The organism is Pseudomonas sp. 203-8, from assembly GCF_020708595.1.
Taxonomy (GTDB): domain Bacteria; phylum Pseudomonadota; class Gammaproteobacteria; order Pseudomonadales; family Pseudomonadaceae; genus Pseudomonas; species Pseudomonas aeruginosa.
Genome location: NZ_JAJFDF010000006.1, coordinates 393360 through 448519, shown reverse-complemented (window position 1 = coordinate 448519; position 55160 = coordinate 393360). Strand labels below are relative to the sequence as shown.

Genomic DNA, 55160 nt, shown 5'->3' with positions numbered 1-55160 from the left:
ACGACCCCCGCACACCACCCTGCTCCTCTGCCTTTGCCTGATCCTGCCCGGTTGCGAGAGCGGCCGCAGCTACAGCCTTTCCGACAGCGCGCCGGCCACGGGCATCCGCATCCAGCGCGACGACCGCTCGCCGTTGCAGCGCCTGCGGGACTGCGAACGCCAGGGTTGCAGCGAGCGGCAGAAGATCGACCCGTTCACCCCCGATCCTGACTACCTGCGCGCGGAAGGCCACTTCCCGCTGCCCTGGTAAGCTTCCCTCTTCGCCCGTTCCCGACGGGCTTTTTTCCGTTCCCGACAGATACCCTCAACTGCCCTCAGCGCTTTCCTACGCACCAAGAAGGAAAGCCTCTCGCCTCTCTCGGAACGAGCCGATTTCTCGGCAGTCGCCGTTCGCATTCCATTGGTCACCCAACGGCAACGAGGATCGGCCATGACTGGATTGCCCTCGCATGGCAACGGACGCGCCCCCGGCGCCTGCCCATGTCCGGCCCTACCCGCCCCACTCCGAGGACTGAAGATGAACGACTACATCGCCCGGCTGCGCGAGAAATACGACGACCATTTCGGCTGTGCGCCGAGCATCGTCCTGGACTGCCGTGACTTCTGGAGGCACTGCGTGACAGCACCGGAAATGGCGGTGTTCGGCTACCGCCTGGAAAGCAGCCGGCGCCCGCACCACGTGGTGATCACCGCGGGGATGAGCCAGGCACGGATGCACTTCGCGCCCTATATGGGCAGCGCGCGCTGGTCGAGCGAGCTGATCTGCTACCTTGACGTCCTCGGCGGTGAGGACCTGCGCCACCTGCAGTGGCTCGCCGGCCTGCCGTTCCACGAACGCCTGGCCCTCGGCCACGGACACAGCGTGGCATTCGGTTTCCCGCTCTACGAGCACAGCCTGCTGCGTCACTTCCTTCTCCTGCCGACCCCGCTGGGCGAAGATGCCGCCCTGTTCGACGGTTTCGACCTGTCCGCCCATCCGGTCGACCTGCTCTGGGTCGTGCCGCTGACCGAGCAGGAATACCAGGTGAAAGTGAACAAGCACCTGGAAGGCATCGCCGAAGTGCTGAACGACGCCGGACATCCGCTCAGCCTCGACCGGCATCGCCATTGCTACGTCACCGGCCAACGTCCGGAAGGGTTCGAGCGGATACTGCATTAGGTCGCCGGGCAACCGGAGCAAGAGGCCCGTCGCCAGGCCCTACCTTCGTCGGGGAAGCCGGCGATGACGTTTTTCAATCGGTTCGATGCCGTTTTCCCCGCTTGCCGATCCGCTCGCCGTCTACGATTCTTGCTGGACGTGAGAACGGCTCCGGAGGGGCGCGTATGAAAACCGTGGCACAACTGTTGAACGCCAAGCAGAACCAGCAGGTGTACACCATCGGAGCGGACGAGATGGTGCTCGACGCCCTGCGCCTGATGGCGGAAAAGAACATCGGCGCGCTGCTGGTGGTGAACCATGGCGAGGTGGTAGGGGTGGTCAGCGAGCGCGACTATGCGCGCAAGATGGTCCTCAAGGGCCGTTCGTCCATCGGTACGCCGATCAGCGCGATCATGAGCGCGCCGGTGGTCAGCGTGGACTCGAAGCAGAGCGTCGACACCTGCATGAACCTGATGACCGATCGCCACCTGCGCCACCTGCCGGTCGTGGAAGACGGCCAGTTGCTCGGCCTGCTGTCCATCGGCGACCTGGTCAAGGCGGCGATCGCCGAGCAGGCCGAGCTGATCCAGCAACTGGAACAGTACATCCGCGGCGACTGAAGCGTACATGCCGGACCTACCCTTTTCCCGCCGGCTCACGCGATAATCCGCGGCTGTTCCCGTTGCGAGCCGCCGCCATGTCCTCTCCGCTGAAAATCCGCCGCTACATTCCCGCCGACCGCGATGCCACCCTGGCCATCTGGCTGGAGGCCTCGCGCGTCGGCCACGGTTTCCTCGGCGAAGCCGAGTTGCAGAAGCAGAAGGCACTGGTTCGCGATCATTATCTGGATGCCTCGGAAACCTGGCTGGCGCTGGACGGCGATACGCCGCTGGGCTTCATCGGCCTGCTCGATGCCTTCATCGGCGGCCTGTTCGTCGCCCCGACGGCCCACGGGCGCGGGATCGGCCGGCAACTGGTGGAGCACGCGGCAACCCTGAAGGGCGCGCTGGAAGTCGAGGTCTACGCCGCCAACCGCGAGGCGCTGGGGTTCTACGCGCGCTGCGGCTTCGTCGAGAGCGGCCGACGCCCGCGTGATGACGAGGGACGCGCGCTGGAGATCGTCCAGTTGCGCCGCGAACACTAGTCGCCCTTGCGGAAAGCGCTCGGCGAGACGCCGCTCAGGCGCTTGAAGAAACGGGTGAAGTAGGCCGGCTCGCTGAAGCCGAGGCGGTCGGCGATCTCGTTCACCGTCATCGCCGTGTAGACCAGGTCGCGCTTGGCCTCCAGCAGCAGGCGCTGGTGCACGATGCCCAGTGCGGTCTGCCCGCTGAGGCGGCGCGCCACGCTGTTCAGGTGTGCCGGGGAGATGCCCAGGCGACGCGCGTACTCGTCGATTCCCAGGTGCTCGCGGAAATGCCGCTCGACCAGTTGCGAAAAGGCCGATAGGTATTCCTGACCACGACCCGGCCGTGCCTCCGCCCGCCGGACCATCACCTGCCGCCCCAGCCATACCGCCAGCACGCCGATCAGCGACTGCAACAACAGCTCGCGCGCCGGCGCAGCGCCGGCGTACTCGCCGTCTATGGCGTCGAACAGCGTGTCGATATAGCGCCGGTCCGCGCCCACCGGGTACAACCCCGGCGCCTCCAGCGCCTGGCGCTGCGCGCCGAGGTGCGCCTGCAAGCGGGCCAGCAACGGTGCGGCGAGCGTCAGCACGTAGCCGTCGATGCGCTCGGAGAACTGGAAGCCATGGATGCACAACGGCGGTACGAACTGGATGGAAGGCTGCTCGACGCGAGTCGGCTCGCCCTCGACCTGGAGCTGCGCCCAGCCCTTGCGCACGTAGAGCAACTGAGCGAGATCGGCGTGCCGGTGCGGCTTGATCTCCCAGTCGTGCAGGCGACTGCGGGCGGGGATCGACTCGCAGTGCAGCAGGTCCGGGGTCGGCCATTCGAGGGGAGCGCCGTAGAGCTTGAACACCGGGACGTCGCGGATGGAATCCGTCATCGAGCCCTCCGAGCGAAATGGCCGATTGCCGAACAGACTTTATAAAAGTCCAGAAATAGATCGGCAATTTGCCTTCTATAGCACTCCACGGCAAACAAAAATACAGCCACCTCCAGACAAGATCAGCGCCGGCGCATGCGCCGCCGGCCAGCCATAACAGCGAGAGGGCTATCCGCAATGAAGACTCAAGTCGCCATCATCGGCGCCGGTCCGTCCGGCCTCCTGCTCGGCCAGTTGCTGCACAAGGCCGGCATCGACAACGTGATCCTCGAACGCCAGACCCCGGACTACGTGCTCGGCCGCATCCGCGCCGGCGTGCTGGAACAGGGTATGGTCGACCTGCTGCGCGAGGCCGGCGTCGACCGGCGCATGGCGCGCGACGGGCTGGTCCACGAAGGCGTGGAGATCGCCTTCGCCGGGCAGCGCCGGCGCATCGACCTGAAGCGCCTGAGCGGCGGCAAGACGGTGATGGTCTACGGCCAGACCGAGGTCACCCGCGACCTCATGGAGGCCCGCGAAGCCTGCGGCGCCACTACCGTCTACCAGGCCGCCGAGGTGCGCCTGCACGACCTGCAAGGTGAGCGCCCCTACGTGACCTTCGAACGCGACGGCGAACGGCTGCGCCTGGATTGCGACTACATCGCCGGCTGCGATGGCTTCCACGGCATCTCGCGGCAATCGATCCCGGCGGAGCGGCTGAAGGTCTTCGAGCGGGTCTATCCGTTCGGCTGGCTCGGCCTGCTCGCCGACACCCCGCCGGTCAGCCACGAACTGATCTACGCCAACCATCCGCGCGGCTTCGCCCTGTGCAGCCAGCGTTCGGCCACCCGCAGCCGCTACTACGTGCAGGTGCCATTGTCGGAGAAGGTCGAGGACTGGTCCGACGAGCGCTTCTGGACGGAACTGAAGGCGCGACTCCCGTCCGAGGTGGCGGAGAAACTGGTGACCGGACCTTCGCTGGAGAAGAGCATCGCGCCGCTGCGCAGCTTCGTGGTCGAGCCGATGCAGCATGGCCGGCTGTTCCTCGCCGGCGACGCCGCGCACATCGTGCCGCCCACCGGCGCCAAGGGACTGAACCTGGCCGCCAGCGACGTCAGCACGCTCTACCGGCTGCTGCTGAAGGCCTACCGCGAAGGGCGCGGCGAACTGCTGGAACGCTACTCGGCAATCTGCCTGCGGCGGATCTGGAAGGCCGAACGCTTCTCCTGGTGGATGACTTCGGTGCTGCATCGCTTCCCCGACACCGACGCGTTCAGCCAGCGCATCCAGCAGACCGAACTGGAGTACTACCTGGGCTCCGAGGCGGGCCTGGCGACCATCGCCGAGAACTATGTCGGCCTGCCCTACGAGGAAATCGAGTAGGCCGCGCCACCCCGGCGCAACGCCGGGGCACCTTTCCCAAGGCGGGACGCAACGTTGGCGCAGGCGAATATCGACGAAAGACGGCCCACGGATCGATTCTCCCCGGCACCTGTCCTACCCCAGGCGCAGTATGATGCCCGCTGCCTTCGCGTTCCGTCCGCCCCAGGTGCCGTCTTGTCCGATCTCGCCCAGAACCCGCCCGCCGTCCGTACCGTCCTCGCCGGCCTGATGCTGTCGATCTTCCTCAGCGCCCTCGACCAGACCATCGTCGCCGTCTCCCTGCCGGCGATCTCGGCCGACTTCGCCGACCTCGACCTGCTGGCCTGGGTGATCTCGGCCTACATGGTGGCGATGACCGTATCGATGCCGATCTACGGCAAGCTCGGCGACCTCTACCGCCGCCGCCGTCTGATGCTCTTCGCCATCGTCGTGTTCACCGCCGCCTCGCTGCTTTGCGGGCTCGCGCAGAGCATGGGCCAACTGGTGCTGGCGCGAGTGCTGCAGGGGATCGGCGCGGGCGGGCTGATGGCGGTGAGCCAGGCGATCATCGGCGACATCGTCCCGCCGCGCGAGCGCGGCCGCTACCAGGGTTACTTCAGCAGCATGTACGCCATCGCCAGCGTCGCCGGCCCGGTGCTCGGGGGCCTGCTCACCGAGTACCTGTCGTGGCGCTGGGTATTCTGGATCAACCTGCCGATCGGCCTTCTCGCGCTGGCCATCTCGCGGCGAACCCTGGTCGGCCTGCCGGTGCCGCGCCGGCAACCGGTGATCGACTACCTGGGCATCGTGCTGATGGTGGTGGGCCTCACCGCGCTGCTCCTGGCCATCACCCAGATCGGCCAGGGCGCAGCCTGGAGCGACCCTGCGCTGCTCGGCCTGTTCGCCCTGGCGGCGCTCGCCCTGCTGCTGTTCGTCGCCCAGGAGCGGCGCTTCCGCGAACCGCTGGTGCCGATGCAACTGTTCGCCGTCCGCGCCGCCACCCTCAGTTGGCTGGTTGCGTTCTTCGCCAGCTTCCAGGCCATCTCGCTGACCGTGCTGGTACCGCTGCGCTACCAGAGCGTTACCGGCGCCGGCGCCGACAGCGCCGCGCTGCATCTGCTGCCGCTGGTCATGGGCCTGCCGCTGGGCGCGTACTGCTGCGGGCGGCTGACCGCCAGCCTGGGACGCTACAAGCCGCTGACCCTGCTCGGCGCCGTCCTGTTGCCCTGCGGCATCGCCGGCCTGGCCCTGGTCCCGGTCGGCGACCACTGGCTGTCCGGGCTGTGCATGCTGCTCACCGGGATCGCCATCGGTACCCAGTTCCCGACCAGCCTGGTGGCCGCGCAGAACGCCGTGGAGCAACGCCACATCGGCGTCGCCACCAGCAACGCGACGTTGTTCCGCTCCCTCGGCGGGGCAGTCGGGGTGGCGCTGATGTCGGCGATCCTGCTGGCCCTGCTCAAGCACCTGCGGATCGGCGGCGGGCTCGACCAGGGCTTTTCCGAGAGCGCCCTGCTGAGCAGCCTGGACGCCGCCAGCGGGCCGGCCCGGGTGATCCTCCAGCATGTCCTCGCGGATGCCTTCAAGGTGCTCTTCCTGGTCAACGCGGCGGTGGCGCTGCTCGGCCTGGCGGTGGCCTCGGCACTGCCCGACATGACCCTGCGCGGCCGCGGCGCGACGCAACCGACGGCAGGCGAGTGAGCGGACGCCGATAATCGAACGCTTTCGTCCCGTCGGCGACGGCGTCCGGTTTACAAAAGTAACCGTTCGGTACATTTTCCCGGCATCGATGACATCATTGCTGTGGAGGCTGCGCCATGACGCGCACGGTACTGGTCCTGAACGGCCCCAACCTGAATCTGCTCGGCACCCGCGAGCCACAGACCTACGGCCGGCGGACCCTGGGCGAAATCGCCGACGAATGCGCGGCCTTCGCCGAGACGCGCGGCTTCGCCGTGGACTTCCGCCAGACCAACCAGGAAGGCCAACTGCTCGACTGGATCCACCAGGCCCGCGGCCGGGTCGCCGGCATCGTCATCAACCCCGCCGCCTGGACCCACACCTCGGTGGCGCTGCGCGACGCCCTGGCCGCGGTGGAACTGCCGGTGGTCGAAGTGCACCTGTCCAACGTCCACCAGCGCGAAGCGTTCCGCCACCACTCCTACGTCTCGCCGGTGGCGCTGGGAGTGATCTGCGGATTCGGCAGCCTCGGCTACCGCCTGGCCCTGGAACATTTCGCCGAGCGTTTCGAGGCGGCCGCATGAGCGCGCCGCGATCGGTTCTCGCCGGCCTGATCGGTGCCGGCATCCAGGCGTCGCGGACCCCGGCCCTGCACGAGCGCGAGGGCGACGCCCAGGGCATCCGCTATCTGTACCGGCTGATCGATCTCGACCCGCTGGGCAAGTCGGCGGACGACCTGGAGTTCCTGCTCGCCGCCGCCAGCGACCTCGGCTTCACCGGGCTGAACGTCACCTTCCCCTGCAAGCAGGCGATCATCCCCCTGCTCGACGACCTCTCCGCCGAGGCACGCGGCATCGGCGCGGTGAACACCGTGGTGCTGCGCGATGGCCGGCGCATCGGCCACAACACCGACTGCCTGGGCTTCGCCGAGGGCTTTCGGCGCGGCCTGGCCGACGCGCCGCGCCAGCGCGTGGTGCAGATGGGCGCGGGCGGCGCCGGCGCGGCAGTGGCCCATGCGCTGCTCGCCGAGGGCGTCGAGCGGCTGGTCCTGTTCGACGTCGACCCGGCGCGGGCCCAGGCCCTCGCGGACAACCTCAACCAGCACTTCGGCGCGCCACGAGCGCTCGCCGGCAGCGACCTGGCCGGCGCCCTGGGCGACGCCCAGGGATTGGTCAACACCACCCCGGTGGGCATGGCCAAGCTACCCGGCATGCCGGTGCCGGCGGAACTGTTGCGCGCCGACCTGTGGGTCGCCGAGGTGATCTACTTTCCGCTGGAAACCGAGCTGCTGCGCCAGGCCCGCGCCCTCGGCTGCCGCACACTGGACGGCGGCACCATGGCGGTGTTCCAGGCGGTGAAGGCATTCGAACTGTTCAGCGGGGTGGCGGCCGACGCCGCGCGCATGCAGGCGCACTTCGCCAGCCTGGACGACTGAATGGCACCTCTCTCCCGCCAAGGGGAGAGGGGACGGCAGTCAGGCACGGATGTAGCGCAATACCGCCTCGCCGATCATCCGCCGATGCCGCTGGCGAACCTCGGCGTCGTGCAGGTCGGTGCGGAAGATCCGCGACACGGTGTAGCGATTGGACACCCGGTAGAAGCAGAACGAACTGATCAACATGTGCACGTCGAGCGCCTCCAGCCCGGCGCGGAACACCCCTTCCGCTTCGCCGCGGCGGAGAATCTCGGCGATGCTCTGGACGATCGAGCTGTTGACGCTCTGCACCAGCTCGCTGCTGGCGATGTGCTCGCCCTTGTGGATGTTCTCGATGCTGATGATGCGCACGAAATCCACGTGCCGGTCGTGGTAGTCGAAGCTGAACTCCACCAGCTTCTCCATCGCCTTGGCCGGAGGCAGCGCACCCAGCCGCAGGGTGCCCTCGATACCGCGGATGTCGCTGTAGAGCTTCTCCAGCACGGCCTGGTAGAGCTGCTCCTTGCTGCCGAAGTAGTAATAGATCATCCGCTTCGAGGTATGCGTGCGCTCGGCGATGGCGTCGACCCGCGCACCCGAGAGGCCCTGGGCGACGAACTCGTCGATGGCGGCGCGGAGGATGTCCTGGCGGGTCTTCTCGGGATTGTTCTTGCGTCCCTTGCCGCGCGGAGCGGATTCCTCCACGAGGGCGTGATCAGGCTTGGACATCGGTGACTCACTCGTGGCCGGCGGGAATTGCGGCCGATTATGCGGGGCCCGCCCGGCTGTAGGAAGAGCACCTGCCGGAGCCCCGACAATTCTCACAGCTTGGCCCGGCGCACACCCCGCCGCGCTTGCGCCATCGCCGCCAGGCGCACCGGCACGTTGGCCGCGCCGTAGCCGGCGTAGCCGTGGCGGCGCTGGAGGATCTCGAAGAAGAAGCGTTCCTCGAACGGCTCGGTGAACACATGGAACAGCTCGCCGCCCTGGGCGTCGCGGTCGTAGAGAACGTTGTAGTAGGCCAGTTCGCTGAGGAACTCGTCGTCGAAGTCGAAGCGCGCGGCGAGGTCGTCGTAATAGTTCAGCGGGATTTCCAGCAGCGCGACCCCGGCCTCCTTGGCCTGGGCCACGGCGGCGAAGATGTCGGCGCAATCGAAGGCGATGTGGTGCACGCCGGAACCGCGATAGCTGGACAGCGATCGGGCGATGGCGGTGTTGCGGTCCTCGGAAATGTTCAGCGGCAGGCGCACGCTGCCGCAGGGGCTACGCACGGCACGGCTGGTGACCAGGCCATAGGGGTCGGGCAGCACCACCTCGTCATCGGCGCCGAAGTCGAACAGGCTCTTGTAGAACAGCACCCAGCTGTCCAGGCCTTCGGCGGGCAGCGCCAGGGCCACGTGGTCGACGCGTCGCAGGCCGAGGCCGGAGGTGTCGGCGTCGTTCGTCACGAAGTCGCTGTCGTAGATGCTGCGGCCCTCGGTGTGCCGCTCGACCAGATACAGCAGGCTGCCGTCGAGGGCGCGCACCGCCGGGATTTCCCGCTCGTTGGGGCCGAGCAGTCCGCGGTACGGCTGGCCTCCGTACGCACGAGCGCGCTCCAGCGCCTGGCCGGCGTCACGCACGCGCAGCGCGGTGGCGCACAAGGACGGTCCGTGGGCCTCGAAGAAACCGTGGGCGAAGGAATAGGGCTCGGCGTTCAGTACCAGGTTGATGTCGCCCTGGCGCAACAGGCTGACATTCTTCGAACGGTGCTCGCCGGCCCTGGCGAAGCCCAGTCGTTGCAACCACTGGCCAAGGCGCGCGCCGAGCGTCTCGTCGACGGCGAACTCGAGGAACTCGATGCCGTCGCAGAGGCTCGCCGGCGGCGGCGCGAACAGCTCGTCCACCGCCACGTGCGGCGTCTGGCGTTGCAGGTGCTCGCGGGTCTTCTCCTCGAGGTAGAGCAGCGAGCGCAGGCCGTCGACGGCGTTGGCGCGGGTCGGCGCGGCGCGGAAGCCGTCGTTGAAGACCTCCAGCGACAGCGGACCGCGATAGCCGGACGCGACGACCGGCGCGAGGAAGCCTGCCAGGTCGAAGCCGCCCTGACCCGGGAAGCAGCGGAAGTGCCGGCTCCATTCCAGCACGTCCATTGCCAGCAAGGGCGCGTCGGCCATCTGCACGAAGAAGATCTTTTCCCCCGGAAGATCGGCGATGCCGCGGGGATCGCCGTCCAGCGAGAGGGTGTGGAAGCTGTCGAGGATCAGCCCGAGGTTCGCCTGGTCGGCCCGCCGCACCAGGTCCCAGGCCTGCTCCCAGGTGTTCACCTGGCGCCCCCAGGCCAGCGCCTCGTAGCCGATGCGCAGGCCGCGGACGGCGGCGCGCTCGGCCAGCTGCCGGAGGTCATCGGCCAGCAGCGCCGGTTCGCCGAGGGCATCGGCAGCGACGTTGCTGCACACCAGCACCAGGTCGGTGCCGAGTTCCTGCATCAGGTCGAACTTGCGTTCGGCGCGCTCCAGGTTTCGCCCCAGGCGTTCCCGGCGGCAGCCCTCGAAGTCGCGGAACGGCTGGAACAGCAGGATCTCCAGGCCCAGGTCGGCACACAGCCGGCGTACGTCGCGCGGGCTGCCGTCGTAATGAAGCAGGTCGTTCTCGAAGATTTCCACCCCGTCGAAACCGGCGGCGGCGATGGCCTCGAGCTTTTCCGGCAGGGTGCCGCTCAGGGATACGGTGGCGATCGAACGCTGCATGCTTCGACTCCTCAATGCGCCCTACGGCGCCTGGCGCCGCGCGAGGGCCGGCGGCGGAACGGCGGAGGCGCGGATAGCCCGCGCGGGATGCGCCGGGAAGCCACTTCGGGTCGCTGAGACCGCTCGCCCGGCAAGCCGATTATTGGTTTGCGCCAACTGCCGGGCAACGCAAAATGTACGAACTGGTTAGTATTCCGTTCGAATATCGAACGGAAGCACGATTATCGAATTGACGCTTTTTCAACCAATCACGCACCATCGCTGCCACCCGTGCAGGCCGTCCCGATCTGCCGGAAGCGCTCCGCGCTTCTTTCCGGGCACCTGCGCAACCCACGCGACATAACAATTTCAAGAATCGGGTACCCGCTCATGTCCATCGCCGACCTCTCCGTCCGCCCTCCATCCCGTCCGCTGGCCGCTCGTCCGGCCCGACCGCCCCTGGCCCGCTGACACCGGCGCGGCCCCTGGCCCGCCCGCGTGCAACCCAGAACGACAAATCCAGGCCGGGCGCCCAGGCGCCGGCCGCCGAAAGGATGGCCCCGTCAATGATCCACTCTTCCAGCTCTCGACTGCTCGCCGCCGACGCCCCGCGGGAATCCCGCGGCGGCAGGATCCGCAACGCCTTCGCCGTCGGCCGGACGCGCTGGGGCATGCTCGCCCTGGTGTTCTTCGCCACCACCCTGAACTACATCGATCGCGCCGCCCTCGGCGTGATGCAGCCGATCCTGGCCGAGAAGATGAGCTGGACGGCGATGGACTACGCCAACATCAACTTCTGGTTCCAGGTCGGCTACGCCATCGGCTTCATCCTCCAGGGCCGCTTCATCGACAAGGTCGGGGTCAAGCGCGCGTTCTTCCTCGCCGTGTTGCTCTGGAGCCTGGCCACCGGCGCCCACGGCCTGGCGACCTCGGCGGCGGGCTTCATGGTCTGTCGCTTCATCCTTGGCCTGACCGAGGCGGCCAACTACCCGGCCTGCGTGAAGACCACCCGCCTGTGGTTCCCCGCCGGGGAACGGGCGGTGGCCACCGGCATCTTCAACGCCGGCACCAATGTGGGCGCGATGGTCACCCCGGCCCTGTTGCCGCTGATCCTCGGCGTCTGGGGCTGGCAGGCGGCGTTCCTCTGCATGTCGGCGCTGGGCATGGTCTGGCTGGTGTTCTGGTGGCGCAACTACTACAACCCCGAGGAGCATCCGCGGGTGAAGCAGAGCGAGCTGGAATACATCCAGCAGCAGGAGGAGCCGCCCGCCACCCGCGTGCCCTTCTCGCAGATTCTCCGCCGCCGCGGCACCTGGGCCTTCGCCCTGGCCTACTCGATCACCGCGCCGGTGTTCTGGTTCTACCTCTACTGGCTGCCGCCGTTCCTCAACCAGCAGTACGGCCTGGGCATCAGCGTGACGCAGATGGGCATCCCGCTGATCCTGATCTGGTTGACCGCCGACTTCGGCAGCGTCGGCGGCGGCATCCTTTCGTCCTGGCTGATCGGCCGCGGCATGCCGGCGATCCGCGCGCGCCTGCTATCGATGCTGCTGTTCGCCTGCACCATCGTCGGCGTGGTGTTCGCCGCCAACGCCAGCGGCCTGTGGATCGCCGTGCTGGCCATCGCCCTGGCGGTCGGCGCGCACCAGGCGTGGACGGCGAACATCTGGAGCCTGGTGATGGACTACACGCCCAAGCACCTGATGAGCACGGTGTTCGGCTTCGGCGGCATGTGCGCGGCGCTGGGCGGGATGTTCATGACCCAGATCGTCGGCGGCGTACTGACCGCGACGAACAACAACTACGCGGTGCTCTTCACCATGATCCCGGCGATGTACTTCATCGCCCTGACCTGGCTGTACTTCATGGCTCCGCGCCGGATCGAAGCCTGAGTCCAAGCGCCCGGCGCTCGCCGGGCACCTCCCTGCCTAGAGAACAAGAACGAAGGGACACACCCATGTCGCACCCGAGCCACGTCCGCGCGCTCTGCGCTTCCCTCTGCCTGGGCGCCGGCCTGCCAGTCCATGCCGGGCACGTCCACGCCGGGCAAGGTTTCCTCGAAGACGCCAAGGCCAGCCTCACCGCGCGCAATTTCCACCTGCACCGCAACTTCGTCGGCGATGCCAGCCAGGGCAAGGCCGAGGAGTGGACGCAGAGCTTCATCCTCGACGCCCGCTCCGGCTTCACCCAGGGCAGCGTCGGCTTCGGCCTCGATGTCCTCGGTCTCTACAGCCTGAAGCTGGATGGCGGCAAGGGAACGGCCGGCACCCAACTGCTGCCGATCCACGACGACGGCCGCCCGGCCGACGACTTCGGACGCCTGGCGGTGGCCGGCAAGCTGCGCGTCTCGAACAGCGAACTGAAGATCGGCGAATGGATGCCGGTGCTGCCGATCCTCCGCTCCGACGATGGCCGCTCGCTGCCGCAGACCTTCCGCGGCGGCCAGCTCAGCGCCAACGAGATCGCCGGCCTGACCCTCTACGCCGGCCAGTTCCGCGGCAACAGCCCGCGCAACGACGCAAGCATGCAGGACATGTCGCTGTTCGGCCGGCCAGCCGCCACTTCCGACCGCTTCGATTTCGCCGGCGGCGAATATCGCTTCAATGGCGAACGCAGCCTGCTCGGCCTGTGGAACGCCGAGCTGAAGGACATCTACCGCCAACAGTACCTGCAACTGCAACACAGCCAGCCGCTCGGCGACTGGCTGCTGGGCGCCAACCTCGGCGGATTCCGTGGCCGCGACGCTGGCAGCGCGCGCGCCGGCAAGCTCGATAACCGCACCGTTTCCGCGCTGTTCTCCGCGCGCTACGGGCTGCATACCCTCTATCTCGGCCTGCAGAAGGTCAGTGGCGACGACGGCTGGATGCGGGTCAACGGCACCAGCGGCGGAACCCTGGCCAACGACAGCTACAACGCCAGCTACGACAATCCCGGCGAGCGCTCCTGGCAACTGCGCTACGACTTCGACTTCGTTGGCCTCGGCCTACCCGGCCTGACCTTCATGACCCGCTACCTGCATGGCGACCATGTGCGCCTGGCCGGAGTCACCGACGACGGCAGCGAATGGGGACGCGAGAGCGAGCTGGGCTACACGCTGCAGAGCGGCGCCTTCAAGCGTCTCAACGTCCGCTGGCGCAACTCCAGCCAGCGCCGCGACTGGGGCAGCAATACCCGCTTCGACGAGAACCGGCTGATCGTCAGCTATCCGCTGAGCCTGTTGTGAAGCCTACGCGCCGACCCCGTTGCGTTCAGCGGCCACGGCGCCAGGCGACCACCAGGCCGCTGGCGCAGATGACGAGGATGCCGAGCAGCGCCCAGGCATCCGGCACGTGGCCGAACACCAGCAGGCCGAGCAGGCCGGCGAAGATGATCTGGCCATAGCTGAACGGCGCCAGGGTCGCCGGCGGCGCATGGCGGAAGGCCTGGGTCAGCAGCAGGTGGCCGCCCATGCCGCAACCGCCCAGGGCGATCATCATCAGGCCGTGGAGAAGACTTGGAGTCTGCCAGAAGAACGGCACCAGCAGGCTCATGATGAGCGTGTTGAAGATGCCGGCAAGGAAGTTGCTGGTGGTCGGGCTGTCGCTGTTGGCGAGCATCCGCGTGAGCAGTTGGTAGAGCCCGAAGCACAGCGCCGAGCCGAGCGGGAACAACGCCGCCGGGGTGAACAGCGCGCCACCGGGACGCACGATGAAGAGCACGCCGATGAAGCCGGTGAGCACCGCCAGCCATTGGCCGAGGCTGACCTTCTCCTTCAGCAGCGGCACGGATAACGCGGTCACCAGCAGCGGTGCCAGGAAGTTCACCGCGGTCGCCTCGGCCAAGGGCAGGTAGCGCAGGCCGGTGGTGAAGAACAGGCTGGTGCCGATCAGGCACAGCGCCCGCGCCAACTGCATGAGCGGACGGCGGCTGCGGATCACCGCGAGGCCGTTGCGCGGCACGAACACGGCGACCATCAACAGGGTGTGCACCAGGTAGCGGGCCCAGACCACCATGACGATCGGGTAGAAACCGGAAAGGAACTTGGACAACCCGTCGTGGCTGGCGAACAGGAACACCGCGGCACAGATCAGCAGGATGCCGCGCAGGGTCTGGTCGCTGGCGGGCAGCGGGGAGGTGGATGCGTTCATCGGAGGGTCCGGGCACCAGGGCAAATCGATAGCAGGCTATTTATTCTGACGGTACCCGCCATCGAGGAAAGAAACGATCGGCTTCAACGTTTGGAAACTATAGAACCCCGTTCCATTATGCAAACGGGCAACCTGCCTGCGCGGTGGCGCTACAGGCGGGCGAGCAGCGCCCGGGTCCGCTCGATCGCCAGCCGCGCCCGCTCCGCGCCATCCACGCCGCGCGCGAGCAGATCCAGCGCGGGCACCTCCAGGCTCAGCGGCAGGTTCTCCGGCAAGGCGCGCAGCAGCGCCAGCAGATCGAGCCCGCCATCGCCAGGGAAGCGCCGTTCCTCGCGGGCCTGGCGAAGGATTTCGTCCATCGACGTCGGACGCGGCCCGACGACATCGCAGAGTTGCGCGTAGCCCAGGCGCGCAGGCGGGATCGCCCGCAGGTCTTCCAGGCTGCTGGCCGAGCGGTCGAAATGGAAGGCGTCCAGCAACAGGCCGGCGTTATCCCGCGCCGCCGCCTCGACCACCCGCGCGGCCTGCCGCAGGTCGCGGATCCCGGTCCAGGGCATGAACTCCAGGTGCGGGTCGAGGCCGAGCGGCCGCGCCAGGTCGCACAACGCGGCGAAATTGTCCGCGCTGCGCCGTTCGTCGTCATCGTTGCCGGCCACCAGCACATAGCGCGCGCCGAACTCGGCGCCGACCTCCAGCACCGCGGCGAACTCGCCGACGCGGGTGTCCGGACGCAGGCGCAGGATCTCCACGTCCAGCGTGCGCACTCCGCTGTCGCGCAGCCGCGCCAGGGTCCGCCGGCGCAGGCCGGCATCGGCCAGCAGCGGATAGTGGTGCTCTTCCACGGTGGCCGGCACCAGGCGCAGGCCGACATGACTGTAGCCGGCGCGGGCGGCAGCCTCGACCATGTCCGGGGGCGACAGCTCGAGCACGGTGAGCGCCGCCAGGGAAAGAATCCTCGATTCCATGCACTACCTCATCGTCAGCGGTTCAGAAACTGGCCGGCGCGCAGGCCCGGCCACTGCGCGCGGCCTCGCGAACCGCCTCGACCAGCGCCAGGGTGCGAGCGGCGTCGGTGGCATCCATCAATGGCGCTTCCTCGCCCCGCGCGACCCGGACGAAGTGCTCTAGCTGGCGTTGCAGGGGATCGCCTGTCGCCACGGCCTCCTCGCTGGCCGCCAGCGGGTCGTGCCAGCCCTGCCGGGCCTCGGCGTAGCTCCAGCGGCGGAGCTGGGGAAGGCTCAGGGCACCCTCGGTGCCGGCCAGCAGGTAGCAGGGTTGCTCGGCCTGGCGCGGATAGACCGGGTTCTCCCCGGCTGCCAGCTCCCAGCTCCAGGGCGCCGCCGCAGCGTCGCAACCGGTCAGGCTGCCCAGGGCGCCATTGGCGAAGCGCAGGAGCAGCGCGATGTTGTCTTCGTTGGGCAGGCCACGGATAGCGTTGCCGGCCAGCGCCTGCACCTCCCGCACTTCCCCGCACAGGTGGCGGAGCAGGTCGAGGTCATGGATCAGGTTGGTCAGCAACATTCCCGCGCCGGGCTCGCGACGCCAGGCCACCTCGAAATAACTGTCGGGCTTCTTCAACTGCCAGAGCGCGGTGACCGACAGCAACCGACCGAGCGCGCCCTCGGCGATCAATTGGCGCGCCCGCACGACCAGCGGATTGTGCCGACGATGGTGACCGACCAGCAGCGGAACGCCAGATCGCCGGGCGACGGCCACCAGCTCGCTCACTTCGTCGAGCTGCACGCCGACCGGTTTTTCCAGCAGCAGCGGCACCCCGGCGGCGAGGCAGTCGAGGGCGGTGGCGACATGCAGGTTGTTCGGATTGGCGACGATCGCCGCTTGCGGCCGGGCTTCTTCCAGCAACCTCCGATGATCGCCGAACCAGGGCACGCCGGTGTCCGCGGCGAACGCCTGGCCCTGGGGATCGGCCACCGCACACAGGCGCGCGCCGGCGATTCGCTGCAAGCGGTGGTAATGCTGGCGGCCCATATTGCCGGCGCCGATGAGGGCGATGCGAAGCGGTGCGTCCAAGGCGGTCCCCAATCGTTGTTTTCTTGTTCGCTTCAAGATTCCAGAACGTCGTTCCAGATTTAGCGAGGGAGATTATTTGAACGAGTGGCTGGCCCCGCGCAAGAGCGCTTCGAGACGGCACTACCGCCGGGGCATCCATGGAAGTGCGGAAAGGCCCGCCGCATGCGGGCTCGTGACAGGCAAGAAAGCGTTCGCTATTCGAACGCTGATGTCGGGAAAGGACTGGGGCCGGGCCGGATGGCTCAGCGGAACAGCTCGGACGCCTGGCTGGCGTGGGACAGGTCCTGCGCCGCGGCCAGGAGCAGGGGCGCCAGTTCGTGCATGCGCGCCTCGCCGAAGCGTGCGCTCGGCCCGGCCACGCTGAGCACGCCGAGAGCCCGTCCGTCCTCGGGGTGGCGCACCAGTGCGGCCATCGCCGCCATGCCCGGCGCCGAGCATTCGATCTGCCAGGCATAGCCGTGCTCGCGGGCGCGCTTCAGGTAGCGCAGCAGCTCGCTCCTGGAGCGCGGCGCGTTGGGACCGAAGTCCCGCGCCGCCCCTACGCCCTGGCGCTCCACCAGCGCCAGCGCCGCCTTGTCGCTCAGGCTGGCCAGCCAGGCGTGCCCGGATGCGGTGTAGAACAGCGGCGCCTCGCGCCCCATGTCGGGGTCGTAGCGTAGCCCGGAGGTGGCGCCCTGGGACTTGGCGATCCAGGTCTGGCGATCGCCTTCGATCACCCCCAGGCGCACCAGTTCGCCGGTCTCCCGGGCGAGCCCGTCGAGCACCGGCTGGACCAGGTCGACCACCCCGCTGGAAGCGAGGAAGCGGAAGCCCAGCGCGGCCAGGCGGGTGCTGAGGCGGTAGCGGCTGGTGTCGTCGTCCTGGCGCACGTAACCGAGCCGGATCAGCTCGGCGAGCATGCGGTGCGCGGCGCTCTTGGGGATATCCAGGCGGTCCGCCAGTTGTTGCAGGGGCAGGCCACGGGCATCGCTGGCGAGGAGTTCGAGCAAGCCGAGGGCGCGTTCGATGAGGCTACCGGCCATGGAGGGGCGTTCCTGAGTCGAGGAAAGGCAGGATTCTAGAATCTGGTTCCGGATTTTCACAGCCTGGCGAAGGTCGAGATTTCACAGGGTTTCGTTCGATCAGCGAACCGATAAACGATTATCGGATTGCCACTCCCCATGGCCCTCCGTAATGTGTCTGCACCCCGGCAGGCCGAGCGCCTCCGCTACAAAAACAACAGGGGAATCCCGACATGCCGCAGCACGCCTTGCCTTCCGCCGCCTGCACCTGAGCCACGCGTCCGACCCTCGTCCCACGCCCTCACTCTCGCCGCGGAACCCGTCCCATGAACAGCCCCAGCCTGCCCGCCGTCGAACGACTCGACGTGCAAGCCTTCATCAATGCCCAGCCGCTTTCGCCGTACCAATGGCGGATCGTCCTGCTGTGCTTCCTGATCGTCTTCCTCGATGGCCTCGACACCGCCGCGATGGGCTTCATCGCTCCGGCGCTGACCCAGGACTGGGGCATCGACCGCGCCAGCCTCGGGCCGGTGATGAGCGCCGCGCTGATCGGCATGGTCTTCGGCGCCCTCGGCTCCGGACCGCTGGCCGACCGCTACGGACGCAAGCTGGTATTGGTCGCGGCGGTCTTCCTCTTCGGCCTGTTCAGCCTGGCCTCGGCCTACAGCACCAACGTCGAGCAACTGCTGGCGCTGCGCTTCCTCACCGGCCTCGGCCTCGGCGCGGCGATGCCCAACGCCACCACCCTGCTTTCCGAATACACCCCCGAGCGCCTCAAGTCGCTGCTGGTGACCAGCATGTTCTGTGGCTTCAACCTGGGCATGGCCTGCGGCGGATTCGTCTCGGCGAAGCTGATCCCGCTGTTCGGCTGGCACAGCCTGCTGCTGCTCGGCGGCCTGCTACCGCTGGTCCTGGCGGTAGTCCTGCTGTTCCGCCTGCCGGAATCGGCGCGCTACCTGGTGGTGCGCAACCGCGGCAGCGAGCGGGTACGCCAGGTGCTGGCCCCCATCGCCCCGGCGCAGGTGGCGCTGGCACGGAGTTTCCACGTCCCCGAGCAGCAGACGGTGCAGGCCCGCAACGTGTTCGCGGTGATCTTTTCCGGTACCTACAGCGCCGGCACCCTGCTGCTCTGGCTGACCTACTTCATGGGCCTGGTGATCGTCTACCTGCTCACCAGCTGGCTGCCGACCCTGATGCGCGATAGCGGCGCGAGCCTGGAGCAGGCGGCGTTCATCGGCGCGCTGTTCCAGTTCGGCGGGGTGCTCAGCGCCGTAGCGGTGGGCTGGGCGATGGATCGCTTCAACCCGCACAAGGTGATCGGCCTGTTCTACCTGCTGGCGGGGGTGTTCGCCTGGTGCGTCGGCCAGAGCCTCGGCCAGGTCACCCTGCTGGCGACCCTGGTGCTGCTGGCCGGCATGTGCATCAACGGCGCGCAGTCGGCGATGCCGTCGCTGGCGGCGCGCTTCTATCCGACCCAGGGGCGGGCCACGGGGGTCTCCTGGATGCTCGGTATCGGCCGCTTCGGCGCCATCCTCGGCGCCTGGATCGGCGCCACCCTGCTGGGCCTGGGCTGGAACTTCGAACAGGTGCTGACCGCCCTGGTGCTGCCGGCTGCACTGGCCACCGCCGCGGTGCTGCTGAAGGGGTTGGTCAGTCACGCGGATGCGGGGTGAAACTGCCCCATCGCGTAGGACGCATAACCGCTTGCGGTTATCCGCCGTCGGGCTTCGGTGTATCGGCGGATAACGCCGGTGGCGTTATCCGCCCTACCCCAGGGTTGGCGGCATCGCGTAGGGCGACGGCGCTTCGCTTCAGAAGGTGAATTCCATATTCAACGTCGGCGTCGAGGTGCGGCTGCCGGTGCCACCGTCGACGCCGAACTTGTTGTGCCAATACTCGTAGCCGACGCCGAGCCACAGGTTCGGCTGGCGCTTGTCGCCTGGCAGGGCGGCGACCATCAGGGCGGTGCGGACCAGGGTTTCCGCCGCGGTGTCCTTGTCGTTGTAGTCCTCGCCCTTCTCTCCCACGTAGTTGACGAAGCCCTGGAACTTCGCCGCATGGTTGCCGACCTTGAACGGCCGCATCCAGGTCAGGTTGAGCATGTAGGTGGTGTCGAAGGTGTGGTCGGGATGGCGCGCGCCGGGCACGCCGAAGTGGTTCTTCTCGCGGTAGTAGAGCAGGCTCAGGTCGAGCACGCCGGGACCGTTGAACTTGAGGGTCGGGCCGAACACCAGGGCGCGCTTCTTGGCCGAAGCCAGGTTGTTGTTGCGGCTGGCGTCGAAGCCCAGGGTGAAGGCGTAGTCCTTGACCAGGCCGGTGCCCAGCGGCCGGTCGAACACCCGCGAAGCGTAGAGCTGGTGGCGGTAGACCGCATAGACTTCGCTGCCACCATGGTCGGTGCCCTTGCGCGGGTCGCGGTTGTCGGAAAGGAACACATCGAGATTGAAGAAATTGCTGCCGTAGCGATAGCCGTCGGCGTGGGTGAAGCTGTAGATGCGCTTGGCGAACTTGTCCGGGTTGTTCGGGTTGGTGAATTGCTGGCCGTAACGGAAACCGACGCTGTTGCTCATCCATTCCAGCGCCATGCTCTCCCCGGCGCCGACGAGCGCGATCAGGGCGGCGGCGCCCTGCATCATCTTCTTCATGCTGTGTGTCCTGCTGGTTGCTTTGTTGTTCTTGTGGCGACTCAGCCCCCGGTTTCGCGCCGGGGTCGCGGGGCAGTATCGGCACTTCGCCGCGCTGACCAAAGAACAGAATATCGAACATGCCGATGCCGAAACGGCATCAGCGGACGGGCAAGCTCGGGCAAGCCGTCTGGCATCGGCGCGAGCGCCGCTCAGGCCTCGTTCAGGCGCGCTTCCTCGCGCTCGCGCAGGCGCACTTCCTCGGCGATCTGCCGGGCCAGGGCGTCCACCGCCACCGGCAGGTAACGGCCGGTACGCACGTAGAGGCCGAGGTCGCTGTGGATGCCGCCATTGTCTTTCAGCGGCAGGAAACGCAGCTCGCCCTGGGCGATGTCGGCCTCGATCCCCAGGCGGGTCTGGAAGGCGACGCCGAGCCCGCGCCGCGCCAGTTGTCGCGACAGCTCCAGGGAGCTGCTCTCCAGCACCGCCCGGCGCGGTTCGCGCAAACGGCGCTGGAGCGGCGCCAGCAGGTGATGGATGGACAGCTCGCTCTTGGCCATGATCAGGCCATGTTCGACGCAATCGGCGAAGGCGATGGCCTGGTGTCGCGCCAACGGGTGCTGCGGGGAGACGATGGCACCGAGGCGGAAATGGCCGACGCTGACCTGTTGCAGGTCGGCGCTGCGCGGCAGGGCGAAGGCCAGGCCGAGGTCGACCGCGCCACTGCTCACCGCCTCGGGTATCGCCTGGGAACCGAGCAGGGTGACGCCGACGGTGATGTCCGGGTAGCGTTCGCGCATCGCCTTGAGCACGCAGGGCAGCAGGTCGCTGGTCACCGCTTCGATGGTGGCGATCTCCACATGGCCGGTGCGCAGGCCTTGCAGCGCGTCCAGTTCGGAACGCACGCGCTCCATGTCCTGCAGGACCACGGTGACGTGGCGCGCGAAGATCTCCCCGGCTCCGGTCAGGCGCAGGCCGCCGGGCAGGCGGTCGAACAGCGGCGCGCCGATCTCGTCCTCCAGCTTGAGGATCTGCCGGTTCACCGCCGACGAGGCGACGTTCAGGCGCCGCGCGGCTTCGCGGATCGAATGGCAGCGGCGAACCATGTCGAAGTAGTGGATCGCGGGCGCGTGGATATGCAGCTTGCGGCTCATGGCGGACCGAAGGGATGACGGAGCTGTCGACCTTCCGGGAAACGCCGGCGATTGGCAAGGGGAAGCGCCGCCTTGCCGGCCCACGCGCAGGACGGATAACCGCCGTTGGCCCTCGGGGTATCGGCGGATAACGCCTGCGACGCCATTCGCCCTACCGCTAGCGCCGCCGGCGACCTACCGGGACGCCTGCTGCGACTCCACGCCAAGCTCGTCCCACACCGATTCGGCGAGGTGGAAGGTCGCGTTGGCCGCGGGAATACCGCAGTAGATGGCGCTCTGCATGATCACTTCCTTGATCTCGTCGCGGCTCACCCCGTTGTTCTTCGCCGCGCGCAGATGCAGCTTGAGTTCCTCGTTGCGGTTCATGCCGATCAGCATGGCGATGGTGACCAGGCTGCGGGTGTGTCGCGGCAGCCCCGGACGGGTCCAGATGTCGCCCCAGGCGTGGCGGGTGATCATTTCCTGGAACTCTTCGTTGAACGGCGTCAGGTTGGCCAGGCTGCGCTCGACATGGGCGTCGCCGAGCACCGCGCGGCGCACTTGCATGCCGGCTTCGTAGCGTTGTTTCTCGTCCATCGGCGGCTCCTCAGGCGGACAGCAGGAAATCGACCAGGCGGCGGCTGAAGGCGTCGCCCGCTTCGACGTTGGACAGGTGCGCGGCGGCGAACTCGACCAACTGCGCGTCGGCGATGCGCGCCTGCATGAAGCGGGCGTTGTCCGGAGTGGTCACGGCATCGTGGCTGCCGGCGACGATCAGCGTCGGCGCCTGGACCAGCCCGAGCTGCTCGCGGAAATCGGCGTCGCGTACCGCAGCGCAGTTGGCCGCGTAGCCCTGCGGCGAGGTGGCCGCGAGCATCGCGACGATGCGCTCGACCTGCGCCGGCTCGCGCTCGGCGAAGTCCGCGGTGAACCAGCGCGCCACCGAGGCGTCGCGCAGGTCACGCATGGCCTGCTCGCCGCCTTTCAGGACGGTATCGATGCGGGTGTTCCAGACCTCGTCGCTGGCAATCTTCGCCGCGGTGTTGCACAGCACCAGCCGGCCGAGCCGCTCGCCGGCGTGGATGCCCAGCCACTGGCCGATCAGGCCGCCCATGGACAGCCCGCAGAAATGCACGCGCGGCAGCTCGAGGGCATCGAGCAGGGCAAGCACGTCGGCGCCGAGCTGGCCGATGGCGTACGGTCCGGGGGTGACCAGCGAGGCGCCGTGGCCGCGGGTGTCGTAGCGCAGCACGCGGAAATGGGCGGTGAGTGCGGGGATCTGCGTGTCCCACATGCCCAGGTCGGTGCCCAGCGAGTTTGACAACAGCAGGACCGGCGCGCCGGCCGGTCCTTCCAGGGAGTAGTTCAGGTCGCCGTCGGCGAGGCGTACGGTTGGCACGAAGGGATCTCCAGTCAGGCGGGATGGGGTTCGAGGCCCAGGGCATGGTGTTCGGCGAGCGCGCGCTCGACCCAGGCGCGGGCCTGGCCGAGGTAATGGGCGGGATCGAGCAGGCGGTCCAGTTCGTCGCCGGACAACTCGGCGCTCACCCGCGCCTCTTCGCCGAGCACCGCGCGCAACTCGCGGCGCTGCTCGACGGCGCGGCGGCAGCACTGTTCCACCAGATGGTGCGCGGCTTCGCGGCCGATACGGCGGGCCAGGGCGATGCTCACCGCCTCGGCGAGCACCAGGCCGTGGGTCAGGCCAAGGTTGCGGCGCATCCGCTGGGCGTCCACCTCCAGGCCTTCGAGCAGGCCGATCGCCTGTTGCAGCGCGCCGGCAACCAGGCAACAGAGTTCCGGCAGGGTTTCCCACTCGGCGTGCCAGAGACCGAGGCTGCGCTCGTGTTCCTGCGGCATCGCCGCGAACAGGGTCGAGACCAGCCCCGGCGCACGGGTGGCGGCGGCGATCAGCACCGCGCTGCTCACCGGGTTGCGCTTGTGCGGCATGGTCGAGGAACCGCCGCGCCCGGCGCCGGCCGGCTCGAAGACCTCGCCGGCCTCGGTCTGCGTCAGCAGGCTGACATCGCGACCGAACTTGCCGAGGCTACCGGCCACCAGGCCGAGCACGCTGGCGAATTCCACCAGGCGGTCGCGCTGGGTGTGCCAGGGTTGTTCGGGCAAAGCCAGGCCCAGCTCCTCGGCCAGCGCCGCGGCCACCGGCAGGGCCTGTTCGCCGAGCGCGGCGAGCGTCCCCGAGGCGCCACCGAATTGCAGCACCAGCAGGCGCGGGCGCAACTCGCGCAGGCGCTGGCGGTGCCGGGTCAAGGCACCGAGCAGGCCGGCGAGCTTCATGCCCAGGGTCACCGGGGTGGCGTGCTGCAACCAGGTGCGCCCGGCCAGCGGCGTGTCGGCATGCCGTTCGGCCTGGTCCGCCAGGACCTCGGCAAGACGTTGCAGATCCTGCTCGAGCAAGGCCAGCGCACGGCGCAGTTGCAGCACCAGGCCGCTGTCCATGGCGTCCTGGCTGGTGGCGCCGAGATGCACGTAGCGCTCGGCCTCGGCGTCGCCAGCCGCCACCTGGCGGCCCAGCGCCTTGACCAGCGGGATCGCCGAGTTGCCGGCAGTGGCGACCGCCTCGGCCAGCGCCAGCGGGTCGTACAGTTCGGCGCGGCAGGCCGCCTCGATCGGCGCCACCGCCGTCGCGGGAACCACCCCGGTGCGCGCCTCGGCGCGGGCCAGGGCGGCCTCGAAGTCGAGCATGCCTTGCAGGCGGCCGCGGTCGGAGAACACCGCGCGCATCGGCGCCGCCGTGAAATAGGCATCGAACAACTGGTTGGCGGGTACGTCGCTCATCGGTTTTCCTTTTCCCGGCCCGTCAGGGCTCGTCGTTCAGGTAGCTGACCTTGCGCAGGTCCGGCAGGCTCACGCAGACCAGCAGCGCCAGCAGGCACATGGCTGAAACATACCAGTAGAAGACGTTCTCCATCCCTACCGACTTCAGCCCCAGGGCGACGTACTCGGCCGAGCCGCCGAAGATCGCGTTGCCCACCGCGTAGGACACTCCGACGCCGAGGGCGCGCACCTCCGGCGGGAACATCTCGGCCTTGATCAGGCCGCTGATGGAGGTGTACAGGCTGACGATGGCCAGCGCCAGGATGATCAGGAAGAAGGCCATGTAGGGACTGCTCACGGTCTTCAGCGCGAGCAGGATCGGCAGGGTGCAGAGCGTGCCCAGGGTGCCGAACCAGAGCATCGAGGTCTTGCGCCCGATGCGATCGGAAAGCATGCCGAACAGCGGTTGCATCAGCATGTACGCCAGCAGGGCGAAGGTCATCACCGCGCTGGCGGTCTTGGCGCTCATCCCGGCGGTGTTGACCAGGTACTTCTGCATGTAGGTGGTGAAGGTGTAGAAGATCAGCGAGCCGCCGGCGGTGAAGCCGAGCACGGTGAAGAAGGCCCGCTTGTGCTTGAACAGCTCGGCGAAGGTGCCGGATTCCTTGCGCTCCAGGGTCGACTTCGAAGCGGTCTCGTTCAGCGAGCGCCGCAGCCAGAGGGCGATCACCGCGGTGATCGCGCCGATCACGAAGGGAATCCGCCAGCCCCAGGCGCGCAGTTCGTCTTCGCTCAGCAACTGCTGCAGGATCACCACCACCAGCACCGCCAGCAACTGTCCGCCGATCAGGGTGACGTACTGGAACGAGGCGAAGAAGCCGCGCTGGCCCTTGAGCGCCACCTCGCTCATGTAGGTCGCACTGGTGCCGTACTCGCCGCCCACCGACAGGCCCTGGAACATCCGCGCCAGCAACAGCAGGGCCGGCGCCAGGGTGCCGATGCTGGCGTAGGTGGGCATGCAGGCGATCGCCAGGGAGCCGGCGCACATCATCACCACCGAGATCAGCATGGCGGTCTTGCGCCCGTGCTTGTCGGCGATGCGGCCGAACATCCAGCCGCCGATGGGGCGCATGAGGAAGCCGGCGGCGAAGACCCCGGCGGTGTTCAGCAACTGCACCGTGGGGTTGTCGGAGGGGAAGAAGGCCGGTGCGAAGTAGATCGCGCAGAAGGCGTAGACGTAGAAGTCGAACCATTCCACGAGGTTGCCGGAGGAGGCGCCGACGATGGCGAAGATGCGCTTGCGGCGTTCTTCGTTGCTGTACTGGTGAACAGGGGCAGTCATGCTGTTGTTCTCTCGACAGGGTCCGTTTCATCCTGACCGTGCGACGGAGCGTCCTGTTCCGCTGCACACGCGCCGCGCCGCCGCCGAAACATGGGCAGCGCCGCGCGACGCGCGCTCTTGATACCGGGCGGGCGACCCGGTTGTGCCAGTCAGACCCGCTCGATGGCCAGCGCCAGGCCTTGGCCGACGCCTACGCACATGGTCGCCAGGCCGCGCCGGCCGCCGCTCTTCTCAAGTTGATGGAGCGCGGTGAGGACCAGCCGCGCACCGCTCATCCCCAGCGGGTGGCCGAGGGCGATGGCACCGCCGTTCGGGTTGACCTTCTCACTGTCGTCGGCCAAGCCCAGTTCGCGCAGGCAGGCCAGGCCCTGGCTGGCGAAGGCTTCGTTGAGTTCGATCACGTCGAAGGCGTCGATCGCCAGGTCCAGGCGCCGCAGCAGCTTGCGCACCGCCGGCACCGGGCCGATGCCCATGATCCGTGGGGCGACGCCGGCGCTGGCCATGCCCAGCACCCGCGCGCGCGGAGTCAGGCCGTGCTTCTCCACTGCCTCGGCGGAGGCCAGGACCAGCGCGGCGGCGCCGTCGTTGACCCCGGACGCGTTGCCGGCGGTGACGGTCTTCTCCGGCCCGTTGACCGGCTTGAGCCGGGCCAGCGCCTCCAGGGTGGTGTCGGGACGCGGATGCTCGTCGTGCTCGACCAGGGTGTCGCCCTTGCGCCCGCGAATCGTCACCGGGACGATTTCCTCGGCGAAGAAACCGGCCTCCTGCGCCCTGCCGGCGCGCTGCTGGCTGCGCAGGGCGAAGGCATCCTGGTCGGCACGCGACACGCGATAGTCGTCGGCGACGTTGTCGGCGGTCTGCGGCATCGGGTCGATGCCGTACTGCTCCTTCATCAGCGGATTGACGAAGCGCCAGCCGATGGTGGTGTCCTCGATCTTCTGGCCGCGCCCGAAGGCGCTATCGGCCTTGCCCATCACGTACGGCGCGCGCGACATCGACTCGACGCCGCCGGCGATGGCCAGCTCCATCTCGCCGCAGGCGATGGCGCGGAACGCCGTGCCGATGGCGTCCATCCCCGAGGCGCAGAGGCGGTTGAGGGTGACGCCGGGCACGCTCTCCGGCAAACCGGCCAGCAGCAGCGCCATGCGCGCCACGTTACGGTTGTCCTCGCCGGCCTGGTTGGCGCAGCCGAGGAACACCTCGTCCAACGCCGACCAGTCGACCCCCGGGTTGCGCTCGACCAGGGCCTTCAGCGGCACCGCCGCGAGGTCGTCGGCGCGCACCGCGGAAAGACTGCCGCCGAAACGGCCGATCGGCGTGCGCACGGCATCGCAGATGAATACCTCGCGGCTCATTCGTCGCTCCCCTTCTGTCCATGGGCGGCCGCGGTGCGCGCCTCGAGGTCGCGCAGCGCGGCGAGTTCGACCTCGCTCGGCGCGGGCGTCTCGGCGACCCGCTCAGCGAAGCGGATCGCCCAGCCGGTGGCCTCGACCACCTGCTCGCGGGTCACGCCCGGATGCAGCGAAGTGACCACGAACTCGTTGCTGCCGGCTTCCGGCTCCATGATGCACAGGTCGGTGATGATCGCCACCGGCCCCTTGCCCGGCAGGCCCAGGCGCTGGCGCGAGTCGCCGCCCTCGCCATGGCCGACCGAGGTGACGAAGGCCAGCTTGTCGACGAAGGTGCGGTGCGACTGCTTGAGGATGATCAGCACTTCCTTGGCGCTGCCGGCGATTTCCGGCGCGCCGCCGGCTCCCGGCAGGCGCACCTTGGGCTGGCGGTAGTCGCCGATCACGGTGGTGTTGATGTTGCCGAAGCGGTCGACCTGGGCCGCGCCGAGGAAGCCGACGTCGATCCGTCCGCCCTGCAGCCAGTAGCGGAAGATCTCGCCGGTGGGGACCACGGTATCGGCGGTCTCGGCCAACTCGCCGTCGCCGATGGACAGCGGCAGGACGCTGGGCTTGGCGCCGATCGGCCCGGACTCGTAGATCAGCACGACGTCCGGCGAGGAAGTCAGGCGCGCCAGGTTGGCGGCCTTCGACGGCAGGCCGATGCCGACGAAGCACACCGCGCCGTTGTGCAGGCGGCGGGCGGCGGCCACGGTCATCATCTCGTTGGTGCTGTAGCTGCTCATCGCTTGCCCTCCGCGAGCTTGGCCTGGAAGGCGCCGAAATCCTCGGTCCCCCGGATGTATTCGTCGATCCACGCGGTGAAGCTTTCGCGGTCGCGGGCGATCGGGTCCCAGTCCTGGTAGAAGCGGTTGTCGCGCTCGTAGTAGCCGTGGGCATAGGACGGATGCGCGCCGCCGGGCACCAGGCACACGGCGCTGAGCGCCCAGCTCGGCAGGACGCAGGCGTTCATCGGGGCGTCCAGTTCGTCGACGATCTCCTCGACGGTGACGATGCAGCGCTTCGCCGCCAGGGCCGCTTCCTTCTGCACGCCGAGGATGCCCCAGAGCAGCACGTTGCCCTTGCGGTCGGCCTTCTGCGCGTGGATCACGCTGACGTCCGGGCGCACCGAGGGCACCGCCGCCAGCACTTCGCCGGTGAACGGGCAGGTGACGCTGCGGATCAGCGGGTTGACCTTCGGCAGGTCGGAGCCGGCGTAGGCGCGCAGCACTGCGAAGGGCAGCCCGGAGGCGCCGGCGACATAGGCGTTGGCGAGGTCGGCGTGGCTGTGTTCCTCGATCTCCAGCGGTTGCGGCCAGCCCTTCTCCACCGCGTCGCGCAGGCGGTGCAGCGAACCGACGCCGGGGTTGCCGCCCCAGGAGAACACCAGCTTCTTCGCGCAGCCTGCACCGATCAGCAGGTCGTAGACCAGGTCGGGAGTCATGCGGATCAGCGTCAGGTCTTTCCTGCCCTGGCGGATCAGCTCGTGGCCGGCGGCCGTCGGGATCAGGTGAGTGAAGCCTTCGAGGGCGACGCTGTCGCCATCGTGGACGAAGCGTCGCACCGCTTCGCGCAGGGAGAGGATTTCAGCCATCGGTCGGGTCTCGTCTTGTTGTGCGCTGCCTGGACGGCACGTGACGAGAACCTTACGCCGGGGTCCGAGGGCTCACAATCCGATAATCGATTAACAGTTCGATAATCGAACAGAACGTTAGCAAGCATCCGATCGACCGAAGCCGTCGCCTCATTCGTCGCTGTGGATCACCACCAGCAATTCCGCCTGGGTCTCCCCCAGGGAGCGGATGCGGTGCGGCTTCTGTGCGTTGAAATGCAGGGCGTCGCCGCGCTCGAGGATGATCCGCTGGTTCATGAAGTCGACCTCGACCTGGCCCTCATGGACGAAGATGAACTCTTCGCCGAGGTGCTCCTTGAACGTCGAGTGACTGAAATCGCGCGGGGGGTGGACGATGAACGGCAACAGCGCGCGGGCGCCGATCTGCTGCGCGAGGGAGGCGTAGGCCGGGCCGTCGTCGCCGCTGGACAGCGACTTGCGCTGGTCGCGACGAACGATGCTGTAGCCGTCGACACCGTCGCTTTCCTCGGAGAACAGCTCCTCCACCTGCACGTTCAACGCCTTCGCCAGCTTCAGCGCGGCGGCAATGGACGGCGTGTTCAGCCCGCGCTCGACCTTGGACAGGTAGCTCTTGGTCAGGCCGGTCTTCTCAGCCAGGGTCTCCAGCGTGACCCCGAGTTTTTTTCTCAGCAATTTCAAGCGCATGGACATTGAGGACAGCCTTCTCCCGATGGCGATGAAACTTTTCTCTTGCTAATGACACTTTGTGTCATATAACTTGATCCGTGTCATTTACAGCCGGGTCGTTGCGTGGCGCGCAACTGCCTGGCGTTTCCCCCGACTCGCTCCGTCAAAGGAACCTCGCATGGCTACGACACTGGAATTACCCAAGGATCAACTGATCCAGCACGCGCTGAAGCAGATGAAAAGCAGCCTCGGCGATAATACGTGGACTGACCGGCAAAAGCTGGCCCTGACCTGCCGGATTCTCTTCGAGGCCGGCCACGACTCCGGGCTCGCCGGGCAGATCACCTCGCGCGGCCCGGAGGCAGGGACCTACTACACCCAGCAACTGGGCCTGGGCTTCGACGAGATCAGCGCCGGCAACCTGCTGCTGGTCGACGAAGACCTCAACGTCCTCCACGGGCACGGCATGGCGAATCCGGCCAATCGCTTCCACAGCTGGGTCTATCGCGCCCGCCCGGACGTCAACTGCATCATCCACACCCACCCGCTGCACATCGCCGCGCTGTCGACCCTGGAAGTACCGCTGCAGGTCTCGCACATGGACCTTTGCCCGCTATACGACGACTGCGCCTTCCTCAAGGACTGGCCGGGCGTGCCGGTAGGCAACGAGGAAGGCGAGATCATCTCCGCCGCCCTCGGCGACAAGCGCGCCATCCTGCTCTCCCATCACGGCCTGCTGGCCACCGGTGCAAGCATCGAGGAGGCCTGCGTGATCGCGGTGCTGCTCGAGCGCGCGGCGAAGATGCAGTTGCTGGCGATGGCCGCCGGAGAGATCAAGCCGATCCCGCCGGCCCTGGCGCGCGAGGCCCACGACTGGATCTCCACCCCGAAGCGCCACGGCGCCGCATTCAACTACTACGCCCGGCGCTGCCTGCCGCGCAACAGCGACTGCCTGAGCTGAACGACCTTTCCCACCAGGTCCGTCCTGGCATTTCCCACTCAATGTCACGGGTACATCCAATGTCCGCATCCATCCACGGCATCATCGGCTACACCATCACCCCCTTCGCCGCCGACGGAGGTCTCGACCTGCCGGCCCTCGGCCGCTCCATCGAGCGCCTGATCGACGGCGGCGTGCACGCCATCGCCCCGCTCGGCAGCACCGGCGAAGGCGCCTACCTGAGCGACCCGGAATGGGACGAGGTGGTCGACTTCACCCTGAAGACCGTCGCCCATCGCGTGCCGACCATCGTCAGCGTCTCCGACCTGACCACCGCCAAGACCGTGCGCCGCGCGCAGTTCGCCGAATCCCTCGGCGCCGAGGCGGTGATGGTCCTGCCGATCTCCTACTGGAAGCTCAACGAGGCGGAAGTGTTCCAGCACTACCGCGCGGTGGGCGAAGCCATCGGCGTGCCGGTGATGCTCTACAACAACCCGGGCACCAGCGGCATCGACATGTCGGTGGAACTGATCCTGCGCATCGTCCGCGAAGTGGACAACGTGACCATGGTCAAGGAGAGCACCGGCGACATCCAGCGCATGCACAAGCTGCGCCTGCTCGGCGAAGGCCGGGTGCCCTTCTACAACGGCTGCAACCCGCTGGCGCTGGAGGCCTTCGTGGCCGGCGCGAAAGGCTGGTGCAGCGCCGCGCCGAACCTGATCCCGACGCTCAACGGCCAGCTCTACCAGGCGGTGCTCGACGGCGACCTGGAGAAGGCCCGCGCGCTGTTCTACCGGCAGTTGCCGCTGCTCGACTTCATCCTCCGCCGGGGCCTGCCGACCACCATCAAGGCCGGCCTGGGCCTCTCCGGCCTGGAGGTGGGGGCGCCGCGCCTTCCGGTGCAGGCGCTGGATACCGAGGGCTGTCGGTATCTGCAGGGGTTGTTGGAAGAGCTGCGCTGATCACCCCGTCAGCGCTTTGACCCGACGGGCCCGGACGACTTGGGGCCCGTCGTTTTTTTTGCCGACGCGCAGCGCGCTCAGCGCGCCGCCCAGGCATTGAAACGCTGTTCCAGCTCCTCGCCGTGGTCCACCCAGAACTCGGCATCCACCGCCCGCGCGCCTTCGAGGTTGGCCGGCGCGGTCGGCAGCGCCTCCTGCACCGTCTTCGGCAGCAACGCCAGGGTGCCCTTGTGTACCGGCCCGTAGGGGATCTGCTCGGAGAACACCTTCTGCGTCTGCGGCTGGCTGGCGAAGGCGATGAATTTCTCCGCCAGCGTCTTGTTCGGCGTGCCCTTCACCACCGCCCAGTACTCCGGATCGTAGAGACTGCCGGGCCAGACGATGGCCAGTTTCACCCCCTCCTTCTGCGCAGCGGCGATGCGCCCGTTGTAGGCCGCGCTCATCACCACGTCGCCGGCCGCCAGCCATTGCGGCGGCTGGGCGCCGGCCTCCCACCACTGGATGTTCGGCTTGAGCTGGTCGAGCTTGGCGAAGGCGCGGCTGACCCCCTCCGGGGTGGCAAGTACCTTGTAGAGGTCCTCCGCCTTCACCCCGTCGGCCAGCAACGCCACTTCCAGGGTGTACTTGGCGCCCTTGCGCAGGCCACGCTTGCCGGGGAACTCGCGGACGTTCCAGAAATCCGCCCAGGACTGCGGCGCCCTGGCCAGCTTCGTCGAGTCGTAGGCCATCACCATCGACCAGACGTAGGTGGCCACCCCGCACTCGCTGAAAGTGCCGGGGACGAACTGCGCGGGGTCGCCGAAACGCGCCGGGTCGAGGCGTTCGAACAGCCCCTCGTCGCAGCCGCGGAGCAGTTCGGGGCTCTCCACCTCGACCACGTCCCAGCTGACCTTGCCGACGTCGACCATGGCCTTCACCTTGGCCATTTCGCCGTTGTATTCGCCGGCGACCACCTGCCCGCCGCCGCTTCGCTCGAAGGGTTTGAAATAGGCCTGTTCCTGGGCGGCCTTGGTCGCGCCGCCGAAGGAGATCACCGTCAGGCTCTGGCTCTGCGCCTGGGCCGCCGCGGCGAACGCCAGGCCGAACAGGGACAACCGGGAAAACACGTGTGCGTACTGGTGCAAGGACTTGAACATGGAACACTCCCACAGCCGATTGGCATTGTTGTGATGTTGCTGAGGCAGTTGCCGGCCAGAGGCCGAAACGGTTCCGCGCGCGGTCGCCAGGCGCCGCATCGTCGTTATGGGGGGACGCTCCGTGTCGCAGGCGACCCGGCCGAGGCCGGGCCGCCGGGGCGCGTCAGAGCACGCCGATCTCGCGCGCGGTACGATCCACCGCGATACGGGTCTTGTCGATCAGTTCGTCGATCTCGGCACGCCCGGCCACCAGCGCCGGGGCCATGATCATGCGGCCGAGGGTGGAGCGGATGATCACGCCCTCCTCGAAGCCGATGGTGCGGCAGCGCCAGGCCAGATCGTTCTCGTTGGCGAAGCGCTTGCGGGTCGCCTTGTCCTCGGCGAACTGCAGCGCGGCGACGAAGCCGGCGCCCTGGACCTCGCCGACCAGCGGATGGTCGCCGAAGACCTCGCGCAGGCAGCGTTGCAGGTAGGGTCCGGTCTCCTCCCTGACCCGCGTGACCACGCCCTCGTCGCGCAGCGCCTTGAGGTTGGCGATGGCCACCGCCGCCGCCACCGGGTGGCCGGAATAGGTCAGGCCGTGGGCGAACACCCCGCCCTGCTCCACCAGCACCTCGGCGATGCGCTTGCCGAGTACCAGGCCGCCCATGGGGATGTAGCCGGACGTCAGGCCCTTGGCGATGGACAGGGTGTCCGGCTGGAAGCCGAAGTGTTCGTGGGCGAACCATTCGCCGGTGCGGCCGAAGCCGCCGATCACTTCGTCGGCGCACAGCAGCACGTCGTACTGCCGGCAGATGCGCTGGATCTCCGGCCAATAGCTTTGCGGCGGGAAGATCATGCCGCCGGCGCCCTGGAAGGGCTCGGCGACGAAGGCGGCGACGTTCTCCGCGCCCAGTTCGAGGATCTTCTCCTCCAGTTGCAGCGCCGCGCGGCGACCGAACTCGGCCGGGCTCAGCTCGCCGCCGTTGGCGTACCAGTAGGGTTCGTCGATGTGGGCGAAGTCCGGCAGCATGCCGCCCATCTCGTGCATGAACTTCATCCCGCCGAGCGCGGTGCTGCCCAGGGTCGAGCCGTGGTAGCCGTTCCAGCGGCCGATCATGATCTTCTTCTGCGGCTTGCCGAGGATCTGCCAGTAGCGCCGCACGGTACGGATCAGCACCTCGTTGGCCTCGGAGCCGGAGTTGGTGTAGATCGCGTGGCTGTAGTGGTCCGGCAGCAGGCTGAAGAGCATCTCGGAAAGCTCCACCACCGCCGGGTGGGTGGTGTGGAAGAACATGTTGTAGTACGGCAGTTGTTCCAGCTGGCGGCTGGCGGCGGCGGCGAGGTCCTGGCGGCCGTAGCCGAGGTTGGTGCACCAGAGGCCGGACATGCCGTCCAGGTAGCGCTTGCCGTCGTTGTCCCAGAGCTGCAGGCCATCGCCGCGGACCATCACCCGCGGGCCTTCGCGGTTCAGCGCCTTCTGGTCGAGGAAGGCGTGGATGTGGTGCGCGGCGTCCAGTTGCTGGTAGTCGCGGGTGTCGCGCTGCGGGTTGAGCTGAGCGGTCATCGTCTGTGTTCTCCTTGTTCCCTTGGCGCGTCAGGCCGAAGGGGATTGCAGGGGATCGAGGGCGACGGACTTGCCCTGGGCAGTCTCACCGGCCGTCTCGAGCGGTTCGGGTACGAAGAGGGGCTTGCGCATCACGCCCTTGATCCACACCACCGCCACCAGCGAGACCACGCCGAGCACCACGCCGGCGCTGGCGAAGATCCGTCCGGTCATTTCCGGGGTCGGCGAGACGTGGACCACCGCGTAGATCATCCCGGCGATGCCGAACAGTTGCGGCAGCGGGTAGAACGGCGTGCGGAACGGACGGGCGATGTGCGGATAGCGACGGCGCAGGGCCAGCACGTCGACGTGGGCGATGATGTAGGCCAGCAGCCAGGCCAGCGCGGCGGCGAGCAGCAGCAGGTTGATCGAGTCCGGGTCCTGGCCGAGGATCAGGATCGGCAGGCCGGTGATCGCGGCGACGAACAGCACCGCCACCCAGGGCGTGCGCGCCCGCCGGCTGAGCTGCTTGAATTGCGGGAAGGCCTGGCCGTTCTGCGCCATCCCGTAGAGCATCCGCGGGATCGCCGCCAGCGACGAGTTGAGGGTGCTGCAGGTGGCGGTGATCGCGGCGATCACCAGGAACAGCTGGCCGTACTCGCCGAACACACGGTTGGCGAAGAGGAAGTGTGGCAGCGGGTCGCCGGCCAGTTCCGCCTGCGGGATGCACAGCAGCGCACCGAAGCAGTAGAGGGCGATGGTCAGGAAGATGATGCTCAGGCCGAGGATCATCGAACGCGGGATGTTGCGCTCCGGACGCCGCGTCTCCTCCACCAGCGGGCAGACGAACTCGGCGCCGACGAAGCCCCACACGGCCATCGCGGTGAGCGCCAGGGCGCTTACCCCGAGCGGGTTCCAGCCGCTCGCCAGGGCGGTCTGCGCGGAAGCGTGGTCGCTGCTCACCGCACCCAGGCCGAGCACCAGCAGGACGATCATCATCAGCAGCGCCAGCGCGCTCTGCAGGCGCGCGAAGATGTCGATGCCGAGCAGGTTGAGCAGGGTGAACAGACCGAGCACGCCGTAGGCCACCAGCATCGGCGGCAGCGCGCCGGGGTAGACCTTGCCGATGATCAGGTCGAGCAGCAGCAGTTCCGCCGAGAGGGCGAACATCGCCACCACCACGTAGCCGGAAAAGGTCGCCAGGATCGCCGGGAAATGCCCGATGGCCACCTCGGTGTAGCTGCTCAGGCTACCGGCGCGGGGAATCATCAGGGCCAGCTCGGAAAAGGAAAAGGCGTAGCTCAGCGCCAGCAGGTAGGCCACTCCCAGCGGCACGATGAAGCCCAGGCCGGCCGTCCCGGCGCCTTGCAGCATCAGTACCATCACGCCCTGGGAAACCACCAGGCCGATGGCCACCGCCAGCAGCGGTCCCAGCCCGAGCACGCGGCGCAGGGCCGGCTCACGCACGTTCGGCGTGTCGTTCATTCGATCGTCCTCTTGTTGTCGTTATCGGCATCGAGTCGTGTCGCGTCCGTCGCGTCTTCAGCGCAACTGGAACCAGGTCGTCTTCAACTGGGTGTACTTGTCGAAGGAATGCAGCGACAGGTCACGACCGAAGCCGGACTGCTTGCCGCCGCCGAAAGGCACCGCGACGTCCAGCGCGTCCACGGTATTCACCGACACCGTTCCGGCATTCAAGCGCCGCGCCACCCGGTGCGCACGGTGCAGGTCGTCGCTCCACAGCGAGGCGGCGAGGCCGTAGCGGCTGTCGTTGGCCAGGCGTATGGCCTCGTCCTCGGAGTCGAAGGCGCTGATCGCCAGCACCGGACCGAAGATTTCCTCGCGGGCCAGCTGCATGTCCGGGCGTACTCCGCCGAACAGGGTCGGTTCGATGAAGTTGTCCGAACCGTTGATCGTCAACTGGCGGCCACCGCCGAGCAGGGTCGCGCCCTCGCCTTGCGCCCGCTCGATGGCGGCAAGGATCCCGGCGGTCTGCCGGCGGTCGACGATGGCGCCGGCGCGGCTGGCCGGGTCCAGCGGATCGCCCGGCTGCCAGTCGCGGGCCTTGGCCAGCAGGCGCTCGACGAACTCGTCGTGGATCGAACGCTCCACCAGCAAGCGCGAGTTCGCCGAACAGACCTCGCCCTGGTTGAAGAAAATGCCGAAGGCGGCCTTTTCCGCCGCCAGGTCAAGATCGCGGCAATCGGCGAACACCAGGTTCGGACTCTTGCCGCCGCACTCCAGCCAGACCTGCTTGAGGTTGGATTGCGCGGAATACTGCATGAAGTACTTGCCGACCTCGGTGGAGCCGGTGAACACCAGTGCGTCCACCTCCGGGTGCAAGCCGAGGGCCTTGCCGGCCTGCTCGCCGAGGCCCGGCACCACGTTCAGCACGCCTTCCGGCACCCCCGCCTCCAGGGCCAGCTCGGCCAGGCGCAGGGCGGAGAACGGCGACTGCTCGGCCGGCTTGAGCACCACCGAGTTGCCGGCGGCCAGGGCCGGGGCGAGCTTCCAGGCGGCCATGTCGAGCGGGAAGTTCCACGGCACCACCGCGCCGATCACCCCCAGCGGCACGCGGGTAATGGTGGCCAGGGTCTGCTGGGCGGTCGGCGCGACCTGGTCGTAGAGCTTGTCGAGGCTTTCCGCATACCAGGCGAAGACGTGGGCGGCGCCGGGTACATCGATGTTCCAGGCGTCCATCACCGGCTTGCCCATGTTCAGCGAGTCGAGCAGCGCCAGCTCTTCGCGATGGGCCAGCATCAGCTCGGCCAGGCGCAGCAGCACGCGCTTGCGCTCGACCGGGGCGAGACGCGCCCAGGGGCCTTCGTCGAAGGCGCGGCGGGCGGCGGCCACTGCCGCGTCGACGTCGGCCGCATCGCAGGCCGCGACCCGCGCCAGCAGGCGATTGCTCGCCGGATCGATGGCGTCGAAGGTAGCGCCGCTGGCGGCTGGACGCTGGCGGCCGCCGATCAGGGCCTGGTCGATGAAGCGCTGTGTCGCGGCGCGCCGTTGCCAATCGCTGAGTTCGAACACCCCACCTTCTCCTTGTTATCTCGCCGGTCTGCGCCGGTCGTGGTTCTGCACGCATGGCCCGGACCGCCGGGAGGCGGACCGCTGTCCATGGGGTCGATGGGGAAGGATGGTCGCGCAAGCCGCGGCGAAGGAAAATTATTAAAAATGTCCTCGGGACATAAGAAAAAGCTGGCCAGGCGTGCCCCGGCAAAGTGCGTCGTGCTGGGTTATCGTGCAGGCGGGCAATCGTCGTCGCGGCCAGCGCCGCGACGCTCGGCAGCGGCCTGCAACTTGCTTGCAGCGCGGCGGACACAACAATCGAGGCGCGCACGCCCGGCCCGGGGAGGATGATGCGCCGATGAGGTCTTGCAGTGGCGTCCTATACCTTGCGGCAACTCAAGTATTTCGTGACCACCGTGGAATGCGGCAGCGTGGCCGAGGCCTCGCGCAAGCTGTACATCGCCCAGCCGTCGATCTCCACGGCGGTGAAGGGTCTGGAGGAAAGCTTCGGCGTGCAGCTGTTCATCCGCCACCACGCCCAGGGCGTGTCGCTGACCCCCGCCGGCGCGCGCTTCTACCGCAAGGCCCAGGAACTGCTGCGGATGGCCCACGAGTTCGAGCAGAACGCCCTGGCCGACAACGACGTGATCGCCGGGCAGATCGACATCGGCTGCTTCGAGACGGTCGCCCCGCTCTACCTGCCGGGCCTGATCGCCGGCTTTCGCCAGGCCTATCCGGGGGTGGAGATCCGCATACGCGACGGCGAGCAGCAGGAACTGGTGCAAGGCCTCACCTCCGGGCGCTTCGACCTGGCCTTCCTCTACGAGCACGACCTCGACTCGACCATCGAGACCGAGCCGCTGATGCCGCCGCAACGACCCCACGCGCTGCTCCCCGAAGGGCACCGCTTCGCCGGGCAGGCGCAGGTGTCGCTGCGCGACCTGTGCCTGGAACCGATGATCCTGCTCGACGTGCAGCCCAGCCGCACCTATTTCGTCAGCCTGTTCGAGGAACTCGGCCTGACGCCGAACATCGCCTTCAGCTCGCCGTCCATCGAGATGGTGCGCGGCATGGTCGGCCAGGGCTTCGGCTTCTCCCTGCTGGTCACCCGCCCGCATTCGGAATGCACCTACGACGGCAAGAAGGTGGTCATGGTCGACCTCGCCGAGCCGGTGTCCACCTCCGGGCTCGCCGCCGCCTGGCTGAAACGCGCGCAACTGACCAAGCCGGCACGATTGTTCGTCGACTACTGCCGGGAGCAACTGGGCAAGCTTGCCGAGCGCCGGCACTGACCCTCAGCTTTCCGACATTCCAAGAGGAACTTTCTTTCTGACAAAGACGAATCCGATGACTGTGGCAAAAAGCCTCCGTTGCTAGGGTGGCCGGCGCTCCGGACCACCCCGGTCCGGCAGGTCACCGGCAGCAAGGGCACCATCCGCTCCATCCGCTGAGTTCCGTTAGCCTATCGGCGGCTCAGGCTGCCGAAGCGGGATTCCATCCGGTCAGTGCAACTCCGCCTTCCCCAAGGCGTTTCCAGGCCGTCATGCTCCGCCACGCGCTAGGACATGACGGCCCTTTTTACCCCTCCCGCGCCGCCTCAGGCACAATCCCCCGACGCCACCGGCCAGGGGAACGCGGATGCTGATCGACGAAGAAATCACCCTCAAGAAGCTGGAAACCTTCCTCGCCTTCATGCGCACCGGCAACCTGGCGCGCGCGGCGGCGGAACTGGGCACCAGCAACGTCAGCGTGCACCGCGCCATCCACTCGCTGGAAAGCGCCCTGCGCTGCCCGCTGTTCAAGCACGAGGGACGCAACCTGACCCCGCTGGAAAGCGCCTACGTGCTCGAGGAGCGCGCGCAGAAGCTGGTCCAGGAGGTACTCGACACGGTGCGCCTGACCCGCGAGGCGGCCGGCTTCTCCGCCGAGCGCTTCAAGCTCGGCGCGCTCTATTCGCTGACGGTGAAGACCGTGCCGCAACTGATCATGGGCCTCAAGCTGCGACGCAGCGCGCTGAATATCGACCTGATCCTCGGCTCCAACGTCGACCTGTTCTACCAGCTGAAGAACATGGAGCTGGACGCCATCCTGGTGTCGCTCAACGACAGCGTCAGCGATCCCGACTGCGAGCACCTGCCGCTGTTCTCCGATGACATTTTCCTCGCCGTGCCGGTGGACTCGCCCTACGCCAGGCTCGCCGAGATCGATCTCAGCACCCTGCGCGACACGCCCTTCGTCACGCTCACCCAGGGCTTCGCCACCCATCAGGACGGCACCCGGGTGTTCCAGCAGGCCGGCTTCGAACCGCAGATCGCGATGCAGGTGAACGACATCTTCACCCTCCTCAGCATGGTCAGCTCGGGGGTCGGCCATGCGCTGCTGCCCAAACGCATCGAGGCGGTCTACGAGAACCGCGTGCGGCTGATCCCGCTGCAACCGCGCTATCGCCTGCAGCAGCACATCGGCGTGGTGTTCCTCAAGGCCAAGGAGCGCGACCCGAACCTGCTGGCGTTGCTCGCGGAGTGCCGGATGTACAGCCTGCGCCTGGAGCAGGAGGCGGCGGGATAGCGGACGGAAGTCCACATTGCCGCTGGCCCGCTGACCTCTCCCCAACCCTCGCCCTTCAGGGAGAGGGGGCCCGGACCAGCCCGCTCACCCAACCAGGCCGCGCACGCTGAAATACAGCAGCGACGGACCCAGCAGGCAACCGATGGCGGTGTAGAACGCCGCGGTCAGGCAACCGTAGGGCACCAGCTTCGGGTCGGTGGCGGCAAGGCCGCCGGCGACACCGCTGGAGGTGCCCATGAGACCACCGAAGATCACCGCCGTACGTGGATTGTTCAGGCCGATGTAGGGCGCGACGAAAGGCGTCAGGACCATCACCAGGATCGCCTTCACCAACCCGGCGGCGATGCTCAGCGCCATCACCTCGGAACTGGCCCCCAGGGCGGCGCCGGTCACCGGTCCGACGATGTAGGTGACCGCGCCGGCGCCGATGGTGGTCAGGCTGACCGCATCGGTGTAGCCGAACGCCATGGCCACCGCGACCCCGGCGACGAACGACGAACCGACCCCGAGGAACAGCGACACCACCCCGGAAACCCCTGCCCGACGCAGTTCCTCGACATTCACCCCGAAGGCCGTGGCGACGATGGCGAAGTCGCGCAGCATGGCGCCACCCAGCAGGCCGATACCGGACATCAGGGGCACGTCCACCAATCCTTTCTGCCCGCCGGTGGCGACGCCGCCGACGTAGGACAGCACCAGGCCGAGGAAGATCGCGATCGCCGAGCCGTGCAGGCGCCCGCGGGTGAGGCGCGCCGACAACCAGTAGGACACCGCCATGGTCACGCCGATGATGGCGAAGCCGCTGATCAGGCCGTAGCCATTGATGACTTTGTTCAGGGACTCGAACATGGCGCTCACCCCTGCACGCTGGTGCGCGGTTTCAATGGCGGGGCGCCTTCGGCTTTCTTCCGGCCGAAGCGGTCGAGCAGCGGGACCAGGGCGAAGGCCACGGCGACCGCGGCGATGCCGGCGAGGATAGCGGCCGGCCCGCCGCTCAGCGCGCCGAGGACATTCTGCTGGGCGGCCATGGCGACCACGATGGGAATGTAGACCGCGCTCCAGAACTCCACGCCCTGCTCGGTCTTCGCCGAGAGCAGGCCACGCTTGCCCAGGTAGCTGCCGACGAAGATCAGCAGCAGCATGGCGATGCCGACGCCACCGACGTTGGCCGGCACGCCGAGCAGCACGCCAAGGATCTCGCCGATGAACAGCCCGGCGAGGGTACACAGAGACAGCAGTGCGACACCGTAGATAATCATTATTGTTGTCCTCGGTTGCGGATCGATGTTGTTGTTTTTATGCCTCGAACGAACGCTTATCGGGTTCTCTTTTCCTCCTCGCGCAACAGCGCGTCCAGGGTATCCGCCCGGGAGCCTTCGAAGGCCGGCGTGGCGCAGCCGAACAGAGGCCGCGCCAGACCGCTGAGGACCCGTCCCGGCGGCAGCTCGAGATGCAGGCGGGCACCGCGCTCGTAGGCGCTGCGCAATGTCGCCAGCCACTCGACGCGGCGCGCCATGTTGCCGGCGAGATCGTCGGCCAGCGCGGCCGGTTCGGCGACCAGGCGCGCCCGGCTGCTGCTCAGGTAGGGCACGCGCGGCCGATGCAGGCGGATGCCGGCGAAGGCTTCGGCCAGGCGCGCGGCCGGTTCGTCGAGCAGCGCACAGTGCGACGGTACGCTCACCGCCAGGCGCTTCGCCGCGCTGGCGCCGGCGGCACGGGCGCGTTCGGCGAGGGCGGCCAGAGCCGCTTCGCTGCCGGCCACCACCAGTTGCCGCTCGGCGTTGACGTTGGCCAGGTAGAGCGGCGGGTGCTCGCGCCGCACCGCCAGGATCAGCGCTTCCAGTTGCGCCTGTTCGAGACCGAGGATGGCGCTCATCCCGTAGCCCTCGGGCCAGGCGGCCTGCATCAGTTCGCCACGCAGCGCCACCAGACGCAGCGCGTCGTCGAAGTCCAGCGCGCCGGCTACCACCGCCGCCGGATAGGCGCCGATGGACAGCCCGGCGACCAGCCCCGGCCGATGCCCGCGCGTCTCCAGCAGGCGGCTGGCGGCGACCCCGGCGATCAGCAGGCACAACTGCACCGCGCGGGTGCCGCGCAAGGCCTCGGCGCTCTCCAGTTCGGCCGGCGCCTGGCCGAGACAGTCCGCCGCCTGCTCCAGGCAGGCGCGCACCGGCGGTTCGTCGGGCAAGGCCGCGAGCATGCCGGGACGTTGGGCGCCCTGGCCGGGATAGGCGAACAGCACGCTCATGCCTCGACCTCCGCGATCCGCCAGGGGTCTTCCAGCAACAGCGGCGCCTCGCTGCCTTTCGCCAGCACCCGGGGCCGACCCTCGGCCCATTCGCGCAGGGCCACGCCGCCCGCCGGGGTCTGCAGTTGCAGGTCGATCCGGCAGGGACACTGCTCGAAGCACTGCAGCAGGCGCAGCGCGTCATCGCGCGGGAACGGGCGCGGGGTGCGCAGCAGCAGGTCGAGGTCGCTGTCCGGATGCAGCACGGCGACCCCGCTGGCCAGCTCGAAACCGGCGCCGCCGGTCACGCCCCAGGCCAGTCCCAGCGCGTTCAGCGGCGCACGCAGGTCGCGCAAGGCACGCCAGGCCGGCAGATCGCGCAGCATCGCCGGCTCGCGCTGGCCCAGCGCTTCCGGGCGCAAGCGCCGGGTGATTGCCGCCAACGGCATCCAGCCGGCCCAGCGCTGCTCCCGCGCCAGGCCGCGCACGCCGATGGCCACCCGCGCAGGATCTGCCGGCGCACGGCGCACCACCACCGGCCAGCCGGCCTTCAGTGCCGCGCAGACCCAGGCCGGAGCATTCTCCGGCAAATGCGCCGGCGCCATGCCCAGGAGCAAGTCATGGGGTTCCGGCCCTGCCCTGCGACGCATCGGATCAGGAGCGAGCCGTCGCCGGCTGGAGCCCCGCTGTGAGCTGTTCGCGATGACCACGGCTCGCTCCTGAATTCACCACTGCTCGCGCAGCAGCCGGCGCACCCGCGCCGACGCCTCGCGGTTGGCCGCGCCGAGGCGGCCGCCGAGGTCGCGCGGGCCGCCGAGGATATCGGCCAGGGCCTCGCCCAGGCAGGTGCGGACCCGCACCAGGTCCGCCGTCGACGGCACCTCGACGGTCTCCACCGGAAGGGTCCTCCAGAGCAGGCCGAGCGACGCGTAGCTGTCGATGTCGTAGGCCATCGGCGGCACCTTCGCCGCCAACGCCTCCAGTTCCTCGACGCTGCGCAGGGTGATCCGCGCGGCGGCGGCCTTGCCCATGGCGTGGACCATCACCCCCGGATCGTGCAAGGCGATCAGGCGGTTGGCCTGGTAGCCGTGGGCGAGGAACGCGCCGGACATCGCCTTGCCCACCAGCAGGCCGATCAGCGGATGCCCGGCGAGTCGGGCGCGGGCGTAGGCATCCACCGCCCCGGCCAGCGCCTGGTGGATACCCAGGGCCTCCTCGCGGCGGCCGTAGGCCTGGCTCGGCACGTCGACGATGGCCAGCAGCGCGCGCTTGCGTGGCGCCTCGCGGTCGGCCTCCAGCGCCTCGTCGACGGCGGCGGCCAGGCCCCAGCCCTCGAGCAGCCCGACCTCGCCCTGGCGAGCGCGCGGGAACGGATTGTCGGGATCGGGCACGACGGCCAGGAAACGCACCGGGTAGCCGTCCAGCTCGGCATCGGCGACGCGCAACGAAGCAGGATCGCCGGGACGCGGCGCGAGGCTACCGGCCAGCGCCTGGAACCAGGCCAGGCCACGGGAAGCGAACGGTTGGCTCATGTTGCATCTCCTTGGCCCAGCCCCTGGTACAGCCGGCGCACGCCGGCGGCATCCGGTTGCTCGGCGGTATCGAGGTCGCCCAGCCGCCGCAGGTAATCCTCGGCGCGGCGGCAGCGCGGCCGTGCCGGCAGGCCCTTGGCGAAATACGCGAGTACCGAGGTGCGTACCTCATCGAGGTCGTCGGCCAGGTAGGCGTCGGCGAGACCGCTGGCGAAGCGCTGCTCGCCGCCGGTGAGGCTCCAGATGAACGGCCGGTCGCGCGAGTCGTATTCAGCGATGCCGGCCTCCTGTTCGATCACCTGCGGACCGTTCAAGCCGAGGCGCGCCTCGCGGGTCACCAGCACGTAGCTGCACAGCCCGGCGGCGATGGACATGCCGCCGAAGCAGCCGACCGGTCCGGCGATCACCGCCACCACCGGCTGGTAGCGCTGCAGATCGACGATGGCCGCCTGGATCTCGGCGATCGCCGCCAGTCCGAGGTTGGCTTCCTGCAGGCGCACGCCACCGGTTTCCAGCAACAGCAGGGCCCGGGTCGGAACGCCGTTGCGATTGTCCTCGGCGGCCAGCTCCAGCGCGCCGGCAATCTTCGCTCCGCTGACTTCGCCAAGGCTGCCGCCCTGGAAAGCACCTTCGATGGCGGCAAGCACCGCCGGCTGGCCGTCGAGGAGGCCACGGGCGACCACTACCCCATCGTCGGCCTGGGGCACGATGCCCTGTCGTTCCAGCCAGGGCGACTGCACGCCGGCGAAGGGATCGAGCAACTCGCGGAAGCTGCCCGCGTCAAGCAGGGCCCGGGCGCGTTGGCGCGCTCCCAGTTCGGTGAAGCTGCGCAGCGCCAGCAGGCGGGCGGCGTCAGTCATGGCCAGCCTCCTCCAGTGCCTGCTCCAGGCGCAGGCGGACCACCCCGGGAGTGGCGCCGAAATCGTGGATGCGGATCGACGCGGCCGGCGCCGTGGACGCCGCGAAGACCCGCGCGAAGAGTTGTTGCCAGCGCGGGCCGCTGCCGTTTACCGAGGTCACCACCTGGATGCTCAGCGCGCCTCCGGCGGCCGGCTCGAGCAGCACCTCCAGGTCGCCGGAGCCGACACAGCCGGCCAGGGCGCGACCGCGCGCCGGAGCGCCGGCGGGAAATTCGAAGGTCAGGGTTTCCATCTCAGAGACTCCCAGCCCACCCACCGGACACGGCGGGCAGGCGATCGAGGAAAAGACAGGCGGCCAGCAGGTCGGCGGCGCCGCCGGGCGAAGCGTTCAGCGCCAGCAGGCGGCGGTCCAGCTCGCACAGGCGGCGACGCCCGGCGAGACTGGCGCTGCCGCCGGCGGCGAGCACCGCGCGGGCGCCATCCTGCATCGCGGCGAGGCCGACGCGGCCGGCGCGGTGCAGCACGCAGGTATCGTCGAGGACGCTCATGATCGCCAGCAGCGCATCGAGCCTGGCGTTCTGCTCGCCAGCGCCGCCTTCGCGGCTGCGCCATAGCTGCGGCAGGCCGTGGCGCACTGCGCGGGGGAAGCCGAGACGCGCCTCCTCGCGGGCGCCGCCGACGCCGTAGCGCCGACGGACGCGCTCGCCGTGGCTGTCGCCGATGGCGGCCGCCGGATCGTCGAGCAGGGCGATGCGTCCTGCGCGCGCGGCCACTTCGCCGGCCTGCGTGCGGCGCGGTTCGAGAGCGGCGGCCGCGACCAGCAGGCCGAGCGCCCAGATCGCTCCGCGATGGGTGTTCACGCCTTCGGTGGTACGCAGCATCGCCGCCTCGCCGTCGCGCCCCAGTTGGCCAAGGACGCCGCGCAGGCGCGCATCGATGCGCCCATGCCGCTGTGCGGCGTCGGCCATTTCCTTGAAACACGGCCACAGGCTCAGCGCCGAGGCCTGCATCAGGCCCAGGTGCAGGTCGGCATGCGCGCCATTGCCGCGGCGGTCCACCAGGGCCGGCTTGGGCGACAGTTCGGCTTCGTCGATGAGGGCGTCCACCGCCAGGTCGGCCAGGCATTCGCCGAGGTCGGCGCACGGCGTCGCCGCGAGGTTCGCGATGGCGTTCATCACCAGCTCCTGAAACGCGCCGGCGGCTGGTACAGCCCGCCGGACCACTCGACCAGCTCGGCGATGCTCTTCGCCGCCAGCAGCTCGCGCGAGGCGTCGGTGCGGCGGATGCCGAGGTCCTCGGGCAGCGCGATCAGCCCTTCGCGGCGCATCCGCTGGGTCTCGCGCGGATCGTGGCGCAGGCCGATCGGACTGATCCCCGCCACCGCCGCGATCATCGCCTGGCGTTCCTCCAGGGAGCGCGCCTTGTACAGGTAGGCGATGCCTTCCTCGGTGAGCACATGGGTGACGTCGTCGCCATAGATCATCACCGGCGCCAGCGGCATGCCGGTCTGGCGCGCCACCTCCAGCGCGTCGAGGCGCTCGACGAAGGTCGGCTTGCCGCCGTCCTGGAAGGTCTCGACCATCTGCACCACCAGCTTCCTGCCGCGCTCCAGCAAGGCCTCGGGTTCGCCCCGCATGTCCAGCCAGGCCGGCGTCGAGTGGCGCCGGCCGCGCGGGTCGTGGCCCATGTTCGGGGCGCCGCCGAAACCGGCCAGGCGTCCGCGGGTGACGGTGGAGGAATGGCCGTCGCCGTCGACCTGGAGGGTAGCGCCGATGAACAGGTCGACGGCGTATTGTCCTGCCAGTTGGCAGAACATCCGATTGGAACGCAGCGAGCCGTCGCGACCGGTGAAGAACACGTCGGGACGCTGGGCGATGTAGCCCTCCATGCCCAGCTCGGTGCCGAAGCAGTGCACGCTCTCGACCCAGCCGCTCTCGATGGCGGGGATAAGGGTCGGGTGCGGGTTGAGGGTCCAGTGTCGGCAGATCTTGCCCTTCAGGCCGAGGGACTCGCCGTAGGTCGGCAGGATCAGCTCGATGGCCGCGGTGTTGAAGCCGATGCCGTGGTTCAGCGACTGCACGTTGTGCCGCTGGTAGATGCCGCGGATCGCCATCATCGCCATCAGCACGTGGACCGGCTTGATGTGGCGCGGGTCGCGGGTGAACAGCGGCTCGATGTAGAACGGCTGGTCGGCCTCGACCACGAAGTCCACCCAGGACGCCGGGATATCCACTCGCGGCAGGTCGCGCGGGTCGTCGACGATACGGTTGACCTGGACGATGACGATGCCGTCGCTGAACGCGGTGGGCTCCACCAGCGCCGGGGTGTCTTCCGTGCTCGGCCCGGTGTACACGTTGCCTTCGCGGTCGGCGACGAAACCGGCGACCAGCGCCACGTTGGGGATCAGGTCGACCACCAGCCGCGCGTACAGCTCGATGTAGGTGTGGATCGCGCCGATCTCCAGCAGGCCGTCTTCGAGCAACTGGCCGATGCGCAAGCTCTGCGGGCCGGAGAAGGAGAAGTCGAGCTTGCGCGCGATGCCCAGTTCGAACAGGTCGAGATGCTCCGGGCGGCCGACGCTGGGCATGATCATGTGCAGGTCGTGCAGCTTGCCGGGATCGACCCGCGCCAGCGAACGGGAGAGGAAATCCGCCTGCTTCTGGTTGTTGCCTTCCAGCACCACCCGATCGCCCGGCGCGATCAGCGCCTCCAGCGCGGCGACCAGGCGTTCGCGCGGCAGCACCGCGCCGTCAGCCAGGCCGCGCACGCGCTCGAGGCGCCGCTGCTTTTCCTGGCGGCGCCGCGACCACTGCGGCGGGGGAGAGATCGGTGTCGTCATGTCGGCTCCAGGTTTCACGCTGTCGTGAGGAGCCACGTTAGGCAGGCCGCCAGGCCTGTTCAATCAAGCCGGGCGACGAACCGTTACGCCAAGGTTAACGATCTGGAGGATCAGGCGCGGCGACGAGCCTGGCTGTCGATCAGGTACTGCAAGCGGAACAGGTGACGGTAGCCGGCCTCCCAGGCGCCGTGGCCGGACTTCACGTTGATGTGCCCGGCCTCGGGCAGGATCACCGTCTCCGCGCCCCAGGCGCGGGCCAGGTGCATGGCGCGCTGCGGGCTGCAGGCCTGGTCGTTGTCGGAACCCACCAGCACGCTGGGGAACGGCAACGGCTCGCGGCTGATCGGCGCGAAGTTGCGCAGCGCCTCGGCGCAGCTCTCGCGCTCGACGTCGGCCGGCGCCACCAGCAGGGCGCCGCGTACCTGGTCGCGCACCCGGCGCTCGGCCTGGGCCGCCCACAGCGCCACTGTCACACAACCCAGGCTGTGCGCGATCAGCACCACCGGCCCGGGCTGGCGGCGGATCTCGGCGTCCAGCTCGGCGATCCAGTCGGCGCGCAGCGGGGTGATCCAGTCCTGTTGCTCGACCCGTGAGGCATTGGGCAGCGCGCGCTGCCAGTGACTTTGCCAATGGGCGTCTTCCGAGCCGTACCAACCGGGCACCAACACATAACGGACGCGTTCGCTGTGCATGGAGAACCCTCCAGAAAAATTCATCACCAGGGAAGTGTAAGGGCGCAGCCTTTTTTCTCTAAGGAATAAAAAGCAATTTTAATATTCTATTAATACATATATGCCAATCGAGTTGATCCAGCGCAAGCCGAAGCCACTTTTCCGCGGCAACGCCTGGGCGGCGCAAGCCATCGGCGGTATACCTGAGCGCAGGCATCAGGTATCGGGACAGGATCATGGCCAAGAAATTTCCTCTCCATCCCAGCCATCCGGAGCGCATCTGCTGGGGTTGCGACCGCTATTGCTCGGCGGAATCTATGGGCTGCGGCAACGGCGCCAGCCGCACCCAGCATCCCAGCGAACTGTTCGGCGAGGACTGGGCCGGTGAATGGGAAGTCGAAGGAACGGAGGACGCCAAGGAGCAGGAGGCGCCGGCACGCCAGGCCTGAGCGCCCAGGCGTGGGACGTGCGAGCGCCGGACAGGGTGCGCGACGCATTCGCGAGCCCGGCCTCGGCGGATACGCCCGAGGAGCGTCCATCCGGAATAAAAAAGACCGCTCTCCCCTGCCCGGATCGGAGCGGTCGAAACCGTTGCCCGCCCGGCCTGCGCCGGACGGCGTGGATTCGCTTCAGCGTGCGGTGATCACCGCCAGCCTGGTGATCCCGGCGCGCTCGATGGAAGCCATGGCCTTCGCCACCTGGCCGTAGTTCACCCCTTCGTCGGCCTGCAACTGCACGCGGACCTCGGCGTCCTTCGCCTTGGCCGCGGCCAGGTTGCTCTCCAGCAGCTCCGGCTGGATCTCGTCCTTGTTGACGAACAGCTTGCCGGCGCCATCGATGCTCACCACCAGGGGATCCTTCTGCTCCGGCGGGGCCACCGATTCGGTCTTCGGCAGGTTGATCGGGATCGAGTTGGTCAGCAGCGGCGCGGTGACGATGAACACCACCAGCAGCACCAGCATCACGTCGACCAGCGGGGTGACGTTGATTTCGGAAAGGACTTCGTCGCTGTCCTGGGTCGAGAAGGCCATGTCAGGACGCCTCCTTCACGTTGCGCGAGGGGTTGCCGGCCTGGCGCGCGGCGGAGGGATGGACGATGACGCGGAACGCGCTCTTCTGCGCCAGGCTGTAGAAGTCGTGGGCGAAGTCGTCGAGGTCGGCGGCGGTCAGCTTCAGGCGCCGCAGGAAGTAGTTGTAGACCAGCACCGCCGGCACCGCGACGGCGATTCCCACGCCGGTGGCGATCAGCGCGCTGCCGATCGGCCCGGCCACGGTCTCCAGGCTCGCCGAGCCGGCCGCGCTGATCCCCTTGAGTGCCTCCATGATGCCCCAGACGGTGCCGAACAGGCCGATGAAGGGCGAGGTCGAGCCGATCGAGGCGAGCACCGCCAGGCCCGACTCCAGGGAACGCCGCTCGCGCTGGATCTGCTGGCGCAGGGCGCGTTCGAGACGGTCCTGGTGGTTGATCGACTGGGTCAGGTCGGGCTGGCCGTTGTCCTGCACCTGGATCGCGGCGAAGCCGGCCTGGGCCACGCGGGCGCCGGCGCCCTGCTTGTCCTGCGCCTGCTCGCCGGCGGAGTCGAGGCTGGTGGCGCTCCAGAACTGCTTCTGGAACTGGCGGTCCTGGCGCTTCTGCCGGGCGAACTGCACGCCCTTGACCAGGGCCAGGCCCCAGGTGACCACGGAAAAGCCGACCAGCAGCCAGATGACGGCGCCTTCGACGGATTCGAGCGGGGTGGTTAACAGACTCATGACGGATGCTCCTCGTGACGCTGCAGATTCAGTTCAACTTGAAATCGATCGGTACACTGACCCAGCCGTCCTCGGCCTTGTCGCCGCGCTTGGCGGGAACGAAGGACCAGCGCTTGACCGCTTTCACCGCGGCCTGGTCGAGGGCTTCGCGTCCGCTCGACTTCTGCACCTGGATCTCGCTCGGGCTGCCGCTGGCGAGGACATGCACCCGCAACAGCACGGTGCCCTCCCAGCCGCGGCGCATGGCCAGGGCGGGGTATTCCGGCGCCGGGTTGTGCAGGTAGCCGGCGTTCGCCGACGGCGGCGTCAGCGGCGCCGGCGCCGGCGGGGCGGGTGGCGCGGCGGGTTGCGGCGGCGCGGGCGGAGCCGGCTCGACGGCCTTCGGCGCCGGCTTGGGCCGGGGTTGCGGCTTGGGCTTGGGTTTCGGCTTTGGCACCGGCTTCGGCGGCGGCGGCTTCACCGCGTTCTCGTCGACCACCGGTGGTGGCGGTTCCTCGACCACCGGCGGCAACGGCTCGGGCGGCGGCGGTTCCACCACCGGCGGCGCCGGGGCGGTGAACTCGATGGTCATCGGCGGCACCTGTGGCGGCACCTCGGGCAGCGCCGGGGTTCTCTGCTGGCTCAGCCAATGGATCACCGCTCCGTGCAGGGTCAGGGCGAACAGGACCAGCAGGATCGCCTCGCGCCGGCTGAGCACCCGACCCTGTGCCGGGTTGTGGCGAACCAGGTGCAACGCCTGGCGAACCGGCCGACCGAGCGCCACCAGGTCGCCGCCGGGCGTCTCACGCCAGGGCTGCGTGCGGGCATCGACGGGCTGGGGTGTTGCCATGAAAAGCTCCTTGCACTGACGAACTCGATGGCCGCTCAGGTCCGTGCTGGAGTCCTAGCGGCGCAGGGAGTTGCATGATTGGCAAGGAGGCTTAGCGCCTGAAGTAATTATTTTTGTTATGGAAATAACTTCTGGAGCTATGGGTTTCGCCCCTATCGCCACAGGCCGCGTGGTTGGCGGGCTACAGCGATCCGACGAAAAACCCATGCCTTGCGGGCATGAAAAATATTCCTGAAAGGCTGGTGTTTTCGCCGTTGGAAGCGGCGGAGAACGCTGCGCGGACAACCCGCGAAAACGAAAAACCCCGGCCTGGGCCGGGGTTCTGGTGGACTCAGCGGGGAATCACTCCACCGCCTTGACCATGTCTTCGATGACTTTCTTGGCGTCGCCGAACACCATCATGGTCTTGTCCAGGTAGAACAGCTCGTTGTCCAGGCCGGCGTAGCCGCTGGCCATGGAGCGCTTGTTGACGATCACGGTCTTGGCCTTGTAGGCCTCGAGGATCGGCATGCCGGCGATGGGCGACTTCGGATCGTTCTTCGCCGCCGGGTTGACCACGTCGTTGGCACCGAGCACCAGGACCACGTCGGTCTGGCCGAACTCGGAGTTGATGTCCTCCATCTCGAACACCTGCTCGTAGGGCACCTCGGCCTCGGCCAGCAGCACGTTCATGTGCCCCGGCATGCGCCCGGCGACCGGGTGGATGGCGAACTTCACGGTGACCCCGCGATGGGTCAGCTTCTCCGCCAGTTCCATCAGCGCGTGCTGGGCGCGGGCCACCGCCAGGCCGTAGCCGGGGACGATGATCACGCTGTCGGCGTTGGTCAGCAGGAACGAGGCATCGTCGGCCGAACCGGACTTCACCGGACGCTGCTCCTTGGAGCCCGCCGGGCCGCCGGCGTCGGCTTCGGCGCCGAAGCCGCCGAGGATGACGTTGAAGAACGAGCGGTTCATCGCCTTGCACATGATGTAGGAGAGGATCGCGCCCGAGGAGCCGACCAGCGAGCCGGCGATGATCAGCATCGAGTTGTTCAGCGAGAAGCCGATACCCGCCGCGGCCCAGCCGGAATAGGAGTTGAGCATCGACACCACCACCGGCATGTCGGCGCCGCCGATGGGGATGATGATCAGCACGCCGAGGACGAAGGCCAGCGCCAGCATCACGGCGAAGGCGGTGAGGTTGCCGGTGAACATGAACACCAGGCCCAGGCCGAGGGTTGCCAGGCCGAGCACCAGGTTCAGCAGGTGCTGCCCGGAGAACTGCACCGGGGTGCCCTGGAACAGGCGGAACTTGTACTTGCCGGAAAGCTTGCCGAAGGCGATCACCGAACCGGAGAAGGTGATGGCGCCGATGGCCGCGCCGAGGAACAGCTCCAGGCGGTTGCCGGTGGGAATGGTGTCGCCCAGGTGCGCGACGATCCCCAGCGACTGCGGCTCGACCACCGCGGCGATGGCGATGAACACCGCGGCCAGGCCGATCATGCTGTGCATGAAGGCGACCAGCTCGGGCATCTTGGTCATCTCGACGCGCTTGGCCATGATCGAGCCGGCGGTACCGCCGACCAGCAGGCCGACGACGATGTAGCCGACGCCGGTGGTGGCGATCTCCGCGCCCAGCTTGAACACCAGGCCGACGGTGGTGGCCACGGCGATGGCCATGCCGACCATGCCGAAGAGGTTGCCGCGGCGCGAGGTGGTCGGGTGCGACAGGCCTTTCAGGGCCTGGATGAAGCAGACCGAGGCGATGAGGTACAGGAGGGTGACCAGGTTCATGCTCATCAGTGGCCCCCCGCCTTCGGCGCTTTCTTCTTGAACATTTCCAGCATGCGCCGGGTGACCAGGAAGCCACCGAACACATTGACCGCGGCCAGGGCCACGGCGAGGGTGCCCATGGCCTTGCCCAGCGGGGTCACGGTCAGGGCGGCAGCGAGCATGGCGCCGACGATGACGATCGCGGAAATCGCGTTGGTCACCGCCATCAGCGGGGTGTGCAAGGCAGGGGTGACGTTCCATACCACGTGGTAGCCGACGTACACGGCCAGCACGAAGATGATCAGGTTGTAGATCCCGTCAGAAATGATATCCATCGTTTTCACCGGTCTTCAGGGCGCAGGCGCGAGGCGTGCGCATTTATCGTTATCGAAGCTTCCCGACGCAGCGGCTCAGCCGTTCTTGCGCACCGCCTGGCCGTCGCGGCACATCAGGCAGGCGGCGACGATGTCGTCCTCGAGGTTCACGCTGAAGCCTTCGGCGTTCAGGGTGAGCTTGAGGAAGTCGAGGATGTTGCGCGCATATAGCGCCGAGGCGTCCGCCGGTACCAGCGCGGCCAGGTTGCTGTGGCCGACGATGGTCACGCCGTGCCGGACCACGACCTGGTCGGCCTCGGTCAGCGGGCAGTTGCCGCCCTGGGCGGCGGCCAGGTCGATGACCACCGAGCCCGGCTTCATCTCCGCCACGGTCGCCTCGTGCAGCAGCGTCGGCGCCTTGCGGCCGGGGATCAGCGCGGTGGTGATGACGATGTCCGACTGCTTGGCGCGCTCGTGCACGGCCTTGGCCTGGCGCTCCATCCACGAGGCCGGCATCGGCCGCGCGTAGCCGCCGACGCCTTCGGCACACTCGCGCTCTTCGTCGGTCTCGTAGGGCACGTCGACGAACTTGGCGCCGAGCGACTCGATCTGCTCCTTCACCGCCGGACGCACGTCGGAAGCCTCGATCACCGCGCCCAGGCGCTTGGCCGTGGCGATCGCCTGCAGGCCGGCGACGCCGGCGCCGAGGATCAGCACGCGGGCGGCCTTCACGGTACCGGCGGCGGTCATCAGCATCGGCATGAAGCGCGGGTAGTGGTTGGCGGCGAGCATCACCGCCTTGTAGCCGGCGATGTTGGCCTGCGAGGAGAGCACGTCCAGGCTCTGCGCCCGCGAGGTACGCGGCGCGGCCTCGAGGGCGAAGGCGGTGATGCCGCGCTCGGCCATGCGGGCGATGTTCTCGTTGTCGAAGGGGTTGAGCATGCCGACCAGCACGGCGCCGCTTTTCATCTGGGCCAGCTCGGCGGCGCTGGGCGCGACCACCTTCAGCACCAGGTCGGCGCCGAAGGCCTCGGCGGCGCTGCCGATCGTCGCGCCGGCGGCTTCATAGGCACTGTCCGGCTGGCTGGCGTTGACGCCGGCGCCGCTCTGGACGATCACCTGGTGGCCTTGGCCGATCAGCTTCTTGACGGTTTCCGGGGTGGCGGAAACCCGCGTCTCACCGGCATGGGTCTCGAGGGGGACACCGATCTGCACTCACGAATCTCCTGCGTGATTGTCGAGTAGTCCGGGGCACTGCGGATGGCGCACCGGCTGCGGAGGTCTAGCTCACATACCGCGATTCGCGAACGAACCTTGGCGCGGCATTGTGCAATCGAGCCGAAAAGCCTTCAACAAGTTCTGAAGGCATACGACAGAGAAACTACAAGTCATAAACCGACCAACAATTCCCGCCCATCGCCGCCGGGCGCGTCCTGACTGGCGTGCAGCCTATCCGGGGAAGCCCGCGCGAGAATATGACATCCCTGCCGTGAATGACCGGCTATCAGGTCAAGCCGCTACGGCTTCGACGGGAAAATATCCTGCCAGCGCCGCGGAATGCCGGGGTAATTAATGTTTTTAATACGCTGTATCAGCAATCCCTGATGCCTGGCCAAAGTAGCAAAGCAAAACTTTGACTACAAAGTCAGGATCGCCTTTCCATGGGCGCTGCAGGCCAGCTCGTTAGACCAAAGGCGAATTGCCCTATGGGCAGGATAGACGCGGAGAAATGGCAGAACTGCGACAGCATGTCGCAGTTCTGCTAGCTATTCGCCGGAACGGAAGGGGCTCGCCAGAGCGGCGCGCAGCGACCTACGCCGGTCGGCAACGGAGGAGCCGGCGCACGCTGGGGGATGCCGGCTCAGAACGGACGGCTGCCCGCCAGGCTGATGCGCTTCAGGCGCCGCCGCTCGCTGGCCGGGAAGGCGTTGCGCGCATGCAGCACGGCCTGGTTGTCCCACCAGACGATGTCGCCCACCGACCAGGCGTGGCTGTAGCTCAGTTCCGGGCGCGCCAGATGTTCGCGCAGGCGACCGATCAGCGCCTGGCCCCGCGCGGGGTCGTAGCCGGGAATCTCCACCTCGGTGTGGGCGCTGAGGAACAGTACGCGCCGGCCGCTTTCCGGGTGGGTGCGTACCAGCGGGTGCTCGCTGCCCTGGATCGGTTCGATGTCCGGCGTGCGGTAGGTGGCGAAACCGCCGCCGTAGCCGCCCTCGCGCAGGCGGATGAAGGGGTTGTAGTTGATCAGGCGCAGGCCATCGATCTCGCGCCGGGTCGCCTCGTCGAGGCTCTCGTAGGCGCGCGCCAGATTGGTGAAGCGCGTCTCGCCGCCACTGGACGGCACCTCCAGTGCGTAGAGGAACGAGCCGGAGGACGGCACCGGCGTCCATTGGTGGTCGATGTGTGCCGGCAGGGCGAAGTTGCCCAGTTCGCCGTCGCCGGTGTTGGCCACCTTGACGATGTCCGGCACCTTGCCGTCGCCACCCGAGGACAGCACCGGGATGTCCGCCGGCGGCTGGAACACCGAGCCGAACAGGGTGGCGAAGCGCAAGTACTGCTCATCGTCGAGGTGCTGCTGGCGGAACACCAGGATGTGGTGCTCGCGCAGCGCCTGCTTGAGCGCCAGGACCTGCTCCGGCGCCAGCGGCCGGCGCGCGTCGAGGCCACGGACTTCGGCGCCCAGCGGCGCCTCCAGGGGGGTGATGCGGAATGCCTCGGCGACCTCGGGTTCGGGTTGCCGGGCGGTGGCGGATTGGCTCATGTAAGGGGTCCTCGCGGGTTCGTTCTTCCTGTGGTCGCCCTCCCCGGCGAGGAGAGGGCCGGGTCCGTCATGCCTTCCGGATCGTCCGGCTGCGTTGCCCGTCGATGCCTACCGGCACGTCGCCGCCGAGGGTCACCCGGCGCACCACGCGCGGCTGGTCGCCGTAGTCGTCGATCGCGTAGTGCTGGGTCGCGCGGTTGTCCCAGATCGCCACGTCGCCGGCCTGCCAGCGCCAGCGCACGGTGTTCTCCAGGCGCGTGACGTGCCCCTGCAGCACCGCGAAGAGATGCGCCGAGTCATGCTGCGAAAGACCCTTCAGGCGTTTCACGAAGTGGCCGAGGAGCAGCGTCCGCTCGCCGCTTTGCGGATGCACGCGGACCACCGGGTGCTCGGTCTCGTAGACGGTCGAGGTGAACACCTTGCGGTAGTTCTCCAACTGCTCCACCGAGGCGCTGGGCTTGACCCCGGCGTAGTCGTACTCGTTGCTGTGCACCGCCCAGAGCCGGTCGGCCAGCTC

The 55160-nt window shown here is 68.2% G+C and carries 55 protein-coding genes (2 of these 55 cut by a window edge); 16 read left to right on the top strand and 39 right to left on the bottom strand.

The annotated features are described in order from the left end of the window. The 4 genes from LJF27_RS16850 to LJF27_RS16835 all read left to right on the top strand — a co-directional run. Positions 1 to 250, top strand: partial view of a hypothetical protein gene (locus LJF27_RS16850; protein WP_025921215.1) — the 3' portion only. It extends 38 nt beyond the left edge of the window; only the last 250 of its 288 coding nucleotides appear in the window; the start codon falls outside the window, past its left edge; its stop codon occupies positions 248 to 250. Between the two features lie 267 nt (positions 251 to 517). Beyond that, positions 518 to 1159, top strand: coding sequence for a suppressor of fused domain protein (locus LJF27_RS16845; RefSeq protein ID WP_003084105.1), 642 nt, complete (start codon positions 518 to 520; stop codon positions 1157 to 1159). Between the two features lie 164 nt (positions 1160 to 1323). Continuing rightward, positions 1324 to 1758, top strand: a complete 435-nt coding sequence (locus LJF27_RS16840) for a CBS domain-containing protein (protein WP_003112686.1) — start codon at positions 1324 to 1326, stop codon at positions 1756 to 1758. A 77-nt stretch (positions 1759 to 1835) separates the two neighbouring features. Next, positions 1836 to 2282 carry a GNAT family N-acetyltransferase gene (locus LJF27_RS16835; RefSeq protein WP_023090236.1) on the top strand — a complete coding sequence of 149 codons (447 nt, stop codon included), beginning with the start codon at positions 1836 to 1838 and terminating at the stop codon, positions 2280 to 2282. Here LJF27_RS16835 and LJF27_RS16830 read toward each other — a convergent pair. Next, complete coding sequence (locus LJF27_RS16830; RefSeq protein ID WP_003123837.1) at positions 2279 to 3145, bottom strand: helix-turn-helix domain-containing protein; 867 nt, start codon at positions 3143 to 3145, stop codon at positions 2279 to 2281. The two genes, LJF27_RS16835 and LJF27_RS16830, sit on opposite strands and share 4 nt — an antisense overlap. Positions 3146 to 3322: 177 nt before the next feature. On the opposite strand from LJF27_RS16830, the gene pobA reads away from it, so the two are divergent. The 4 genes from pobA to LJF27_RS16810 all read left to right on the top strand — a co-directional run bounded on the left by pobA (position 3323) and on the right by LJF27_RS16810 (position 7601). After that, positions 3323 to 4507 (top strand): 4-hydroxybenzoate 3-monooxygenase, encoded by a 1185-nt coding sequence (gene pobA, locus LJF27_RS16825; RefSeq protein ID WP_003121662.1) that lies wholly within the window; start codon positions 3323 to 3325, stop codon positions 4505 to 4507. Positions 4508 to 4681: 174 nt separating this feature from the next. Then, entirely contained in the window at positions 4682 to 6187 is a 1506-nt protein-coding gene (locus tag LJF27_RS16820; protein WP_023117240.1) for an MDR family MFS transporter, read from the top strand. A 116-nt stretch (positions 6188 to 6303) separates the two neighbouring features. After that, a complete protein-coding gene (gene aroQ / locus LJF27_RS16815) occupies positions 6304 to 6750 on the top strand; it encodes a type II 3-dehydroquinate dehydratase (RefSeq protein WP_003106162.1) in 447 nt (148 codons plus the stop codon). Continuing rightward, positions 6747 to 7601 (top strand): shikimate dehydrogenase, encoded by an 855-nt coding sequence (locus tag LJF27_RS16810; RefSeq protein WP_023117241.1) that lies wholly within the window; start codon positions 6747 to 6749, stop codon positions 7599 to 7601. The genes aroQ and LJF27_RS16810 overlap by 4 nt, the downstream gene beginning before the upstream one ends. Positions 7602 to 7640: 39 nt before the next feature. On the opposite strand, the gene LJF27_RS16805 is transcribed toward LJF27_RS16810, so the two are convergent. Both LJF27_RS16805 and quiC read right to left on the bottom strand, forming a co-directional pair. Continuing rightward, the gene (locus LJF27_RS16805; RefSeq protein WP_023117242.1) at positions 7641 to 8309 is read right to left on the bottom strand and encodes a TetR/AcrR family transcriptional regulator; all 669 of its coding nucleotides are present in this window, start codon (positions 8307 to 8309) and stop codon (positions 7641 to 7643) included. Between the two features lie 92 nt (positions 8310 to 8401). Beyond that, positions 8402 to 10306 (bottom strand): 3-dehydroshikimate dehydratase QuiC, encoded by a 1905-nt coding sequence (quiC, locus tag LJF27_RS16800; protein ID WP_023117243.1) that lies wholly within the window; start codon positions 10304 to 10306, stop codon positions 8402 to 8404. Positions 10307 to 10851: 545 nt separating this feature from the next. Here quiC and LJF27_RS16795 point away from each other — a divergent pair. After that, complete coding sequence (locus tag LJF27_RS16795) at positions 10852 to 12177, top strand: MFS transporter (protein ID WP_023117244.1); 1326 nt, start codon at positions 10852 to 10854, stop codon at positions 12175 to 12177. 65 nt (positions 12178 to 12242) lie between these two features. Continuing rightward, the gene (locus LJF27_RS16790; RefSeq protein ID WP_003101864.1) at positions 12243 to 13508 is read left to right on the top strand and encodes an OprD family porin; all 1266 of its coding nucleotides are present in this window, start codon (positions 12243 to 12245) and stop codon (positions 13506 to 13508) included. A 25-nt stretch (positions 13509 to 13533) separates the two neighbouring features. Here the strand turns inward: LJF27_RS16790 and LJF27_RS16785 are convergent, their stop codons facing one another. The 4 genes from LJF27_RS16785 to LJF27_RS16770 all read right to left on the bottom strand — a co-directional run bounded on the left by LJF27_RS16785 (position 13534) and on the right by LJF27_RS16770 (position 17465). After that, entirely contained in the window at positions 13534 to 14412 is an 879-nt protein-coding gene (locus LJF27_RS16785; protein ID WP_003101866.1) for a DMT family transporter, read from the bottom strand. A 149-nt stretch (positions 14413 to 14561) separates the two neighbouring features. After that, entirely contained in the window at positions 14562 to 15377 is an 816-nt protein-coding gene (locus tag LJF27_RS16780) for a sugar phosphate isomerase/epimerase family protein (RefSeq protein ID WP_003084082.1), read from the bottom strand. Between the two features lie 22 nt (positions 15378 to 15399). After that, on the bottom strand, positions 15400 to 16443 hold the full coding sequence (locus LJF27_RS16775) for a Gfo/Idh/MocA family protein (RefSeq protein ID WP_023117245.1): 1044 nt from the start codon (positions 16441 to 16443) through the stop codon (positions 15400 to 15402). Between the two features lie 242 nt (positions 16444 to 16685). Continuing rightward, positions 16686 to 17465: an IclR family transcriptional regulator gene (locus LJF27_RS16770; protein ID WP_003101874.1), complete on the bottom strand. Its 780-nt coding sequence runs from the start codon at positions 17463 to 17465 to the stop codon at positions 16686 to 16688. 305 nt (positions 17466 to 17770) lie between these two features. Here LJF27_RS16770 and LJF27_RS16765 point away from each other — a divergent pair, with 305 nt between their 5' ends. After that, a complete protein-coding gene (locus LJF27_RS16765) occupies positions 17771 to 19117 on the top strand; it encodes a 4-hydroxybenzoate transporter PcaK (RefSeq protein WP_003101875.1) in 1347 nt (448 codons plus the stop codon). Between the two features lie 138 nt (positions 19118 to 19255). Here the strand turns inward: LJF27_RS16765 and LJF27_RS16760 are convergent, their stop codons facing one another. The 10 genes from LJF27_RS16760 to LJF27_RS16715 form a co-directional block, all read right to left on the bottom strand. Next, the gene (locus LJF27_RS16760) at positions 19256 to 20089 is read right to left on the bottom strand and encodes a hypothetical protein (protein WP_003101885.1); all 834 of its coding nucleotides are present in this window, start codon (positions 20087 to 20089) and stop codon (positions 19256 to 19258) included. Between the two features lie 191 nt (positions 20090 to 20280). After that, a complete protein-coding gene (locus LJF27_RS16755; RefSeq protein WP_003084073.1) occupies positions 20281 to 21222 on the bottom strand; it encodes a LysR family transcriptional regulator in 942 nt (313 codons plus the stop codon). A 174-nt stretch (positions 21223 to 21396) separates the two neighbouring features. Further along, positions 21397 to 21798: a 4-carboxymuconolactone decarboxylase gene (pcaC, locus tag LJF27_RS16750; protein ID WP_003084072.1), complete on the bottom strand. Its 402-nt coding sequence runs from the start codon at positions 21796 to 21798 to the stop codon at positions 21397 to 21399. Between the two features lie 10 nt (positions 21799 to 21808). Continuing rightward, entirely contained in the window at positions 21809 to 22600 is a 792-nt protein-coding gene (pcaD, locus tag LJF27_RS16745; protein WP_023117246.1) for a 3-oxoadipate enol-lactonase, read from the bottom strand. Between the two features lie 14 nt (positions 22601 to 22614). Further along, positions 22615 to 23994, bottom strand: a complete 1380-nt coding sequence (locus tag LJF27_RS16740; RefSeq protein ID WP_023117247.1) for a 3-carboxy-cis,cis-muconate cycloisomerase — start codon at positions 23992 to 23994, stop codon at positions 22615 to 22617. A gap of 22 nt (positions 23995 to 24016) precedes the next feature. Then, complete coding sequence (locus LJF27_RS16735) at positions 24017 to 25315, bottom strand: MFS family transporter (RefSeq protein ID WP_003101889.1); 1299 nt, start codon at positions 25313 to 25315, stop codon at positions 24017 to 24019. 149 nt (positions 25316 to 25464) lie between these two features. Then, positions 25465 to 26670 carry a 3-oxoadipyl-CoA thiolase gene (pcaF, locus tag LJF27_RS16730; protein ID WP_023102780.1) on the bottom strand — a complete coding sequence of 402 codons (1206 nt, stop codon included), beginning with the start codon at positions 26668 to 26670 and terminating at the stop codon, positions 25465 to 25467. Beyond that, complete coding sequence (locus tag LJF27_RS16725) at positions 26667 to 27449, bottom strand: CoA-transferase subunit beta (RefSeq protein ID WP_003084062.1); 783 nt, start codon at positions 27447 to 27449, stop codon at positions 26667 to 26669. Before LJF27_RS16725 ends, pcaF begins: the two co-directional genes overlap by 4 nt. After that, positions 27446 to 28297: a CoA transferase subunit A gene (locus LJF27_RS16720; RefSeq protein WP_003084060.1), complete on the bottom strand. Its 852-nt coding sequence runs from the start codon at positions 28295 to 28297 to the stop codon at positions 27446 to 27448. The genes LJF27_RS16725 and LJF27_RS16720 overlap by 4 nt, the downstream gene beginning before the upstream one ends. 150 nt (positions 28298 to 28447) lie before the next feature. After that, on the bottom strand, positions 28448 to 28987 hold the full coding sequence (locus LJF27_RS16715) for a helix-turn-helix domain-containing protein (RefSeq protein ID WP_003112674.1): 540 nt from the start codon (positions 28985 to 28987) through the stop codon (positions 28448 to 28450). Between the two features lie 154 nt (positions 28988 to 29141). Here LJF27_RS16715 and LJF27_RS16710 point away from each other — a divergent pair, with 154 nt between their 5' ends. Together LJF27_RS16710 and LJF27_RS16705 are read left to right on the top strand one after the other, a co-directional pair. Further along, a complete protein-coding gene (locus tag LJF27_RS16710; protein WP_003084054.1) occupies positions 29142 to 29924 on the top strand; it encodes an aldolase in 783 nt (260 codons plus the stop codon). 59 nt (positions 29925 to 29983) lie between these two features. Then, positions 29984 to 30865 (top strand): dihydrodipicolinate synthase family protein, encoded by an 882-nt coding sequence (locus LJF27_RS16705; RefSeq protein WP_003101895.1) that lies wholly within the window; start codon positions 29984 to 29986, stop codon positions 30863 to 30865. 77 nt (positions 30866 to 30942) lie between these two features. Here LJF27_RS16705 and LJF27_RS16700 read toward each other — a convergent pair whose 3' ends face one another. The 4 genes from LJF27_RS16700 to LJF27_RS16685 all read right to left on the bottom strand — a co-directional run bounded on the left by LJF27_RS16700 (position 30943) and on the right by LJF27_RS16685 (position 36559). Next, positions 30943 to 32001: an ABC transporter substrate-binding protein gene (locus tag LJF27_RS16700; RefSeq protein ID WP_004346815.1), complete on the bottom strand. Its 1059-nt coding sequence runs from the start codon at positions 31999 to 32001 to the stop codon at positions 30943 to 30945. Between the two features lie 163 nt (positions 32002 to 32164). Next, positions 32165 to 33547 (bottom strand): aspartate aminotransferase family protein, encoded by a 1383-nt coding sequence (locus tag LJF27_RS16695; RefSeq protein WP_003101901.1) that lies wholly within the window; start codon positions 33545 to 33547, stop codon positions 32165 to 32167. A gap of 30 nt (positions 33548 to 33577) precedes the next feature. Beyond that, positions 33578 to 35011 (bottom strand): APC family permease, encoded by a 1434-nt coding sequence (locus tag LJF27_RS16690; protein ID WP_003084045.1) that lies wholly within the window; start codon positions 35009 to 35011, stop codon positions 33578 to 33580. Positions 35012 to 35068: 57 nt separating this feature from the next. Next, the gene (locus LJF27_RS16685; protein ID WP_004346820.1) at positions 35069 to 36559 is read right to left on the bottom strand and encodes an aldehyde dehydrogenase; all 1491 of its coding nucleotides are present in this window, start codon (positions 36557 to 36559) and stop codon (positions 35069 to 35071) included. Positions 36560 to 36909: 350 nt separating this feature from the next. Here LJF27_RS16685 and LJF27_RS16680 point away from each other — a divergent pair, with 350 nt between their 5' ends. Together LJF27_RS16680 and LJF27_RS16675 are read left to right on the top strand one after the other, a co-directional pair. Continuing rightward, on the top strand, positions 36910 to 37830 hold the full coding sequence (locus LJF27_RS16680) for a LysR substrate-binding domain-containing protein (protein WP_003084035.1): 921 nt from the start codon (positions 36910 to 36912) through the stop codon (positions 37828 to 37830). A 346-nt stretch (positions 37831 to 38176) separates the two neighbouring features. Continuing rightward, positions 38177 to 39106: a LysR family transcriptional regulator gene (locus LJF27_RS16675; RefSeq protein WP_003084019.1), complete on the top strand. Its 930-nt coding sequence runs from the start codon at positions 38177 to 38179 to the stop codon at positions 39104 to 39106. Between the two features lie 84 nt (positions 39107 to 39190). Here the strand turns inward: LJF27_RS16675 and madM are convergent, their stop codons facing one another. The 10 genes from madM to LJF27_RS16625 all read right to left on the bottom strand — a co-directional run bounded on the left by madM (position 39191) and on the right by LJF27_RS16625 (position 47256). Further along, positions 39191 to 39955, bottom strand: a complete 765-nt coding sequence (madM, locus tag LJF27_RS16670) for a malonate transporter subunit MadM (RefSeq protein WP_003084016.1) — start codon at positions 39953 to 39955, stop codon at positions 39191 to 39193. Between the two features lie 5 nt (positions 39956 to 39960). Beyond that, entirely contained in the window at positions 39961 to 40365 is a 405-nt protein-coding gene (gene madL, locus LJF27_RS16665; RefSeq protein ID WP_003084010.1) for a malonate transporter subunit MadL, read from the bottom strand. A gap of 56 nt (positions 40366 to 40421) precedes the next feature. After that, positions 40422 to 41354, bottom strand: coding sequence for a malonate decarboxylase subunit epsilon (mdcH, locus tag LJF27_RS16660; protein WP_003112670.1), 933 nt, complete (start codon positions 41352 to 41354; stop codon positions 40422 to 40424). Next, on the bottom strand, positions 41351 to 42043 hold the full coding sequence (locus tag LJF27_RS16655; protein WP_003118606.1) for a malonate decarboxylase holo-ACP synthase: 693 nt from the start codon (positions 42041 to 42043) through the stop codon (positions 41351 to 41353). The genes mdcH and LJF27_RS16655 overlap by 4 nt, the downstream gene beginning before the upstream one ends. Before the next feature lie 15 nt (positions 42044 to 42058). After that, the gene (gene mdcE / locus LJF27_RS16650; protein WP_003112668.1) at positions 42059 to 42865 is read right to left on the bottom strand and encodes a biotin-independent malonate decarboxylase subunit gamma; all 807 of its coding nucleotides are present in this window, start codon (positions 42863 to 42865) and stop codon (positions 42059 to 42061) included. Then, the gene (locus LJF27_RS16645; protein WP_023117249.1) at positions 42862 to 43725 is read right to left on the bottom strand and encodes a biotin-independent malonate decarboxylase subunit beta; all 864 of its coding nucleotides are present in this window, start codon (positions 43723 to 43725) and stop codon (positions 42862 to 42864) included. The genes mdcE and LJF27_RS16645 overlap by 4 nt, the downstream gene beginning before the upstream one ends. Beyond that, entirely contained in the window at positions 43718 to 44017 is a 300-nt protein-coding gene (locus LJF27_RS16640; protein WP_003084001.1) for a malonate decarboxylase subunit delta, read from the bottom strand. The genes LJF27_RS16645 and LJF27_RS16640 overlap by 8 nt, the downstream gene beginning before the upstream one ends. A gap of 1 nt (position 44018) precedes the next feature. Next, on the bottom strand, positions 44019 to 44900 hold the full coding sequence (locus tag LJF27_RS16635) for a triphosphoribosyl-dephospho-CoA synthase (RefSeq protein ID WP_003117235.1): 882 nt from the start codon (positions 44898 to 44900) through the stop codon (positions 44019 to 44021). Next, positions 44900 to 46564, bottom strand: coding sequence for a malonate decarboxylase subunit alpha (gene mdcA, locus LJF27_RS16630; protein ID WP_003145070.1), 1665 nt, complete (start codon positions 46562 to 46564; stop codon positions 44900 to 44902). Before mdcA ends, LJF27_RS16635 begins: the two co-directional genes overlap by 1 nt. Before the next feature lie 110 nt (positions 46565 to 46674). Continuing rightward, positions 46675 to 47256, bottom strand: coding sequence for an alpha/beta hydrolase (locus LJF27_RS16625; protein WP_003106176.1), 582 nt, complete (start codon positions 47254 to 47256; stop codon positions 46675 to 46677). 215 nt (positions 47257 to 47471) lie between these two features. Between LJF27_RS16625 and LJF27_RS16620 the strand changes: the two genes are divergently transcribed. Beyond that, positions 47472 to 47684, top strand: coding sequence for a DUF3079 domain-containing protein (locus tag LJF27_RS16620; RefSeq protein WP_003111981.1), 213 nt, complete (start codon positions 47472 to 47474; stop codon positions 47682 to 47684). Between the two features lie 180 nt (positions 47685 to 47864). Here the strand turns inward: LJF27_RS16620 and LJF27_RS16615 are convergent, their stop codons facing one another. From LJF27_RS16615 to LJF27_RS16580, 8 genes are all read right to left on the bottom strand, one after another. Further along, a complete protein-coding gene (locus LJF27_RS16615; RefSeq protein ID WP_003106175.1) occupies positions 47865 to 48266 on the bottom strand; it encodes an ExbD/TolR family protein in 402 nt (133 codons plus the stop codon). A 1-nt stretch (position 48267) separates the two neighbouring features. Continuing rightward, positions 48268 to 48987: a MotA/TolQ/ExbB proton channel family protein gene (locus LJF27_RS16610; protein WP_023097125.1), complete on the bottom strand. Its 720-nt coding sequence runs from the start codon at positions 48985 to 48987 to the stop codon at positions 48268 to 48270. A 28-nt stretch (positions 48988 to 49015) separates the two neighbouring features. Next, positions 49016 to 49816, bottom strand: a complete 801-nt coding sequence (locus LJF27_RS16605; RefSeq protein WP_023097124.1) for an energy transducer TonB — start codon at positions 49814 to 49816, stop codon at positions 49016 to 49018. A gap of 342 nt (positions 49817 to 50158) precedes the next feature. Beyond that, a complete protein-coding gene (locus tag LJF27_RS16600; protein WP_003083975.1) occupies positions 50159 to 51595 on the bottom strand; it encodes an NAD(P)(+) transhydrogenase (Re/Si-specific) subunit beta in 1437 nt (478 codons plus the stop codon). After that, positions 51595 to 51903: an NAD(P) transhydrogenase subunit alpha gene (locus tag LJF27_RS16595; protein WP_003083974.1), complete on the bottom strand. Its 309-nt coding sequence runs from the start codon at positions 51901 to 51903 to the stop codon at positions 51595 to 51597. Before LJF27_RS16595 ends, LJF27_RS16600 begins: the two co-directional genes overlap by 1 nt. Positions 51904 to 51978: 75 nt before the next feature. Continuing rightward, positions 51979 to 53097, bottom strand: a complete 1119-nt coding sequence (locus tag LJF27_RS16590; protein ID WP_003083972.1) for a Re/Si-specific NAD(P)(+) transhydrogenase subunit alpha — start codon at positions 53095 to 53097, stop codon at positions 51979 to 51981. Positions 53098 to 53743: 646 nt separating this feature from the next. After that, positions 53744 to 54643 (bottom strand): TauD/TfdA dioxygenase family protein, encoded by a 900-nt coding sequence (locus LJF27_RS16585; RefSeq protein WP_003112661.1) that lies wholly within the window; start codon positions 54641 to 54643, stop codon positions 53744 to 53746. Between the two features lie 67 nt (positions 54644 to 54710). Further along, positions 54711 to 55160, bottom strand: the 3' portion of a protein-coding gene (locus LJF27_RS16580) for a TauD/TfdA dioxygenase family protein (RefSeq protein WP_003112660.1). The gene runs 453 nt beyond the window's last position; the window shows 450 of its 903 coding nt (coding positions 454-903); the start codon falls outside the window, past its right edge; it ends in the stop codon at positions 54711 to 54713.

Excerpts from the sequence above, each read along its gene's own strand:
- LJF27_RS16845 (WP_003084105.1), top strand. The coding sequence starts at position 518 with ATGAACGACTACATCGCCCGGCTGCGCGAGAAATACGACGACCATTTC.
- LJF27_RS16840 (WP_003112686.1), top strand. The coding sequence starts at position 1,324 with ATGAAAACCGTGGCACAACTGTTGAACGCCAAGCAGAACCAGCAGGTG.
- LJF27_RS16835 (WP_023090236.1), top strand. The coding sequence starts at position 1,836 with ATGTCCTCTCCGCTGAAAATCCGCCGCTACATTCCCGCCGACCGCGAT.
- LJF27_RS16830 (WP_003123837.1), bottom strand. The coding sequence starts at position 3,145 with ATGACGGATTCCATCCGCGACGTCCCGGTGTTCAAGCTCTACGGCGCT.
- pobA (WP_003121662.1), top strand. The coding sequence starts at position 3,323 with ATGAAGACTCAAGTCGCCATCATCGGCGCCGGTCCGTCCGGCCTCCTG.
- aroQ (WP_003106162.1), top strand. The coding sequence starts at position 6,304 with ATGACGCGCACGGTACTGGTCCTGAACGGCCCCAACCTGAATCTGCTC.
- LJF27_RS16810 (WP_023117241.1), top strand. The coding sequence starts at position 6,747 with ATGAGCGCGCCGCGATCGGTTCTCGCCGGCCTGATCGGTGCCGGCATC.
- LJF27_RS16805 (WP_023117242.1), bottom strand. The coding sequence starts at position 8,309 with ATGTCCAAGCCTGATCACGCCCTCGTGGAGGAATCCGCTCCGCGCGGC.
- quiC (WP_023117243.1), bottom strand. The coding sequence starts at position 10,306 with ATGCAGCGTTCGATCGCCACCGTATCCCTGAGCGGCACCCTGCCGGAA.
- LJF27_RS16795 (WP_023117244.1), top strand. The coding sequence starts at position 10,852 with ATGATCCACTCTTCCAGCTCTCGACTGCTCGCCGCCGACGCCCCGCGG.
- LJF27_RS16790 (WP_003101864.1), top strand. The coding sequence starts at position 12,243 with ATGTCGCACCCGAGCCACGTCCGCGCGCTCTGCGCTTCCCTCTGCCTG.
- LJF27_RS16785 (WP_003101866.1), bottom strand. The coding sequence starts at position 14,412 with ATGAACGCATCCACCTCCCCGCTGCCCGCCAGCGACCAGACCCTGCGC.
- LJF27_RS16780 (WP_003084082.1), bottom strand. The coding sequence starts at position 15,377 with ATGGAATCGAGGATTCTTTCCCTGGCGGCGCTCACCGTGCTCGAGCTG.
- LJF27_RS16770 (WP_003101874.1), bottom strand. The coding sequence starts at position 17,465 with ATGGCCGGTAGCCTCATCGAACGCGCCCTCGGCTTGCTCGAACTCCTC.
- LJF27_RS16765 (WP_003101875.1), top strand. The coding sequence starts at position 17,771 with ATGAACAGCCCCAGCCTGCCCGCCGTCGAACGACTCGACGTGCAAGCC.
- LJF27_RS16760 (WP_003101885.1), bottom strand. The coding sequence starts at position 20,089 with ATGAAGAAGATGATGCAGGGCGCCGCCGCCCTGATCGCGCTCGTCGGC.
- LJF27_RS16755 (WP_003084073.1), bottom strand. The coding sequence starts at position 21,222 with ATGAGCCGCAAGCTGCATATCCACGCGCCCGCGATCCACTACTTCGAC.
- pcaC (WP_003084072.1), bottom strand. The coding sequence starts at position 21,798 with ATGGACGAGAAACAACGCTACGAAGCCGGCATGCAAGTGCGCCGCGCG.
- LJF27_RS16740 (WP_023117247.1), bottom strand. The coding sequence starts at position 23,994 with ATGAGCGACGTACCCGCCAACCAGTTGTTCGATGCCTATTTCACGGCG.
- LJF27_RS16735 (WP_003101889.1), bottom strand. The coding sequence starts at position 25,315 with ATGACTGCCCCTGTTCACCAGTACAGCAACGAAGAACGCCGCAAGCGC.
- pcaF (WP_023102780.1), bottom strand. The coding sequence starts at position 26,670 with ATGAGCCGCGAGGTATTCATCTGCGATGCCGTGCGCACGCCGATCGGC.
- LJF27_RS16725 (WP_003084062.1), bottom strand. The coding sequence starts at position 27,449 with ATGAGCAGCTACAGCACCAACGAGATGATGACCGTGGCCGCCGCCCGC.
- LJF27_RS16720 (WP_003084060.1), bottom strand. The coding sequence starts at position 28,297 with ATGGCTGAAATCCTCTCCCTGCGCGAAGCGGTGCGACGCTTCGTCCAC.
- LJF27_RS16715 (WP_003112674.1), bottom strand. The coding sequence starts at position 28,987 with ATGTCCATGCGCTTGAAATTGCTGAGAAAAAAACTCGGGGTCACGCTG.
- LJF27_RS16710 (WP_003084054.1), top strand. The coding sequence starts at position 29,142 with ATGGCTACGACACTGGAATTACCCAAGGATCAACTGATCCAGCACGCG.
- LJF27_RS16705 (WP_003101895.1), top strand. The coding sequence starts at position 29,984 with ATGTCCGCATCCATCCACGGCATCATCGGCTACACCATCACCCCCTTC.
- LJF27_RS16700 (WP_004346815.1), bottom strand. The coding sequence starts at position 32,001 with ATGTTCAAGTCCTTGCACCAGTACGCACACGTGTTTTCCCGGTTGTCC.
- LJF27_RS16695 (WP_003101901.1), bottom strand. The coding sequence starts at position 33,547 with ATGACCGCTCAGCTCAACCCGCAGCGCGACACCCGCGACTACCAGCAA.
- LJF27_RS16690 (WP_003084045.1), bottom strand. The coding sequence starts at position 35,011 with ATGAACGACACGCCGAACGTGCGTGAGCCGGCCCTGCGCCGCGTGCTC.
- LJF27_RS16675 (WP_003084019.1), top strand. The coding sequence starts at position 38,177 with ATGCTGATCGACGAAGAAATCACCCTCAAGAAGCTGGAAACCTTCCTC.
- madM (WP_003084016.1), bottom strand. The coding sequence starts at position 39,955 with ATGTTCGAGTCCCTGAACAAAGTCATCAATGGCTACGGCCTGATCAGC.
- madL (WP_003084010.1), bottom strand. The coding sequence starts at position 40,365 with ATGATTATCTACGGTGTCGCACTGCTGTCTCTGTGTACCCTCGCCGGG.
- mdcH (WP_003112670.1), bottom strand. The coding sequence starts at position 41,354 with ATGAGCGTGCTGTTCGCCTATCCCGGCCAGGGCGCCCAACGTCCCGGC.
- mdcE (WP_003112668.1), bottom strand. The coding sequence starts at position 42,865 with ATGAGCCAACCGTTCGCTTCCCGTGGCCTGGCCTGGTTCCAGGCGCTG.
- LJF27_RS16645 (WP_023117249.1), bottom strand. The coding sequence starts at position 43,725 with ATGACTGACGCCGCCCGCCTGCTGGCGCTGCGCAGCTTCACCGAACTG.
- LJF27_RS16640 (WP_003084001.1), bottom strand. The coding sequence starts at position 44,017 with ATGGAAACCCTGACCTTCGAATTTCCCGCCGGCGCTCCGGCGCGCGGT.
- LJF27_RS16635 (WP_003117235.1), bottom strand. The coding sequence starts at position 44,900 with ATGAACGCCATCGCGAACCTCGCGGCGACGCCGTGCGCCGACCTCGGC.
- mdcA (WP_003145070.1), bottom strand. The coding sequence starts at position 46,564 with ATGACGACACCGATCTCTCCCCCGCCGCAGTGGTCGCGGCGCCGCCAG.
- LJF27_RS16625 (WP_003106176.1), bottom strand. The coding sequence starts at position 47,256 with ATGCACAGCGAACGCGTCCGTTATGTGTTGGTGCCCGGTTGGTACGGC.
- LJF27_RS16620 (WP_003111981.1), top strand. The coding sequence starts at position 47,472 with ATGGCCAAGAAATTTCCTCTCCATCCCAGCCATCCGGAGCGCATCTGC.
- LJF27_RS16615 (WP_003106175.1), bottom strand. The coding sequence starts at position 48,266 with ATGGCCTTCTCGACCCAGGACAGCGACGAAGTCCTTTCCGAAATCAAC.
- LJF27_RS16610 (WP_023097125.1), bottom strand. The coding sequence starts at position 48,987 with ATGAGTCTGTTAACCACCCCGCTCGAATCCGTCGAAGGCGCCGTCATC.
- LJF27_RS16605 (WP_023097124.1), bottom strand. The coding sequence starts at position 49,816 with ATGGCAACACCCCAGCCCGTCGATGCCCGCACGCAGCCCTGGCGTGAG.
- LJF27_RS16600 (WP_003083975.1), bottom strand. The coding sequence starts at position 51,595 with ATGAGCATGAACCTGGTCACCCTCCTGTACCTCATCGCCTCGGTCTGC.
- LJF27_RS16595 (WP_003083974.1), bottom strand. The coding sequence starts at position 51,903 with ATGGATATCATTTCTGACGGGATCTACAACCTGATCATCTTCGTGCTG.
- LJF27_RS16585 (WP_003112661.1), bottom strand. The coding sequence starts at position 54,643 with ATGAGCCAATCCGCCACCGCCCGGCAACCCGAACCCGAGGTCGCCGAG.